The sequence below is a fragment of the Paraburkholderia sp. genome, assembly GCF_028283785.1.
Classification (GTDB): Bacteria; Pseudomonadota; Gammaproteobacteria; order Burkholderiales; family Burkholderiaceae; genus Paraburkholderia.
On the sequence record NZ_JAPWKB010000003.1, the window covers coordinates 57672 to 114648 of the forward strand.

54 protein-coding genes and 1 pseudogene are annotated in these 56977 nt (G+C 63.3%); 18 read left to right on the plus strand and 37 right to left on the minus strand.

Annotated elements, in window-relative coordinates; translation table 11 throughout:
- Positions 1–132: 132 nt before the first annotated feature.
- The 6 genes from PW947_RS02490 to PW947_RS02515 form a co-directional block, all read right to left on the minus strand.
- Positions 133–1134 carry an oligopeptide/dipeptide ABC transporter ATP-binding protein gene (locus PW947_RS02490; protein ID WP_299629388.1) on the minus strand — a complete coding sequence of 334 codons (1002 nt, stop codon included), beginning with the start codon at positions 1132–1134 and terminating at the stop codon, positions 133–135.
- A complete protein-coding gene (locus PW947_RS02495) occupies positions 1127–2179 on the minus strand; it encodes an oligopeptide/dipeptide ABC transporter ATP-binding protein (protein ID WP_299629390.1) in 1053 nt (350 codons plus the stop codon). Before PW947_RS02495 ends, PW947_RS02490 begins: the two co-directional genes overlap by 8 nt.
- Before the next feature lie 4 nt (positions 2180–2183).
- Positions 2184–3095 (minus strand): ABC transporter permease subunit, encoded by a 912-nt coding sequence (locus tag PW947_RS02500; protein ID WP_299629392.1) that lies wholly within the window; start codon positions 3093–3095, stop codon positions 2184–2186.
- 13 nt (positions 3096–3108) lie between these two features.
- Positions 3109–4029, minus strand: coding sequence for an oligopeptide ABC transporter permease OppB (gene oppB / locus PW947_RS02505; RefSeq protein WP_299629394.1), 921 nt, complete (start codon positions 4027–4029; stop codon positions 3109–3111).
- 132 nt (positions 4030–4161) lie between these two features.
- Positions 4162–5790 carry an ABC transporter substrate-binding protein gene (locus PW947_RS02510; protein WP_299629397.1) on the minus strand — a complete coding sequence of 543 codons (1629 nt, stop codon included), beginning with the start codon at positions 5788–5790 and terminating at the stop codon, positions 4162–4164.
- Positions 5791–6288: 498 nt separating this feature from the next.
- Entirely contained in the window at positions 6289–6630 is a 342-nt protein-coding gene (locus tag PW947_RS02515) for a hypothetical protein (protein ID WP_299629399.1), read from the minus strand.
- Between the two features lie 108 nt (positions 6631–6738).
- Here PW947_RS02515 and PW947_RS02520 point away from each other — a divergent pair, with 108 nt between their 5' ends.
- On the plus strand, positions 6739–7047 hold the full coding sequence (locus PW947_RS02520; RefSeq protein WP_299629400.1) for a hypothetical protein: 309 nt from the start codon (positions 6739–6741) through the stop codon (positions 7045–7047).
- 167 nt (positions 7048–7214) lie between these two features.
- On the opposite strand, the gene PW947_RS02525 is transcribed toward PW947_RS02520, so the two are convergent.
- The 4 genes from PW947_RS02525 to PW947_RS02540 form a co-directional block, all read right to left on the minus strand.
- Complete coding sequence (locus tag PW947_RS02525; RefSeq protein ID WP_299629402.1) at positions 7215–7976, minus strand: SDR family NAD(P)-dependent oxidoreductase; 762 nt, start codon at positions 7974–7976, stop codon at positions 7215–7217.
- Between the two features lie 54 nt (positions 7977–8030).
- Positions 8031–8912: an NAD(P)H-binding protein gene (locus PW947_RS02530; RefSeq protein WP_299629404.1), complete on the minus strand. Its 882-nt coding sequence runs from the start codon at positions 8910–8912 to the stop codon at positions 8031–8033.
- Positions 8913–9044: 132 nt separating this feature from the next.
- Complete coding sequence (locus tag PW947_RS02535) at positions 9045–9617, minus strand: TetR/AcrR family transcriptional regulator (RefSeq protein ID WP_299629406.1); 573 nt, start codon at positions 9615–9617, stop codon at positions 9045–9047.
- 111 nt (positions 9618–9728) lie between these two features.
- On the minus strand, positions 9729–10247 hold the full coding sequence (locus PW947_RS02540) for a cysteine hydrolase family protein (RefSeq protein ID WP_299629408.1): 519 nt from the start codon (positions 10245–10247) through the stop codon (positions 9729–9731).
- 121 nt (positions 10248–10368) lie between these two features.
- Here PW947_RS02540 and PW947_RS02545 point away from each other — a divergent pair, with 121 nt between their 5' ends.
- The 4 genes from PW947_RS02545 (at position 10369) to PW947_RS02560 (ending at position 15778) form a co-directional block, all read left to right on the plus strand.
- Positions 10369–11325 (plus strand): helix-turn-helix domain-containing protein, encoded by a 957-nt coding sequence (locus PW947_RS02545; protein ID WP_299629410.1) that lies wholly within the window; start codon positions 10369–10371, stop codon positions 11323–11325.
- Positions 11326–11541: 216 nt separating this feature from the next.
- Positions 11542–12060, plus strand: coding sequence for a sigma-70 family RNA polymerase sigma factor (locus PW947_RS02550; RefSeq protein ID WP_299629412.1), 519 nt, complete (start codon positions 11542–11544; stop codon positions 12058–12060).
- A 79-nt stretch (positions 12061–12139) separates the two neighbouring features.
- Complete coding sequence (locus PW947_RS02555; RefSeq protein WP_299629414.1) at positions 12140–13255, plus strand: FecR domain-containing protein; 1116 nt, start codon at positions 12140–12142, stop codon at positions 13253–13255.
- A 120-nt stretch (positions 13256–13375) separates the two neighbouring features.
- Positions 13376–15778, plus strand: a complete 2403-nt coding sequence (locus tag PW947_RS02560; RefSeq protein WP_299629416.1) for a TonB-dependent receptor — start codon at positions 13376–13378, stop codon at positions 15776–15778.
- Positions 15779–15854: 76 nt separating this feature from the next.
- Here PW947_RS02560 and PW947_RS02565 read toward each other — a convergent pair whose 3' ends face one another.
- Positions 15855–16790, minus strand: a complete 936-nt coding sequence (locus PW947_RS02565) for a LysR family transcriptional regulator (RefSeq protein ID WP_299629418.1) — start codon at positions 16788–16790, stop codon at positions 15855–15857.
- 132 nt (positions 16791–16922) lie between these two features.
- Here PW947_RS02565 and PW947_RS02570 point away from each other — a divergent pair, with 132 nt between their 5' ends.
- On the plus strand, positions 16923–18473 hold the full coding sequence (locus PW947_RS02570) for an acetolactate synthase large subunit (RefSeq protein WP_299629420.1): 1551 nt from the start codon (positions 16923–16925) through the stop codon (positions 18471–18473).
- A gap of 22 nt (positions 18474–18495) precedes the next feature.
- On the opposite strand, the pseudogene PW947_RS02575 reads toward PW947_RS02570, so the two are convergent.
- The 4 genes and pseudogenes from PW947_RS02575 to PW947_RS02590 form a co-directional block, all read right to left on the minus strand.
- Positions 18496–18669: pseudogene (locus PW947_RS02575) on the minus strand (hypothetical protein); the annotation flags it as partial.
- A 54-nt stretch (positions 18670–18723) separates the two neighbouring features.
- Complete coding sequence (locus PW947_RS02580) at positions 18724–20052, minus strand: twin-arginine translocation signal domain-containing protein (RefSeq protein WP_299629422.1); 1329 nt, start codon at positions 20050–20052, stop codon at positions 18724–18726.
- A 6-nt stretch (positions 20053–20058) separates the two neighbouring features.
- Positions 20059–21432 carry a hypothetical protein gene (locus PW947_RS02585; protein WP_299629424.1) on the minus strand — a complete coding sequence of 458 codons (1374 nt, stop codon included), beginning with the start codon at positions 21430–21432 and terminating at the stop codon, positions 20059–20061.
- A gap of 8 nt (positions 21433–21440) precedes the next feature.
- The gene (locus tag PW947_RS02590) at positions 21441–22100 is read right to left on the minus strand and encodes a class I SAM-dependent methyltransferase (protein WP_299629426.1); all 660 of its coding nucleotides are present in this window, start codon (positions 22098–22100) and stop codon (positions 21441–21443) included.
- Between the two features lie 177 nt (positions 22101–22277).
- On the opposite strand from PW947_RS02590, the gene PW947_RS02595 reads away from it, so the two are divergent.
- The gene (locus tag PW947_RS02595; RefSeq protein ID WP_299629428.1) at positions 22278–22943 is read left to right on the plus strand and encodes a TetR/AcrR family transcriptional regulator; all 666 of its coding nucleotides are present in this window, start codon (positions 22278–22280) and stop codon (positions 22941–22943) included.
- 14 nt (positions 22944–22957) lie between these two features.
- Here the strand turns inward: PW947_RS02595 and PW947_RS02600 are convergent, their stop codons facing one another.
- Together PW947_RS02600 and PW947_RS02605 are read right to left on the minus strand one after the other, a co-directional pair.
- Positions 22958–23779 (minus strand): hypothetical protein, encoded by an 822-nt coding sequence (locus PW947_RS02600; RefSeq protein ID WP_299629430.1) that lies wholly within the window; start codon positions 23777–23779, stop codon positions 22958–22960.
- Positions 23780–23926: 147 nt separating this feature from the next.
- The gene (locus PW947_RS02605) at positions 23927–24334 is read right to left on the minus strand and encodes a DUF202 domain-containing protein (protein ID WP_299629432.1); all 408 of its coding nucleotides are present in this window, start codon (positions 24332–24334) and stop codon (positions 23927–23929) included.
- Positions 24335–24912: 578 nt separating this feature from the next.
- Between PW947_RS02605 and PW947_RS02610 the strand changes: the two genes are divergently transcribed.
- From PW947_RS02610 to PW947_RS02620, 3 genes are all read left to right on the plus strand, one after another.
- A complete protein-coding gene (locus tag PW947_RS02610; RefSeq protein ID WP_299629434.1) occupies positions 24913–26310 on the plus strand; it encodes an anaerobic sulfatase maturase in 1398 nt (465 codons plus the stop codon).
- 195 nt (positions 26311–26505) lie between these two features.
- On the plus strand, positions 26506–27996 hold the full coding sequence (locus PW947_RS02615) for an arylsulfatase (RefSeq protein ID WP_299629436.1): 1491 nt from the start codon (positions 26506–26508) through the stop codon (positions 27994–27996).
- Positions 27997–28170: 174 nt separating this feature from the next.
- Positions 28171–30144 carry an alkyl sulfatase dimerization domain-containing protein gene (locus PW947_RS02620; RefSeq protein ID WP_299629438.1) on the plus strand — a complete coding sequence of 658 codons (1974 nt, stop codon included), beginning with the start codon at positions 28171–28173 and terminating at the stop codon, positions 30142–30144.
- Here the strand turns inward: PW947_RS02620 and PW947_RS02625 are convergent.
- Genes PW947_RS02625 through PW947_RS02635 form a run of 3 tightly spaced genes read right to left on the minus strand, consistent with a single transcriptional unit; the run spans position 30125 to position 34504 of the window.
- Positions 30125–31843, minus strand: coding sequence for a DHA2 family efflux MFS transporter permease subunit (locus PW947_RS02625; RefSeq protein WP_299629440.1), 1719 nt, complete (start codon positions 31841–31843; stop codon positions 30125–30127). The two genes, PW947_RS02620 and PW947_RS02625, sit on opposite strands and share 20 nt — an antisense overlap.
- Positions 31840–32997: an HlyD family secretion protein gene (locus PW947_RS02630; protein ID WP_299629442.1), complete on the minus strand. Its 1158-nt coding sequence runs from the start codon at positions 32995–32997 to the stop codon at positions 31840–31842. The genes PW947_RS02625 and PW947_RS02630 overlap by 4 nt, the downstream gene beginning before the upstream one ends.
- Position 32998: 1 nt before the next feature.
- Complete coding sequence (locus tag PW947_RS02635) at positions 32999–34504, minus strand: efflux transporter outer membrane subunit (protein WP_299629626.1); 1506 nt, start codon at positions 34502–34504, stop codon at positions 32999–33001.
- 133 nt (positions 34505–34637) lie between these two features.
- Between PW947_RS02635 and PW947_RS02640 the strand changes: the two genes are divergently transcribed.
- Entirely contained in the window at positions 34638–35408 is a 771-nt protein-coding gene (locus PW947_RS02640; protein ID WP_299629627.1) for a helix-turn-helix transcriptional regulator, read from the plus strand.
- A gap of 173 nt (positions 35409–35581) precedes the next feature.
- Positions 35582–35839 (plus strand): hypothetical protein, encoded by a 258-nt coding sequence (locus PW947_RS02645; RefSeq protein ID WP_299629444.1) that lies wholly within the window; start codon positions 35582–35584, stop codon positions 35837–35839.
- A gap of 212 nt (positions 35840–36051) precedes the next feature.
- Here PW947_RS02645 and hpnH read toward each other — a convergent pair whose 3' ends face one another.
- The 10 genes from hpnH to PW947_RS02695 all read right to left on the minus strand — a co-directional run bounded on the left by hpnH (position 36052) and on the right by PW947_RS02695 (position 46443).
- Complete coding sequence (gene hpnH / locus PW947_RS02650) at positions 36052–37605, minus strand: adenosyl-hopene transferase HpnH (RefSeq protein ID WP_299629446.1); 1554 nt, start codon at positions 37603–37605, stop codon at positions 36052–36054.
- A 378-nt stretch (positions 37606–37983) separates the two neighbouring features.
- Complete coding sequence (locus tag PW947_RS02655; RefSeq protein WP_299629448.1) at positions 37984–38337, minus strand: RidA family protein; 354 nt, start codon at positions 38335–38337, stop codon at positions 37984–37986.
- Positions 38338–38425: 88 nt separating this feature from the next.
- Positions 38426–39616, minus strand: coding sequence for an FAD-binding oxidoreductase (locus tag PW947_RS02660; RefSeq protein ID WP_299629450.1), 1191 nt, complete (start codon positions 39614–39616; stop codon positions 38426–38428).
- The gene (locus PW947_RS02665; RefSeq protein WP_299629452.1) at positions 39609–41039 is read right to left on the minus strand and encodes an FAD/NAD(P)-binding oxidoreductase; all 1431 of its coding nucleotides are present in this window, start codon (positions 41037–41039) and stop codon (positions 39609–39611) included. Before PW947_RS02665 ends, PW947_RS02660 begins: the two co-directional genes overlap by 8 nt.
- Positions 41029–41379, minus strand: coding sequence for a (2Fe-2S)-binding protein (locus tag PW947_RS02670; RefSeq protein ID WP_299629453.1), 351 nt, complete (start codon positions 41377–41379; stop codon positions 41029–41031). Before PW947_RS02670 ends, PW947_RS02665 begins: the two co-directional genes overlap by 11 nt.
- 7 nt (positions 41380–41386) lie before the next feature.
- The gene (locus tag PW947_RS02675) at positions 41387–42562 is read right to left on the minus strand and encodes an FAD-dependent oxidoreductase (RefSeq protein ID WP_299629455.1); all 1176 of its coding nucleotides are present in this window, start codon (positions 42560–42562) and stop codon (positions 41387–41389) included.
- Positions 42559–43356, minus strand: a complete 798-nt coding sequence (locus PW947_RS02680; RefSeq protein ID WP_299629457.1) for an ABC transporter permease — start codon at positions 43354–43356, stop codon at positions 42559–42561. The genes PW947_RS02675 and PW947_RS02680 overlap by 4 nt, the downstream gene beginning before the upstream one ends.
- A gap of 4 nt (positions 43357–43360) precedes the next feature.
- Complete coding sequence (locus PW947_RS02685; protein WP_299629459.1) at positions 43361–44233, minus strand: ABC transporter permease; 873 nt, start codon at positions 44231–44233, stop codon at positions 43361–43363.
- Positions 44220–45290: an ABC transporter ATP-binding protein gene (locus PW947_RS02690; RefSeq protein ID WP_299629461.1), complete on the minus strand. Its 1071-nt coding sequence runs from the start codon at positions 45288–45290 to the stop codon at positions 44220–44222. The genes PW947_RS02685 and PW947_RS02690 overlap by 14 nt, the downstream gene beginning before the upstream one ends.
- Positions 45291–45345: 55 nt before the next feature.
- The gene (locus PW947_RS02695; RefSeq protein WP_299629463.1) at positions 45346–46443 is read right to left on the minus strand and encodes an ABC transporter substrate-binding protein; all 1098 of its coding nucleotides are present in this window, start codon (positions 46441–46443) and stop codon (positions 45346–45348) included.
- 135 nt (positions 46444–46578) lie between these two features.
- On the opposite strand from PW947_RS02695, the gene PW947_RS02700 reads away from it, so the two are divergent.
- The gene (locus PW947_RS02700; protein WP_299629465.1) at positions 46579–47532 is read left to right on the plus strand and encodes a LysR substrate-binding domain-containing protein; all 954 of its coding nucleotides are present in this window, start codon (positions 46579–46581) and stop codon (positions 47530–47532) included.
- A 33-nt stretch (positions 47533–47565) separates the two neighbouring features.
- Here the strand turns inward: PW947_RS02700 and PW947_RS02705 are convergent, their stop codons facing one another.
- A complete protein-coding gene (locus PW947_RS02705) occupies positions 47566–48456 on the minus strand; it encodes a LysR family transcriptional regulator (RefSeq protein ID WP_299629466.1) in 891 nt (296 codons plus the stop codon).
- 138 nt (positions 48457–48594) lie between these two features.
- Between PW947_RS02705 and PW947_RS02710 the strand changes: the two genes are divergently transcribed.
- Positions 48595–49119: an SRPBCC domain-containing protein gene (locus PW947_RS02710; RefSeq protein WP_299629468.1), complete on the plus strand. Its 525-nt coding sequence runs from the start codon at positions 48595–48597 to the stop codon at positions 49117–49119.
- 8 nt (positions 49120–49127) lie between these two features.
- Here PW947_RS02710 and PW947_RS02715 read toward each other — a convergent pair whose 3' ends face one another.
- The 4 genes from PW947_RS02715 to PW947_RS02730 all read right to left on the minus strand — a co-directional run bounded on the left by PW947_RS02715 (position 49128) and on the right by PW947_RS02730 (position 53183).
- Complete coding sequence (locus PW947_RS02715) at positions 49128–50714, minus strand: TrkA C-terminal domain-containing protein (protein ID WP_299629470.1); 1587 nt, start codon at positions 50712–50714, stop codon at positions 49128–49130.
- Positions 50715–50789: 75 nt separating this feature from the next.
- Positions 50790–51671, minus strand: a complete 882-nt coding sequence (locus tag PW947_RS02720) for a neutral zinc metallopeptidase (RefSeq protein WP_299629472.1) — start codon at positions 51669–51671, stop codon at positions 50790–50792.
- Positions 51672–51972: 301 nt separating this feature from the next.
- Positions 51973–52614: a DUF1109 domain-containing protein gene (locus PW947_RS02725; protein WP_299629474.1), complete on the minus strand. Its 642-nt coding sequence runs from the start codon at positions 52612–52614 to the stop codon at positions 51973–51975.
- Positions 52611–53183, minus strand: coding sequence for a sigma-70 family RNA polymerase sigma factor (locus tag PW947_RS02730; protein WP_299629476.1), 573 nt, complete (start codon positions 53181–53183; stop codon positions 52611–52613). Before PW947_RS02730 ends, PW947_RS02725 begins: the two co-directional genes overlap by 4 nt.
- Before the next feature lie 251 nt (positions 53184–53434).
- Between PW947_RS02730 and PW947_RS02735 the strand changes: the two genes are divergently transcribed.
- The 3 genes from PW947_RS02735 to PW947_RS02745 all read left to right on the plus strand — a co-directional run bounded on the left by PW947_RS02735 (position 53435) and on the right by PW947_RS02745 (position 55237).
- On the plus strand, positions 53435–53704 hold the full coding sequence (locus PW947_RS02735; protein ID WP_299629478.1) for a pentapeptide MXKDX repeat protein: 270 nt from the start codon (positions 53435–53437) through the stop codon (positions 53702–53704).
- Positions 53705–53806: 102 nt separating this feature from the next.
- Positions 53807–54445, plus strand: coding sequence for a cytochrome b/b6 domain-containing protein (locus PW947_RS02740; RefSeq protein WP_299629480.1), 639 nt, complete (start codon positions 53807–53809; stop codon positions 54443–54445).
- 15 nt (positions 54446–54460) lie between these two features.
- Positions 54461–55237, plus strand: coding sequence for a molybdopterin-dependent oxidoreductase (locus PW947_RS02745; protein ID WP_299629507.1), 777 nt, complete (start codon positions 54461–54463; stop codon positions 55235–55237).
- Positions 55238–55296: 59 nt separating this feature from the next.
- On the opposite strand, the gene PW947_RS02750 is transcribed toward PW947_RS02745, so the two are convergent.
- On the minus strand, positions 55297–55836 hold the full coding sequence (locus tag PW947_RS02750; protein ID WP_299629509.1) for an alpha/beta hydrolase: 540 nt from the start codon (positions 55834–55836) through the stop codon (positions 55297–55299).
- Positions 55837–55970: 134 nt separating this feature from the next.
- On the opposite strand from PW947_RS02750, the gene PW947_RS02755 reads away from it, so the two are divergent.
- Positions 55971–56426 (plus strand): Lrp/AsnC family transcriptional regulator, encoded by a 456-nt coding sequence (locus tag PW947_RS02755; RefSeq protein ID WP_299629511.1) that lies wholly within the window; start codon positions 55971–55973, stop codon positions 56424–56426.
- Here PW947_RS02755 and PW947_RS02760 read toward each other — a convergent pair.
- Positions 56423–56899: an OsmC family protein gene (locus tag PW947_RS02760; protein ID WP_299629513.1), complete on the minus strand. Its 477-nt coding sequence runs from the start codon at positions 56897–56899 to the stop codon at positions 56423–56425. The genes PW947_RS02755 and PW947_RS02760 overlap by 4 nt on opposite strands.
- Between the last annotated feature and the right edge of the window lie 78 nt (positions 56900–56977).

Below are 56977 nucleotides of genomic sequence, written 5' to 3' on the forward strand. Positions count from 1 at the left end.
GGATCGCGTCCCTGCCGGAACGAGGCGCGAACGGTCCCCTCGCCTTGCGGACCAGGCAGGGCGAAAAGTGCAACGAGAAAATTCGGAGAAACCGGCCCGGGTATCAGGAAACCGGTTCACGCACGAGCGGCGTCATAGATGAATGCACGCAGCCGAGCCGCTGTCGCGGCGGGGCCGCAGCGCCGGGCGCGCGTCGGCGCAACGGGCTTCGGCCTGCGGACAGCGGGTGCGAAACACGCAGCCGCTGGGCGGAGAAATCGGACTGGGAATATCGCCGCTGAGTATCTGCACGACCTTCGCGCGCTCGACCGCCGGATCGGGCACCGGCACCGCCGACAGCAACGCGCGCGTATACGGATGGCTCGGCGCGTCATACAGATCGCGCTTGTTTGCCAGCTCCATCACGCGGCCCAGATACATCACGAGCACGCGATCCGAGATATGGCGGACCACGGCGAGATCGTGTGCAATGAAAATCACGGCAAGACCGAGTTCGGCTTGCAAGGTCTTGAGCAGATTGACGATCTGCGCCTGCACCGACACGTCGAGCGCGGACACCGGCTCGTCGCAGACGATCAGCTTCGGTTCGACGATCAGCGCACGCGCAATGCCGATCCGCTGACACTGACCACCCGAGAACTCGTGCGCGTAGCGGTTGATCATGTCGTCGCGCAGGCTCACTTTCGCCATGATCGCGCGGGTGCGGCGCAGCGTTTCGTCGCGCGACAGACCCGGCATATGCACCTTCAACGGCTCCGCGATCAGCTGACCGACCGTCATGCGCGGATCGAGCGACGCGAGCGGATCCTGAAAAATCATCTGCGCGTCGGCGCGCAGGCTTTGCCATTGCTGCCGGTTCGCGTGTCGTCCGACCGGCATCTCGCGGCCCATCCAGTGAACCGTGCCCGATTGCACGGCCACCAGGTTGAGGACCGCGCGCGCCAGCGTGGACTTGCCGCAACCCGACTCACCGACGATCGACAGCGTCTCACCGGGATGCACGTCGAAGCTCACGTTATCGACGGCCGTCAGCGTGCGGGCGCGCGACCACGGCAGGCGTTTCTTGTCGGCGACCTTGAACTGGACGCATAGATCGCGCACCGACAGCAGCGGCGTATCGCGGACATCAGACATGGTGCGTCTCCTGCGGGGCGGTAACGGTATCGACAGAACGATGGCAAGCGCGCAGCCACGGACGGTCCGGCGCGGTTGCCGTCATTGCGATCGCGTTCGCGTGCGTATCCGCACCGGCGTCGACGCCGACCGGCTGCAACGCGGGCGCATGCGTCGCGCACGCTTCGTCGGCAAAGCCGCAGCGTTCGTGGAACGGACAGCCTTGCGGCGCACGCGCCATATTCGGTGGATTGCCGGGAATCGGACGCAATGCGTCTTCGTCGCGATCCAGACGCGGCAATGCGTTCAACAAGCCGATCGTGTACGGATGCGTGGCCTGCGTGAACAGTCCGCTGGCGTCGCATTGCTCCATCGGACGGCCGCCGTACATCACCAGCACGCGCTCGCACAATCCCGCCACCACGCCGAGGTCGTGCGTGATCAGGATGATCGACGTGCCGAAATCCTGTTGCAGATTGCGCAGCAATTGCAGGATCTGCGCCTGCACGGTGACGTCGAGCGCCGTGGTCGGCTCGTCGGCGATCAGCAGTTTCGGCTCGCACAGCAGCGCCATCGCGATCATCACGCGCTGGCGCATGCCGCCGGAAAACTCGTGCGGATAGCGGTCGATCCGTTGCGCGGCTTCGGGAATCCGCACCGCTTCCAGCATCTCGATCGCACGCTTTCGCGCAGCGCGGCGCGTCATGTTCTTGTGCAGTTCGAGCACTTCCGTCATCTGCCGCTCGATGCTCAGATACGGATTGAGCGACGTCATCGGATCCTGAAAGATCATCGACACCGCGTTGCCGCGAATCCGGTTCAGCTTGCGCTCCGGCATGCCGATCAGGTTTTCGCCGCGATACAGCGCTTCGCCGCGCGCGTGGCCGTTGGTGCCGAGCAAACCCATCAGCGCGAGCATGCTCTGACTTTTGCCCGACCCAGATTCGCCGACGATGCCGAGCGTGCTGCCTTCGTCTAGATCGAAATCGACGCCGTTGACCGCGCGCACGATGCCGTCATTGGTACGGAACGACACTTCGAGTTGTTTGACCTGGAGGAGACTCATGGTGTCACCGGTCCTTCGGATCGAACGCGTCGCGCAGACCGTCGCCGATAAAATTGATGCAGTAAAGCGCGATGGACAGCAAAGCGGCCGGGAACAGCATCAGCCACGGCGATGCTTCCATCACGCCGGTGCCGTCCTGGATCAGCACGCCCCAGCTCGTCATCGGTTCCTGCACGCCGAGCCCGAGAAACGACAGCACGGATTCCGTGAGAATCACGTTCGGCACGGTCACGGTCGTGTAGATCACGACGATGCCGAGCAGATTCGGCACGACGTGACGCGCAATGATCGCGGGCGTCGAGACGCCGATGCTGCGCGCTGCCTCGATGTACTCCTTCGAGCGGATCGCCAGCGTCTGTCCGCGCACCACGCGCGCCATGTCCATCCACGAAAACGCGGTGATCGTCAGCACCACGAGGCCGAAATCGCGGCCGAGCAACGTGACCATCAGGATCGCGATCAGCAGATACGGCACCGCGTACATCATGTCGACGATGCGCATCATCGCGTTATCGACACGGCCGCCGACGAAGCCGGCCACCGCGCCCCAGAACACGCCGAGCAGCACCGACGTCAGCGTTGCGACCGCGCCGATACCGAGCGACACACGCCCGCCGATCAGCGTGCGCACCAGCAGGTCGCGGCCGAGTTCGTCGGTGCCGAACAGATGCATGCCCGCGAGCGTGGGCGGCGTGCTGGTCGCGGACCAGTCGGTGGCGTCGAACGCATTCGGCAGCAACCACGGCCCGACCACGCACGCAATCACGATCAACACGAGCAGAACGGTCGATACGATCGCCGCGCGGTTGCGCAGGAAACGCCGTCCGGCGTCCTGCCAGGGGCTGCGCGCGGCCACGGACGCGGCGCTCAGGGCGGCCGCGAGCGGCGCGATGGAATCGCGCTGGGTTCTCAACATGGAGGCCTCGGAATCAGTAACGGATTTTCGGATCGAGCGCCGCGTAGGCGAGATCGACCAGCAGGTTCAGCACAACGGAGACGACCGTGACCAGCACGACGAGACCGAGCACCAGCGTGTAGTCGCGATTGCCCGCGCCATTGACGATCAGCTTGCCGAGACCCGGCAGCGAGAACACCGATTCGGTGACGACCGCGGCGGTGATCGACGCGATCGCGAGCGGGCCGATCACCGACACCACCGGCAGCAGCATCGGCCGCAACGCATGGCGCATCACGATCGTGCGGCGCGGCAGGCCTTTGGCGCGTGCCGTGCGGATAAAGCCGGCGTTCATCACTTCGATCAGACTGGCGCGCGTCACGCGGCCGATGGTCGCCATCGAGATCAGCGTGAGCAAGGTCACCGGCAACACCATGAAACGCGGGTCGTAGCCGTTCCAGCCGCCGGCGGGCAGCCATTTCAGCTTGATCGCGAACAGCAGGATCAGCACCGGTCCAATCACGAACGACGGCACCACACTGCCGAAGTTGCTGATCAGCATCAGCAGATAGTCGGCCGGGCTGTTGCGGTACAACGCCGCGATCATGCCGAGCGCCACGCCGAGGATTACCGCGAGCACCATCGAAATTCCGCCGACCATCAGCGAGACCGGTAATGCGCTGCGCACGAGATCGTCGACTTTCCAGTCGGCGTAACGGAACGACGCACCGAGGTCGCCGTGCAGCAGATCGCGCAGATAGAACAGATACTGCTTCCACAGCGGATCGTTCAGGTGATATTTGGCCTGCAGATTGGCCAGTACTTCAGCAGGAATCTTGCGTTCGGTGTCGAACGGGCCACCGGGCGTGAAATGCAGCAGCAGATAACACACCGTGATGACGAGCAAAAGCGTGGGCAGCGTCAGCAGGACGCGCCGCAAAGTGTAAGTCCACATGCAGGTTCTCTCGTTCGTGCCGTCACGCGCGCCGGTTACCGGATAGATAACGATGCGTCGCGAGCGGGCACGTGTGCATTGAGCCTGTTGCGCGCGGCATCCGGTCGGGACGCCGCGCACATCGGGTCGATGTCAGTGCTTGATGATGTACAGGTCTTCGGTGCGGAAGCGGTCCATTGCATTCTTCTCCGAGTAGCCGCCCACATAAGGCTTCACGAGTCGCACGAGGCTGTATTGCAGCATCGGGATCATCGGATAGTCGTCCATCGCCAGCTTCGCCGCTTGCGTCAGCAGCCGCTTGCGCTCGACCGGGTCCGACGCATCGTTGCCCTTCCGGATCAACGCATCGACCGCGGGGTTGCAGTTGCGGTCGTCGTTCTGCACGGAATTGCACTGCAACAGCGTGAGGAACGTGTTCGCGTCGTTGTAGTCGGCGTTCCAGCCGTCGCGCGAAATCTGGAAGTTGCCTTCATGGCGCTTCTTCAGCAGCACCTTGAATTCCATCGCGTCGAGCGACGTGGCGATACCCAGCTTGGTCTTCCATTCCGATGCGACGAACAGCGCCATCTTCTTGTGATATTCGCTGGTGTTGTAGTCGAAATGCAGTGTCGTGCCCGGCTTCACGCCAGCCTCGGCGAGCAGCTTGCGCGCCTCGGCGACGCGTAGGTCCATCGGCCACGATGCCCAGTCATAGGCGATCGGGTCGGCACCCTGGATGCCGTACGGAATGATGCTGTATGCCGGGCGCTGGCCGTCGGCCATCACCTTCACCGACAGCACGTCGCGGTCGATCACCATGCTCAGCGCCTTGCGCACGCGCACGTCTTTCAGCAGCGGGTCCTGATTGTTCAGCGCGTAATAGCGGATCGCGAGGATCGAGCCGTTGCGGATATCTTTCGGGTACTGCTGTTTGTAGCGTGCATACGTGCCGGACGGCAACTGATACACCCAGTCGTTGTTACCCGACTCGTACAGCTTCACGTCGGTGTTCTCGTCTTCCACCGGCAGGTACGTGACCTTGGTGATCGCCACCTGCGACGCATTCCAGTACTGCGGATTCTTCTCCAGCACCATCTTGTTGTTGACCTGCCAGTCCTTCAGCACATACGCGCCGTTATTGACCATATTGCCTGGCTTGACCCAGTCCTTGCCGAACTTGTCGACGGCGGGCTTGTAGACCGGACCGACGTTGCCGTACGACATCAACTCCGGCAGGAACGGCACCGGAAACGGCGTCTTGACGACGAGCGTGTGTGCATCAGGCGCGCTCACGCCGAGCGCCGTCACCGGCTTCTTGCCCGCGATGATGTCGTCGCCGTTCACGAAGAACGTGCCGAGCGTGCTCGCATACGGCGAGCCGGTTTTCGGATCGACGAGACGCTGGCAACCGTAGACGAAATCGGCCGCGACCACCGGTGCGCCGTTCGACCACTTTGCATTGGCGCGCAGATGAAACACCCACGTGGTCGGGTCTTTCTGCTCCCACGACGACGCGACACCCGGCACGATCGAATTGTCCGGTGCGGTGGCCGTCAGCCCCTGGAACAGATCGCGCGACACATTGCTGCCGCCGACCGTCTCGACATTGGTCGGGTCGAGCGTTTCGATTTCCGAGCCGTTGTTGCGCGTCAATTCCTGCACGGCGGCGAGCGTGGTGCCGGGCGGCACGACAACGGCAAACGCGGTTGTCGATACGGTTGCGGCGGCGAGCAGGGACACCGCAACGACCGTGGCGCGTCGTGCGAAAGTGAGGGTGTGCATTGTGGGCTTCTCCTGTTGCATCGCGCATGCCGGACTCACCGCTCACGGTGCGAAATGATCCTGCACGACGACTTTGTATTGACGATCGACGCATCGCAGACGCACGATAAATGCGTCGTCAAGAAGGCCGGTTTGTTATGTCGACGTGAGTGTTCCAGACCAATTTCGCCTCAACCACTGACATTTCCTTATAAGCCATACGCAATCCGTATAGGCGTCACAAAGCGACCAGGCGCAAGATTACCGTTGCTTGTCCCGCGTTACGAATGCTTCGCCCAGGTAAGCTACGGTGCAGCCCGATGATGCGTCGCGCGAACGCGCGCGCCCGTCCCGTCCGGCGTGGATCGGCGTGCGGGAATGACAAAACTGAACAGTCTGGAGAAGTGCTAGAAGAAGCGCGCCGGTCGACGGCGCTGGGGAGTCAAACGTGACCTGCTAACGAACGCATACGCGTGTGTGGCCAAGGTGTCAAAGCGTGTCGCAGTGAGTCACAACGCTTCACAGTGCGTCCTCGCAGAGCGCCATCATCTTCTTGACCATGGTGCTCGCTTCGTTGAGTTCCAGTTCGCTCGTGAACAGCGCCTGCACGCTCGACAGCCGGACGGCGACGCCCGCGTCCAGCAAATCCTGGCTCGCGATTTTCAGCGCGAGCTGTCCGATTCGCACACGGTCGAGCCAGTGCATTTTCACGTGGGCCTTGACAAGCCAGGCACGACAACACTGCACGACGTGATCGACCCGCCATTCGCCGGACAGCGCATACGACGCGGCGGCAATGGCGACGAGAAAACAGAGCAGATCGGGACGCGCGCTGCTGGGTTCGACAAATTCACGTTTCATGTTCGTCTTGAAGCCAGGAAATGAATCGACGTCAAAATATCTGGGCACGACCCGCTGAAATCAACCCTGCGACAGAATTATCGCGCGCAGGGAGATCGGGACGACACCATGCCCGACCACCAATACCTTGGAAATAGTACTCATATTGACGGTCCGCGTGGGGCGAGACTGTCTTCTAGCGAATACAGCACGGTCATCGACAGTGCGTTTTTTTGCGGATCCGGCAAGAATTACATCCGTGCGACGTCACAGAGTCCCGATTTAAAAATCGCACTGACGACACTTGATAATCCGGCGAATTTTTCCTATGTAAAGCGACGTCGTTCCCGTTCGCTCAACGAAAAAACGCACGCCGTCCTTGCGAACGGCATGCGTTTCGCTGCAAAACATCGCCGCGATGGCGCGTCTGCGCGTTAGAACAGTTGACGCAAGCGCACGCTCCCTGCCTGCGACAGATAGCCCGAACCAGTCGGCATACGACAAATACGCATTGACGTCGTCGGCGGCTTGCAATATGCCGCCGACTATCGTTACGCTGAAAGTATTTATTACCGCGTAAGGACTGACCGACTGACGACGCCCCGTCAAACCCCAGGCAGCGGGTTGTCGACGATCATCCGATTGAGGTAATCGACAACCGCATGCTCATTCGGCCCCGCGCCGTCGCGTAATTGCCGCCCTGCTTCCACGACAACCTCGGTCGTCGCCGTTTCAAGCAGCGCCATCGTTTCCGCAATGAAGGGTTCGAGTTGCATGGCGCGCGCGTCGCCGCTCTTGTAGACCAGATCGGTATCGACCCAAGGCGGCGCAATTTCCAGTACCTGAACATTCGTGCCGCGCAATGCAAAGCGCTGGGATAACGAATACGAGTGAATCGCCGCTTTCGTCGCCGAATAAAGCGCGGCCATCGACATTGGAATGTAGGCGACCACCGAACTATTGTTGATGATGACCGCTTCCGGCTGCTGCTTCAGATGCCCGATCAATGCGCCGCTGATCCGCACGGGACCCAGCAGATTGGTGTTGATCAGGTGAACCGCTTGCGCGTCGTCGAGCGGGCCGGTGACATCGTCGAACGGCATGATTCCCGCGTTGTTGATCACGACGTTGAGTGCCGGATAGGTCGCAATCAGATGCGTCGTGACGCGCGCGATCTGATCCGGATCGCTGACGTCGAATTCAACGGCGTCGATACCCGGATTCGCTTTCGTCACTTCATCCAGCAAAGATCGACGTCGGCCGCCGATAATGACCTTGTTGCCTCTCGCGTGAAAAGCTTCAGCAAGTGCACGGCCAATACCCGAAGTCGCGCCGGTGATAAAAATCGTGTTTCCGCTCATCTTCATGATCTGTCTTCCTGTAAGGTCATTACGGCAAAAAAATCAGGTGGTATTCGACGACTACCGTGCAAAGGCCTGAAGGTTGGTTTTCACGAATTCGCCGACGGTCTGCGGCGCGCGGCCGGTGATTGCGCCGATCACGCCATCCACGCCGGAGAAAATCCCGTTCTGATAATCGATCGAGATCGCGAGAAAATGCTGGATCAGAAATTCGGGCAAATCATATTTCTCGAGTTGCGTGCGATACGCTTCGATAGTCGATGGCTGGTAGACGATCTTGCGGTCCAATACCTTGCCGATCTCATCGGCAATCTCGTGCTGATTCATCTCGACGGGTCCGAACAGCGGATAGGTCTTGCCGATGTGATCGTTCGGTTGGGCCAGCACTGTCGCGATCAAACGGGCCTGATCGACAGCAGCGATTGGCGCATGACGACCCGCGCCGTAGGGCAGCGTGATTTTTCCTTCATCCACGATCGAATCGCGCACCCACGGAAACGTCAGCCACTCGGAGAAAAACGTCGGGCGGATATGCACGGCCGGCACCCCCGACCCGTCGAGCACACGCTCCGCGATCCAGTGATCGCGCGCGGCGTGGCTCTTCGAATCGTCCCGCGCGGAAATCTGCGACATTTCTACGACGACCTCGACGCCCGCGCGACGTGCCGCGTCCGCGAAATACGCGGTTGCCTGGATATATCCGGGAAGCACCGGAAAACATAAATACGCACCGTTCACGCCGTCCATCGCGCGGATCACGTCGTCGTGTTCGAGAAGATCCCCAACGACCACCTCCGCGCCATCGTTTCGCAGCGCCTCGCTCCGCTCGTCTTCGCGATGCACGAAGGCTCGAACCGCATGACCCGCATCGAGAAGGTGACGGGTGGTGTAGACGCCCGTTTTACCGGTGGCGCCCGTGATCAGAAATTTGCGTTGCTTCATGATTGCTGCTCCTGTCTATCGATATGGGTTCGCTGCTTCATCGCGATTTCAAACGACATGCATTAAACGTGTATATGCACAGTTAAGACTAAAAAAAACGGGATCGACTCAAATCCGATCACCTGTCATGCGTTAAATCGTCTGGAGGTGGTCACGGACGGCTTTGAGGACAGCCGCTGATGCGTCTGGATCCGTGATGATCCGGGAGATGGTGACGGCGCCGATCATCGCGGCAACCGCAAACACCGCATCCGACTGCACCGCCCTGCCCGGCCTATCTTCGATACGTTTTTCCAACACCTGAACGAGTTCGTCGAAACCGCGCGATGCCACGTTACGCGTCTGTTCGTCGGCACGGACCAGTTCGCTTCCCATACCCGCGAGCGGGCATCCGCTTGCCCATCCGTCCCGGTGTTCGAGCGACAGATAGGTGTCGATAACGGCTTTCAGACCTTCCACGCCGTTATCGCCACCGCTCGATGCCTCGAGCGAGCCGATCATTCCCGACACCGCCGTCGCGCACGCTTCGGCGACCAATTGATCTTTCGAATCGAAATGCCGGTAAAAGCCGCCGTGCGACAGCCCAGCGTCCGCCATCACGTCGGCGAGTCCCGTTGCCTGGATACCTTTCGCCCGAAATGCGTGGGCGGCGACCTCGACGATACGCTGACGGGTTTCAGCGGTTTCAGCTCTGGATTTGCGCATGGTTCGGCGTGTTCCTCGATCAACTTGTTTAGATGGTAGTCATCATCTAAATGGAAGTCAACTGCGTAATCGAAATACCTGCGCCGTTGTTCCCTTGGCTAGCTGGCGTGCTCAGAATGCCGATTCGGACTCGATCAGCGGAATGCGTGTCGACAGTCCGCTCAACGCGATGCCGTGGATCATTTGATCGACGGTGGTACAGCCGTCGCGCAACACCTTCACGGTGTATTTTTCCGCCGCCTTCGAGATCGCGGTATGCGTCACGCAGTTTTGCGTCATCATCCCGCAGATCAGCAGCGTGTCGACATCCAGCGCGGACAAGGTTTGTTCCAGCGACGTATGGTGAAAGCTGTCGGCGGCGGTCTTGACGACGATCGGCGCGTCGGGCGCGGCCGCCAGAATGCGCGTGTGAATCTCGACGCCAGGCGTACCTGCATTGAAGAACGGCGCGACGCCTTTCGACGCGTCCGCCACATGCTGAACCAGCACGACGGGCACGTTTGCGCTGCGCGCGTCGAGGATCGCCGCTTCGACGGTGTCCAGCGTGGCGTCGGCATTCCACAGCGGATATCTTCCGCCGGGAAAATAGTCGTTTTGAAGATCGATGACGATCAGGGCTTGGCGGGACATGACGAACTCCGTGAGACGGTGGTGGAATGCATCATCTTTGACGATCCCGCTCGTCCGGTGAAGTGGCCATCGTGTCAATGCCCGGTAGAATCGGGCCATTCTCCGCTTCGCGAGGCGTCCCATGTCGGCCCCCACCATTGTCGTCACGGCCTTCGATCAGATCAGCCCGTTTCATCTGTCGGTGCCGTGCCTGGTGTTCGGCGACACGCATCCTGATCTGCCGCGCTTCGCGTTCAAGGTCTGCGCCGTCGAACCCGGCCCGATAACAACGACGGCCGGATTCTCGCTCGGGATCACACATGGCCTGTCCGCGCTGAAGAAGGCCGACACGATCATCGTGCCGAGCTGGCGCGATGCGGCTGAGCGTCCGCCCGAGGCGCTGTTGAAAGCGCTCATAGCCGCGCATCGGCGTGGCGCGCAGATTGTCGGCTTGTGCCTCGGGGCGTATGTGCTTGCGGAAGCGGGATTGCTCGACGGACGGCAAGCGACCACGCATTGGGCCTACGCCGAGGACTTCGCGACACGTTTCCCCGCCGTCAAGGTCAACGCCGACGCGCTGTATATGGAAGACGGCAACGTGATGACGTCGGCGGGCACGGCAGCGGGCATCGACTGCTGCCTGCATATGATCCGTCAGCGCTATGGCGCCGAGCCGGCCAACCGTCTGGCCCGGCGTCTGGTGGTGTCGCCACATCGTCGCGGCGGCCAGGCGCAGTTCGTCGAACACCCGATGCCCGCCACCGCGAGAGAATCGCGGCTGTCGGCATTGATGGACGACCTGCGCAGCCGACTCGGCGACGCGCATACGCTCGACAGCCTGGCAAATCAGGCATTGATGAGCCGCCGCACGTTCACGCGGCAGTTTCAGCAGGTGACCGGCACGACGTTCGGCAAGTGGTTGCTGAACGAACGTCTGGCGCTGACCCAACGTCTGCTCGAAACCACCGATCATCCGGTCGATACCGTATCGCGCCTCGCCGGGTTCGGATCGTCGGAGTCGCTGCGCGTCCACTTCCGGCGCGCCTTCGGTATTGCGCCGACGGCGTGGCGGCAAGGCTTCAAAGGCCGCACCGTCTGACCTGAGCGAGCGCGACGCGCACATAGTTCGCATCGTCGCCATCGTCACAATGACGGCGTCGTTCCGTTGCGGAAAACACGAAGCGCATGACACGCATGTCATTTTCCCTTGCCTGAGATACGGCCGCGAACGATAATGATTATCATTTATAGCCAAAATGCTTGTCGCCGTGCTGTGCATCGGACGGATTGGGCATAGACAGAAAACACCGATCCAGTGGTCGAACGCTACTACCGCGAACTTTTACGCTTCCTTTCCCGTCTGGTGAGAGACAGCGATATAGCCTACGATATCGCGCAGGAAAGCTACGTTCGCGTGCTCGCCCTGCGAAACGCCGGGACAACCATCAGCGACCCGCGCGGCCTGCTTTATCGCACTGCGCGCAACCTCGTCATCGATACGCACCGCCGTGCTACAGTCCGCGCACACACGATCGACGAACTCGAATGCATCGACGAACCCGCTGCCGACGCTTCCAGTCAGCCCGAGCAGCAATGGGAATCGTCGCGACGTGCGCAGGCGCTGGTCGCCGCCATCGACGCGCTGCCGCCCCGTTGCCGCGAAGCATTCGTGCTGCACAAGTTCGACGGACTCAGTCACAGCGAAGTCGCCGAGCGGATGCGCATCTCGCGGAATATGGTCGAAAAACATATCATTCGCGCGCTCCTGACATGCAGGCAGCGACTCGCGGCATTCGACAGCACGACCAGCCATTCAACCGGCGTGGTCGAATAAAAAACGATGCAAGGTTCTTCGATGTCAGGTTTTTGCTTCGTCGTGCGTCTTCATAGATATACGCGCTGACGATATGACGATGGAACGCTCCACACCCCATTCCGAGTTGCCCCCGACCCGCGCCCGCGCCCACGCCGACGCGGACGCGACGCCGTCCGGCGCTGCGCCGTCGATCGATGCCGCCGTCGAGTCGCAGGCGGCGACGTGGTTCGTCCGGCGTCAGACCGACGTCGGCGCGAGCGACGAGGCGGCTTTCCAGGCCTGGCTCGCGCAGAGTCCCGCGCACCGCCAGTGCTACGCGCTGTTCGCCAACGTCTGGCAGACGCTCGATGACGTACCGAAGCGTGACATCGACCGATTCAAAACCGGGTTTGCGCGCGTCGAGCCGGTTGCAAAACCGGCCGCTCGCACTGCGCCGGCGTCGCCGGGCAGACGCGCGTTCGTTCCGCGATTTGCGCTGGCCGGTACGGCGTTCGCGTGCGTCGGCGCGGGCTGGCTCGGCTGGAACGCGTGGCAGCAGAGTCCCACCTTCACCGCGAGCTACGAAACGCGTCGCGGCGAATTCCAGAAGATCGCGCTGCCCGATGGCAGCACGATGGAACTCGATACGGACACGCGCGTCGAGACCCGGCTGTTCCGGCATCGACGCGACGTGCACGTGATTCGCGGCCAGGCGATGTTCACCGTCAAAGCGGATCCGGATTGCCCGTTCAATGTCATGGCCCGAGCGGTGACGGTCACCGTGGTCGGCACGCGCTTCGTCGTGCGATGCACGGACTCCGGACTGGAGAACGGCAATGTCCGCGTCGACGTGCAGGAAGGACGCGTGCGCGTCGCATCGACACCGCCAGGCAGCGACACGCGGCGCGTGATCGAGCTTGCCGCAGGTCAATTCGTGACGACCGATGCCGTCGGCCTGTTGGGCCCGGTCAGCGCGATATCGCCTGCCGAAGTCGGCGCGTGGCGGCAAGGTCGCGTCACGTTCGACGACACCACGCTGTCGCGCGCGTTGCAGGAATTCGAGCGCTACGAAGCGACCCATATCGTCGTCGCCGATCCGTCGGTGGGCGCGATGCGTTTGACGGGCAGCTTCGACGTCCGGCAGCTCGGCCTGTTCGTCCGCGCGCTGCCTCGCGTGCTGCCGGTGCGCTTGCGTCCGCGTGGCGACGTGATCGAAATCGTGCGCACGGTGTAGCTTGCGCGACGCGCGCTCACGCATCCAAAAATTTCTTTGAAAACGATGTCAGGGTTCGCCGCGTTGATGCGTCTTCTTCAGTAATGGTTTTTCTTTCGTTACTTGTTGGAGATGTCGTTGATGCAGCATCCTCGCTTTCCGCTCGCCACGCTGACGGCCGCCGTCATGCTGGCCGTCGCTTTTTTCGATGCACCCGACGCACGGGCACAGGCACCGTCGGTCGTCGCTTCGGGACCGTCCACGAAGTTTTCGATTCCCGCGCAGCCGCTGGGCAGCGCGCTGAATGAACTCGCGCGCGAAGCCAATCTGCAACTGCTGGTCGAACGTTCGCTGGTTGCCGGCAAGATGGCGCCGGCCGTCGACGGACAGATGACCGCCGCCGAAGCGCTCGGCCGGGTGCTACGCGGCAGCAAGCTCGTGCCCGATTTCGAAGGCGGCACGGTCACCATCAAGCAGGCTCCCGCAACGCCCGACCAACAGACCGACACCACGTTGCCGGCGATCCATATTGCCGCCAGCGGCGACGATATGCAGCGGCCAACCGAGAAGACCGGCGCCTACATCATCCAGTCGACGACGGCCGCCACGAAAATCGCGCTGTCACCGAAGGAAACGCCGCAGTCCGTGTCCGCGCTGACGCGTGCGGAAATGGACGATTTTCATCTCAACGGCGTCAACGAAGCGCTGCAGCATGTGACCGGCGTCACGGTCGATCAGTATGAAACCGATCGCACCGACTTCACGTCGCGCGGTTTCCAGATCACCAACTTCCAGTTCGACGGCGTCGGCGTGCCGCTGATCTATCAGTCGCAATACGGCGATATCGACATGGCCTTGTACGACCGGGTCGAAGTGCTGCGCGGCGCCGACGGATTGAACGCGGAAACCGGCAATCCGTCCGCCACGGTCAATCTGATCCGTAAGCGTCCGACCTATCAGTTCCAGGCGTCGGCGAATATCTCGTACGGATCGTGGGACACCAAGCGCGTCGATGTCGATATTTCCGGGCCGCTGAACAAGGCGGGCACCGTCGCCGGACGCCTCGTCGCCGTGCATGAAGACGGCAATTCGTATATCGACCGGTACAAGCCGAGCAAGGACATCGTCTATGGCGTGGTCGAGGCCAACCTCACGCCCAGCACGCTCGCGACGGTCGGCTTCAGCTACGAAAACAACCGCTCGCAAGGCGCCGAATGGGGCGGCCTGCCGCTGCTCGACGCCAATGGCAATCAGCTCAGTTACGGCGTCGGCGCCAGCATGGCGCCCAGTTGGGCGTACTTCAACACGCAGGAAGAGCGCGCGTTCGCGGAGTTGTCGCAGGAGCTTGGCAAGCGCTGGAAGTGGAAGACGTCGGTAGCGTTCAACGACATTTCGAGCAATGCCAAAATCTTCTATCCGAACGGCGCGCTGGAGTCCGACGGCAGCGGCATCAGTTCGTATACATCCTGGTGGAAAGAGTCGAACCGGCAACTCGTGGTGGACTCGAACGTGTCCGGCAAGATCGATCTGTTCGGACGAACCCACGATCTCGTATTCGGCGCCAACTTCTCGCGTTCGGAGCTCAGCAATCCGTCGGGCGAAGGCGACACCGACGGCGCATCGGTCAGCTACGAACAGCTGCTGGCCGGCACCTTCGCGGAACCGGCCTTCGGCGCCGCGACCGATTACACGCATTACCTCGACGTGCGCCGGTCCGTCTACGCGTCGTCGCGATGGAATCTGTCCGACCGCGTCAACCTGCTGCTCGGGATCAACTACACGCAGGCCGGCAGTAGCGGCGACGCCAGCGGTACGAGTTATGCGCAGCAATCGGTCGGCTCGGCACCCTATGTCGGGTTGACGGTCGATCTGACGAAGGAGATCACCGCATACGCGAGCTTCACGAAGATCTTCAATCCGCAATACCAGCTGAATATCAACAACCAGCTACTCGGTGCGGCGCGAGGACGAAGCGCCGAAGCAGGCATCAAGGGCGCGTTCCTCGATAACCGCCTGAATGCGTCGCTGGCGGTCTTTCGCATCCACCAGACCAACATCGCGACCGACGCAGGCCTGAACCTGGACACTGGCAACGAATACTACACAGCGGGCAATGCGACGTCGCAAGGTGTGGAAGCCGAAGTGGCCGGGCAAATCACGCGCGACTGGAACGTCAGCGTGGGCGCGACGATACTGCGCGTCGTTGGTGACGATGGTCTGTCCACGCAAACTTTCGTTCCGCGCAAGACCGTGCATCTGTCCACGACGTATCGCGTTCCGTACTTCGATCACAAGCTGACCGCAGGCAGCAGCATCCGCTGGCAAAGCGCGACCCGCTACGAATCGGAGGGCGTAGGGACGGTGCATCAGGGCGCGTACTCGAACCTGGACTTCATGCTGCGCTACGACGTCGATCGTCATTTCAGCATTACCGGCAATCTGAATAACGCGCTCAACAAGAAGCACTTCGCCACGGTGGAATACAGCACCGGGATTTACGCGGCGCCGTTGAACGGCAGTGTGAATCTGACGTGGCGGTATTGAGCGCTGGCTTCGTCCGGCGCGTCTGATGCAACTCACGGCCCGCATCCGCGCGTCGGGTTCGGGTTCGGGTTCGGGTTCAGCGGAACATCGACGCGTCGGCAACCAGCGCGGGCGCGATGCGGGTCTTCAGCAGATCGAGCCATGCCTTGGTCTTGGCGTCGAGAAAATGTCTCGACGGATACAACGCATAGACGCCGAGTTCGGGTGTTCGCCATGTCGGCAGCACCCGGACCAGACGTCCGTGACGGATCGACTCCCTGACCGTGAAGAACGGCAGCAACGAAATTCCGCTGCCTTGCTCCGCGACGCTTAGCAGCACGTCGGGATTGTCGGCAATGATCGACCCGCCCGGTTGCAGCCGGAACGATCGCTTGCCCGACATCAGTTCCCATTCCGACGGCGCGGAAAAATTGACGAGCCGGACGCACGCATGATCCGCCAGATCTCGTGGATGCTTCGGTGAGCCGTGCGCCGCGATGTAGTCGGGCGACGCGCACAGCACGCTGAACACCGTCCCCAGCGGCAGCGCCACGAGGCCGGAGTCGGACAGCTGCCGCGAGATATAGATGCCGACGTCGATGCCCTCGGCGAGCAGCGCTGGCGCGTATTGTGACGTCGCGTATTCGATGCTCACTTTCGGAAACTGCGCGCAAAACCCGGCGATCAGCGGCACGACGTAACGGTTGCCGAAGTTGCCCATGCATTGAACCCGCAGGCGTCCGGCCGGCTCGATCGTCGAACCGGATGCGAAAGCCTCCGCGACATCGACCCGTTCGAGAATATCGCGGCACTGCGCCACATAGGTCTCGCCCGTGCCGGTCAATGCAATCCGGCGGGTTGTCCGCTGCAGCAATTTGGTGTGCAACCGCGCTTCCAGTCCCGACACGAGCCGCGATATCTGGGCCGTCGTGAGTTCCATCTGCTCGGCCGCCAGCGTGAAAGTGCCGGCGTCCACGACCCTGACGAAGGCCGTCATCGCGTGAAGCAGTCCATAGTCCAGATTTTTACGCATGAGGTAACAAAGTTTCCGATCTGACTCGATTGTTACTCACAATAGGATTGCGCAGAATCGTCGTCAAGGTGGTGCTGCGATCGTTCTTCGCGACGTCGATGCCCACGTACCGACCTCTCTGGAGTTAACGCTATGAACGGTGCAGAAAGTCTGTTGAAGTCGCTGGTGGCCAGCGACGTGGACGTATGTTTCGGCAATCCCGGCACATCGGAAATGCATTTCGTCGCGGCGCTCGATGCCGTGAAGACGATGAGACCGGTCCTCGGTCTGCAGGAAAACGTCGTGACGGGCGCGGCCGACGGTTATGCGCGCATGGCGGGCAAGCCCGCCGCGACGCTGTTGCATCTCGGACCGGGGTTGGCGAACGGCCTGAGCAATCTGCATAACGCGCGGCGCGCTTCGAGCCCGATCGTCAATATCGTCGGCGACCACGCGTCGTCGCATGCGCGCTACGACGCGCCGCTCGCGTCGGACATCGCAGGATTCGCCCGTCCGGTATCCGACTGGGTGCACACGTCCACGAGCGCGCGCTCGGTAGGCGCGGATGCCGCGCGCGCCGTGCAGGCCGCGCGGTCTGCGCCCGGCTACATCTCGACGCTGATCCTGCCCGCCGACACAGCATGGGACACCGCCGACGAAGTCGCCGCCGCGCTGCCGGTCCAACCGCGCGCACACGCCGCAGATTCCGCTATCGACCGTGTTGCCGGCGCGTTGCGCCGAAACCGGAAAACCGTGCTGCTGGTACGCGGCGACGCGCTGCTGGGCGAAGCGCTGATTGCCGCAGGCAAAATCGCGGCGAAAACCGGCGCGCGACTTATATGCGACACGTTTGCCCCGCGCGTCGAACGCGGCGTCGGGCGCGTGCAGGTCGAGCGGCTTCCTTACTTCGGCGAGCACGCCGCCGCCTTTCTGGCCGGCACCGAACAGTTGATCCTGGTCGGCGCGCGTCCGCCTGTCAGCTTCTTCGCGTATCCGGACAAACCGAGCTGGCTGACACCCGACGGTTGCGAGATCACCGTACTGACGCATCCGCACGAGGACGGGCCCGCCGCTTTGTCGGCGTTGGTGGACGCACTGGATGCACGCGGCGCCGACGCGCGCATCAACCCGCGAGACGCCGTCATGTTGACGCTCGACGATCCGCTCGACGCGAAAAACATTGCCCGGATCGTGGCGATGCATCTGCCGGCCAACGCGATCGTCGCCGACGAAGGCATCTCATCGACGCTGCCCCATTACGACGTGCTGAACAACGCGGCGGCGCACGACTTTCTGAATCTGACGGGCGGCGCGATCGGCAGCATGATGGCGGTCTCGACCGGCGCGGCGATTGCTCGGCCGGACAGGAAGGTCGTCACGCTGGTCGGCGACGGCAGCGCGATGTACACCGTGCAGTCGCTGTGGACCCAGGCACGCGAGAACCTCGACATCGTCACGGTCGTATTTGCGAATCGCGGCTACAAGGTGCTCAACAACGAGTTGATCCGCGTGGGCGCGGAGTCGAATGGTCCGGCCGCGAAGGCGATGCTCGATCTCGGTACGCCCGCGTTGGACTGGCGCTCGATCGGCCAGGGACTGGGTGTCGCCACCACACGTGCTACGTCCCTTCGCGCGTTCGACGACGCGTTCGCGTCGTCGATGGCGCAGCGCGGTCCGCGTCTGATCGAGGCGGTGCTCGACTAGGCCGCCGCGGCGCTGCGCGAGATCAGGATCGTCCGGTCGAACCGGACGATCTGCGTTCTGCGCGCATCGCGCGCTCATAGACGATCAGCCCGCCGAAAATCACGCCCGCCGAGACGCTGGTCACGCCGCTGAAATCGACCAGACCCAATGCCCAGCCTTGCGCCGCGACGCAGATCCACACCGTCGCGACCAGTCCGCACCATCCGGAGTTTCAGCACGCGCGCCGCGTCAGTCGTATCGGGCGCCGAGGTTACGCGTGATGCCGGAAAATCCACGCGCGGATCGGCTCGATCGTGTAAGCAATGCGCCACGTGTTGCGGTGTCCGGCTGCTCCCGCTGCGGATTGCCCTGGCGGGATCACCGTGCCTTTGCGGAAAGCGACGTAGTTGACCGGACTTCCGTCGGCGTCGATCTTTGCGAACGCCGTTTCGAATTCCTTCGGCGTCCACGTTCCGTCCCACACCGCGCGACTCACTTTCGCACCCTGCTTTTCCAGCTCGGCCGTAATCGCGTTTTCACCGGGCCACGCCTTGTCGTCATCCTGCGAGACCAGAATCCAGAGCTTCTGCCGCGCAAGCGGCTTCACCAGCGCGGGATCCCACTGACCGGCCACCAGAAACGACGCGGCGAAGAAGTCCGGGTACTTGATGTCCATCGCGATCGACATCATGCAGCCGCCCGATTGCCCGGTCGTGTACATGCGTTTGCGGTCGATGCTGTATCGCCGCGCCAGCATCTCGATCAGATCGATCGTGGTGTCCAGCATCGCGGACGTATGGGAATCGTCGTCGGTGATGATTTCCGCATATTGCGGCGCCAGCACGAAGCACGGACGCTCGGCCTGATCCTGCGGACTCGCCCACGCCACCGCGCCCAGCCCCTGAAACAGCGTCGTGCGCGTCACGTCGCTGGTCGCGCCGGCATCGTGCATGAACAGCACGAGCGGATACGACCGGCTCGCGTCATAGTCCTTCGGCACGAACAGGTTGTACCGCAGCAACTTGCCCGTCTTCGGATCGTGAAACGCCAGTTGGCGGAACGCATCGACGATCAGGTTGCTGACTGCCGTGGTCGGAAGCGGCGCCGCCCCGCGTGCAACAACCGACGCCTTTGCGTCGCGATAGACCGTGTCATACACCGGAATATCGCCGGCCTTCCCCGGCCCGTGGCCGCCTGCCTGCGGCTGCGCTTTCGGCTGCGGTTGCTTTTGCGGCTGCATTTGCACATGCTGCGCGAGGCTGGCATTGGCGTCGTCCGGCGATAGCGTGACGATAACGAAACGCCCCGTTGCGGCCCGGCTGGCGGGATCGACCGAAGTACCCGGAAATACACCCGTCACGTGACGCCCTTCGACCGTGAAATCGTTCGCGGACAATGTCGCGGCATCGACCGGCGCATCGTATTCGACGGCAACCGCGATCAGACGGATTCCGTCGCCGAAAACCTGCGTCACCGCCGTGGCTTTCCGCGCGCGCGGCGCAGCACGATTGCTGCGCGCGAAAGCGGGCACGCTGACGGCACAGAGTGCGCCGACGGCGGCACTCATCACCAGGAAATCCCGGCGTGTTTGCATCTTCATTCTGTTTCAACTCCCTGCGTTCTTGAGCTTCTTTAGCGCGGTGACGATCCCGTCGGCCGCTGTTTCGGCGGCACCTTTGGCGAAGGGCGAACTCCGCGCCTCGTAAGTGAAACGGTCGTAGCTTTGCGCGTCGGGCATGTACTTGGCCGCGCCATCGACCATCGTCGCAACCAGCGTCTGCGGATAAGGCGAGCGTGCGCGGATGCGCGCGCCGATGCTTGCCGCGAGTTCCGGCTGAACACCCACCAGCGTGATGCCACCGATCCTCATCAGCACGACGGGCACGGCAGTTTTCGCACCGGGCCGATAGTCGAAAGACGTGACCGGGCCGACCGGTGCATTGCGCGGCGAGAACGCTTGCGATGTCACGTCCACGGTCTCGCGCCGTACGTCGAGCACGGTGGATCGCTCGGGCGTCACCGTGTTCGCGACGCGGACCACCTCCGCGCCAAGCCTTTCGCCGAGCTTATCGACGAGGTCGAAACCCGCGTCGTGCAGATCGACACGTCCAACGCTGCCGTCCGGATTGACGACATGGCGGTTGGCCTGAAATAACGGCGCCTGGTCGCCCGCCGCGCCGACCAGAAACAGCGCCACGGCGTCGGATCCGTAATGGGCCTCGACATGTCGCGCCGCTGCGCCTGCAAGGTCGGCGGTGATCAGGCGAGCACCGTCGGCCGTTTTCGAGCCGTCCATGATCGAAGCCTGCACGGCGACGTTCATCAGGATCGCCAGCGGCTTGCCGTTCATCGCGTCGATGCGCACCACGCCGACATGCGGATCGGCGAAGCCCGCGTCGTCGGCACCCAGCCACCAGCCGTTCGCCGTCCGCACATCGCGATTGACGCCGACCTCGCTGCGGCCTGAACCGAAGCCCACGCGCGCGGGCTGCAATGCCGACACGGCCTGCGCCGACGCCGCGCGCATCGCCACGTCGAACGCGGCGAGGATCGCGTCGTTCTTTGCGAGATCGGTGCCGGCCGGGACGTGGTCCACCGGAAACACATGCGGCGCCGAAAACGTGTGGCTCGCGCAGACGATCGTCCGCTCGGCCGGAACGCCCGCGACCGCCGACAGAATGGCCTTCGCGCTGGCCACCATCGCGTCCGACATCGACGTCACGTCGATCACGACAATGCCGGTCCGCCCGCCGCCGTCGTCCAGCACCAGCACTCGGGTCGCGAGCGGATCGTGCTGCGCCGTGAATCCGTCCACCGGAAACAGGCCAGGCGGAAACACGACGTCCGCCTGCCCCGCGCCCGCCTGCAACGACGATGCGTGCACCGACGACGCCGACGCTGCCAATGCACCGCCCGATGTGAACAATGCGGCGACACCGGTACCCAGCGCCGCTAACAGAAACGCTCTTCTCGACTGCATGCGTGGCCTTATGCGATCTTCAGCGCGAGTTCCGTGCCGCGCTTGATGGGTATCGTGACGGAGATAAAGCCATTGGCCGGATCACGGATGTAGTCGAGGAAATCCGGCTCTGCGTTGTCGTTCATCACGTAGCCGCCGACCCGCAACTGCGGCGCGACGATCTCGATGATCTGACGCGCGAGCGACGCACCATCGGCGACGGGCCAACCGTCGATCAGCGCGAAGTCGATCGGGCCGCCGAGATCGCGGAGCGTCTCGCGCGCATCGCCGACGCGGATATCGGCGTAATCGGCCAGCCCTGCATCGGTCAGATTGCGGCGCGCGACGTCCACTTTCGCCGGCACGAACTCCGAACCGATCACGAGCCCGCCGCCGTTGTCACGAACGGCGGCAGCGAAATACAGTGCGGACATCCCCACCGACGTTGCAAAATCGACCACCCGTTTCGCCCCCAAGCCCCGGCACAGCAGATAGATCAGGTTGCCCTGGTCGGGATGGATCGAAAAACCGTATTCCGCGAACGCTTCCGGATCTTTCCCGACCGGGCCGTCGAAAGCCTCGCGCGGCGGAAAACGCCGTGATGCGTTCATGCGTGCAATCACGTCCAGAACGCGGGCGTCCTGAATCGGGTTCGGTCCGGTGCCTTGCGTTACGATTTCTCGCGACATGCTCATGCTCCTTGCTGGATAGATGAGCGTGGCGGCCGGTCGCACAGCGTGCGTCGAGCCAGAGCCGTACGACAGACACCACGCCCGGCAGGCGATCGGGTCATCGCCAAAATGGTACTTTCACCGTACCATAAATATCCCACGTACATGTTTCAGGCGTTAACGCAGGAGAAGCGAATGAAAGATACGGCGTCGACCGTCGCTCAAAAGCGCGGACGGCCGAGAGTGATCGCAGACGCGGATCGCAGGCTCGCCATCATCAGGGGCGCGTCCGACGCGTTCCTCGAACTCGGATTCGCGGGCACGACCACGGCCGTGGTCGCCGCCAGGGCGAAGGTCTCCAAGCGCTCGATCTACGAGACGTTCGCGAATAAAACCGAGCTGTTCGCGGCGGTGATCCGCGAGCACCAGAATCTGATCGTCGATCTGCCGCGTCCCGATGCCGAAAAAGGCACGATCCTCGACATCCTGATCAGGATTTTCCGGCTCGACGTCGATGACGACGCCGAGTACGCGCGCGAAGCGATCCTGAATCTGATCGTGCGCGAGTCGGTGCTGTTTCCCGAGTTGTCCGATTACCTGTACGAGAACGAGGTGATCCGTTCGCGGGAATTGCTGGTCGCGTGGCTGCAACTGGAAACGCGAAACGGCCGGATACCGGCTCACGACCCGATGGTGTGCGCGGGCATGCTGATGGATATCGTCTTCGGTGCGCTGTTGCCGCGAAGACGGCTGCGGGAACGACCGGATCGGGATCGCCGCACCGCGCACATCACGGCGCGGCTCGCGATTTTCCTGCGCGGCATCGGCGTGCGCGCGCGTGAGGTGAAGACGAAGTCTTAGCGCGCGTTACGGGCCTAGCGCCGTCGCCACATCAGATAGAAACTCGACACCACCACGACGGTCAGAAAGTACGAAACGATCAGCACGGCTATCTTGACGCCGGCGAATTCGGAGGCGACCACCAGCGCAATCCCGACATGCCGGGTCGCGCAGGCGATCGCCAACGCCGTGCGGTCATCGGCATTCGGGCCGCCGAGCCACTGGCCGATGGCCAACGCGAACACCATCAGCGCCACGAGTGCCAGCACTCCGAGCCAGCTCAGCGCCATCAGCAACTGCCAGTGAAGCGCGACCAGCAAGATACCCGCCACGGCCAGCACGATGCCGGCAATCGTGATCAGCCGGTCGGACAGCTGTTCCGCGCGTGCCGGAAACACCGCACGCAGCACCATGCCGATCGCGACGGGTAGCAGAATCGCTTTGGCGATCGTCAGCAGGACCGTGGTGACGGGGAGCTCGATCGCGACATCGAAATAAGCGGCCAGCAGCGCAACCCACAGCGGCACCGCAACGATCGCCACCAGCGACGACGTGACCAGCAGGCTGAAGATGTATTCCTGGCTATCCAGTTTCTTGAGCTTTTTCGGCAGTAGCGGCGCGCCCGACGACACGGCGAGCACCAGCAACGCAGCCTTGACGCCGCTGTCGATAGGCAGGATCAGCACGAGCGCCAGCGCGACCAGGGGAACCAGCAGATACATCGCCGCGAGCGACCGCAGTAATAACCGCGGCCGTCGCCACAGATACGTCAGGTCGGCGGGCGCGGTTGCGGCGCCCACGGAAACGATCGTCACGACGACCGACACCTTCAGCAGAGTCAACAGGATTTCAGTCACGACACGGGCACCTTTTCTATTGAAACCACGCACGGCAGTCGTGCGAATGTCCGTAACGGATGAACGCGTTCCCGCCCGACTGGCCGGCACCGAACGCGCGCGCAGTCGCCCTCGTTCCGACCGTAACCGCCGGGTCGGTCCGTTGGCTTAAAGCAGTCTGATGATGATGCTAAGAAAGACGAAACTGCCCGACAGGGTCATGACCAGCGCGATAAAAAAAGCCGGTCGCCAGACGCTGACGCGTTGATAGCCCGCCACCTTGACGATGCTTCGCCAGTATTCGAGCGTGCCGAGCACCATCGACACCGTGCCCATTCCCGTGAGGAACAGACCGACCGATCGAGGACTGTTGGGATGCGCCAGATGAACACCGGCATCGGTAAAGCCCTGAAGCACCTTGTAGATCGTAAAGCCGAAACTGATCATCGACAGCGCGGTGCGAACCCATGCCATCAGCGTACGGTCGGCGGCCATGACCGTGCGCGTCGCCGCGAGATCGGTGCGGTCTCCTGCTAACTGGTCCGACGTGCGTGCGGGTGCCGATGCATGTGCCACGCGATTCTCCGTTGAGTCCGATGCACCTGTTGGGGGAAGCGTCGATCGACCACGATGCGAACTAAATCGTGCACGAGCGGAACCCAGCGTTTTACGCGCCAACGTCAATCTAGTTCACCGCCACGCCGATTGCGAGAATTTCTCTCGTGTATCGAAACCGTTATTCCACCGGGTAATACATTGAAGCGGCAAACGGCTCATCCGGAAACATCAATGCCGTCAATTTCAGGGATAGAAAACGACGGCGGCTGAATTTCATTCCTGTAAATAAAAAGGTAAGCGTCACTTTAAAACGCGATTTTCGACTGATATTCCATTACGCTTTACCGCTACTACGCGCGCGCAAGCGCTTGAGCCGTCACACCAGCAGATTCGCACGCTGCGTTTAAATCGCAGTAAAAGCAAATTGCGTTTGCTTTCCCGACACAAGGTTACTTAAATACCCACCACGTGTGTAATTGCGAAACGCGCTGTGTACTTTTCAGAAAAATGACTTCCCTGTCACCGTAAGATTCGCGGCGCAAAACAATCGGCGCCTGGCAATATCCTTGCACGTCGAGATTAAGGGGTGATCGCAAATGCAGGCCACGTTGCTCGAGCGGACCACGACTTCGCGTTCCGGAGAACGCCTGACACCCGACACGCGGCTGCCCGACGCGCCGCCGTGTTTCCATCTGTTAGCCAAGCCGAGCGGATCGACCTGCAATATCGATTGCAAGTACTGCTTCTTCCTGTCGAAGGAAGCGCTGTACCCGAACGACAAGCATCGGATGTCGCAGGTGACGCTGGAAACCTATCTGCGCCAGTTGCTGGAATCGCATCGCACGCCGGAAGTCACGGTTGCGTGGCAAGGCGGCGAACCCACGCTGATGAAGGTCGAGTTTTTCCGGCAGGCGGTGGAATTCGTCGAGAAGCATCGTCAACCGGGACAGGTCGTCAAGCACACGTTTCAGACCAACGGCATTCTGCTCGACGACGAATGGTGCGCGTTCTTCAAGCAGTACCATTTTCTGGTGGGGCTGAGCGTCGATGGACCGCGCGAACTTCACGACACCTATCGCGTCGATCGCCGCGCACAGGGCACCTTCGATCTCGTCATGCGCGGCCTGGACCTGTTACGCCAGCACGGCGTCGAGTTCAATATCCTGTGTACGGTCAACGCCGCCAACCAGCACCACGGCCGCGAGATCTATCGCTTCTTTCGCGATCAGCTCGGCGCGAAGTGGATGCAGTTCATTCCAATCATCGAACGCGCGACCGAACAGACCATCCAACTGGCGAACCAGGGCTGGAGCGACCGGCCGGACCATCGGCGCGTGCTGTACACGCAGACCGGCAATCTCGTCACCGAACGCTCGGTGGGCGCGCGGCAATACGGCCAGTTCCTGATGGATATCTTCGAAGAATGGGTGCGCCACGATGTCGGTCGGGTGTTCGTGCAGTTGTTCGACGTCACGCTCGAAGCCATGTTCGGCCGTCATCTGCTGTGCATTCACGCGCCCACGTGCGGCCTCGGTCCGGCACTCGAATACAACGGCGACCTCTATTCGTGCGATCACTTCGTCGAACCCGGTTACCGGTTGGGCAACATTCACGAAACCCACATGTTGACGCTGATCGCGTCGCCCGAACAACGCAAGTTCGGACTGAACAAGCGCGACTCGCTGACCGCGCAGTGCAAGCGTTGCGAAGTCAGGGCGCTGTGCAATGGCGGCTGCCCGAAAGACCGCTTCGCACGTTCGCACGACGGCGAAGAAGGCCAGAACTATCTGTGCGAGGGTCTGGCGTTGTTCTTCAACGGATCGCGCCGCGCGATGGAGAAAATGGCCACGCTCTATCGCGATGGCCGGCCGCCTTCCGATGTGATGGCGCTCACCGCGATCGAAGACAAACGACGCGGCCCCTATGCGCCCTGTTCATGCGGTAGCGGCAAGAAATTCAGGTTTTGCCACGGCGATCACGCGTCGCGCGCGTAGTTCCTGACGGCGAGTTACGGGACGCCGCGCGCTGCATCACGGCAGTCTCGCCGATACACGTCCATCTCCGCGCGGTGCTTGCACAAACGGGGTGGCTCGTGACGCACTTCGGCTGCAATCCGGCAATTGAAGCAGCCTCTTCGCCCGGCCGGCGCCACGCTCGCCGGGCCTCATCTGAAAGGAGTGGGAGCGATCATGGCGACAAAGCAACCGAATATCCTGATTCTTTGGGGGGACGATATTGGATGGTGGAATATCAGCTTCAATAGCCGTGGGCAGATGGGATATCGCACCCCGAATATCGACCGCATTGCCAACGAGGGCGTCGCGTTTACCGACTACTACGCGCAGCAGAGTTGTACGGCGGGACGCGCCGCTTTCATTACCGGACAAAACCCGATCCGCACCGGATTGACCAAGGTCGGCATGCCGGGCGCGGACCTTGGCCTGTCGCCGGAAGACCCGACTATCGCGGAGATGTTGAAGCCGCTAGGGTATGTCACGGGCCAGTTCGGCAAGAATCACCTCGGCGACAAGGATGAGTTCCTGCCCACCATGCATGGCTTCGATGAGTTCTTCGGCAATCTGTATCACCTGAACGCCGAAGAAGAGCCGGAAGATCCCGACTATCCGAAAGACCCGGAATTCAAGAAGCGCTTCGGTCCGAGAGGCGTACTCCATTGCTGGTCGGACGGCAAAGGCGGACAGAAGATCGAAGATACCGGTGCGCTGACCAAAAAGCGTATGGAGACGATCGACGACGAAACCACCGCGCACGCGCAGGCATTTATCGACAGTGCGCACAAGGCGGGCAAGCCGTTTTTCCTCTGGTACAACACGACGGCAATGCATTTCCGCACGCACTGCGCCGAGAAACACAAAGGAAAAAGCGGCCAGGGCGAGTACAACGATGTGATGGTCGCGCACGACGAGAACATCGGCAGGATGCTGGCGAAACTCGACGAACTCGGTATTACCGAAGACACCATCGTGATGTACTCCACCGATAACGGACCGCACTACAACAGCTGGCCGGATGCCGGCATCACGCCGTTTCGCGCGGAAAAGAACACCAACTGGGAAGGCGGCTGGCGAGTGCCGGCGTTCATTCGGTGGCCGGGGAAATTCCCCGCCGGCACCGTGCTCAACGGCATCGTGACGCACCAGGACTGGATGTCGACTTTTCTCGCAGCGGCGGGCGAACCCGAAATCAAGGAGAAGCTGCTTAAAGGACACAAGGTCGGCGAGCGCACCTACAAAGTTCACCTGGACGGTTTCAACATGCTGCCGTATCTGAGCGGCGAAGTGAAAGACAGTCCGCGCGAGTCGTTCTTCTATATCAGCGATGACGGCGACATCATGGCGATCCGGGTGAAAGACTGGAAGGTGGTGTTGCGGGAGCAACGCGCCAAGCAAATGGCGTGCTGGTCGGAGCCCTTCGTGCCATTGCGGATTCCGAAAATTTTCCATCTGCGAAGGGATCCATTCGAGCGAGCGGATGAGAACTCGAACACGTATTACGACTGGATCATCTCCCACGCGTATCTGATCTACGGGATGCAAGCGGTTGTGGCCGCGCAGATCGAACAGTTCGTGGCTTTCCCGCCTCGCCAGAAGGCCGCGTCGTTTAACCTGGACGCGGTAATGCGGCAACTCGAGGATGTAGGGGGCAGTGCCGGGCATTAAGCGCTCGCCAATCGGTGCACAGACGGTCGGCCGGGTAATCCATAGGACTGGATTGCCTCGCCGACTTTTTCATTTGGCTTGCACCAAAGGGCAATCGATTTTGCCTCAAACCCCAATGCACTTGATAGCAGGACTGCTGATATGGTCTAACTGCCAACTACCGGAGATGACACCATGTTCGCACTGTCCCGCGCTAGAGCCGCCTGTGTCATTTTTTCGATGACGCTAGGGGTCGGCTTTAACCTGAGCGAAGCGGCCCCTAACCCTGCTACGGATGCAACCCGCAAGGCCAATCAGGCCGTCGCCGATTACCTTCCATTCTCGAATAAACAGGATTTCGACGACGCCCGACACGGCTTTATCGCCGACCTTCCGAGTCCCGTCATCAAGGGCAGTGCAGGCAATACCGTGATCGATCTGTCGCAGTACGATTTTCTGAAGCAAAGCGGAGCCGCACCCGCGACCGTCAATCCGAGTCTCTGGCGGCAATCGCAGTTGCTCGCCATTCGCGGCCTGTTCAAGGTGACCGACGGCATCTACCAGGTGCGCAATATCGACCTCGCCAACATGACCTTTATCCGGGGTAAAACCGGTTGGGTCGTGATCGATCCGCTTACGTCGGTTGAAACCGCCAAAGCCGCACTCGACCTGGTGAACGACAAGGTCGAAAAGCTGCCGGTGTCGGCCGTCATCTTCACGCATTCGCACGTCGATCACTTCGCGGGCATTCGCGCGATCGTCGACGAGAAAGATGCCCGCGCGGGCAAAGTGCCGGTGATCGCGCCGGAAGGATTCATGGAAGAAGCCGTCAGCGAAAACGTCTTCGCCGGGAATGTGATGAGCCGGCGCGCGTCGTATATGTACGGCAACCTGCTGCCGAAGAGCCCCGAAGGCAGCGTCGGCGGGGGCTTGGGCCTGACCACCGCCGCCGGTACGATCACGTTGTTCGAACCGACGAAGCTGGTCGACAAGACGGGCGAAAAGCTGACGGTGGATGGAATCGATGTCGTGTTCCAGATGGCGCCCGGCACCGAAGCGCCGGCGGAAATGCTGTTCTATTTCCCGCAGTTCAAGGCGATCGATCTTGCCGAAGATGCCAACCATACGCTGCACAATATCCTGACGCTGCGCGGCGCGAAGGTGCGTAGCGCGCAGAAGTGGGCGAGCACGCTGGATCAGACCATCGACATGTGGGGCAGCGAGGCGGTCGTGTCGTTCGGTAGCCACCATTGGCCGCAATGGGGCAATCAGCGCGTGGTCGAGCATCTGGAGAAACAGCGCGACCTGTACAAATACATCAACGATCAAACATTGCGCATGGCCAATCAGGGCCTGACGATGAACGAGATCGCCGAACAGTTCGTGTTGCCCGACAGTCTGGCCAAAGAGTTCTATAACCGGGGCTATTACGGCGATCTGAAACACAACGTTCGCGCGACCTATCAGCTTTATCTGGGCTTCTGGGACGGCAATCCGGCCGACTTCAATCCGTTGCCGCCGGTCGATGAAGCGAAGAAGTACGTCGAAATGGTGGGTGCCGACAAGATGATCGCAACTGCCCGGTCAGCCTACAGCAAGGGCGACTATCGATGGGCGGCCACCGTGGCGAACAAGGTCGTGTTCGCCGAGCCTAAAAACCAGGCTGCACGCAATGTCGAAGCCGACGCGCTGGAGCAGTTGGGTTATCAGGCGGAGTCCGGTCCCGCCCGCAACTTCTATCTGTCCGGTGCACAGGAACTGCGAGGCGGCGTCAAGAAAATGGCGACGCCCAATACGAGTTCGCCCGACATCATTCGCGGCATGACCACGGATATGTTCCTCGACTTCCTCGCCATCCATCTCAACGGACCCAAGGCCGGCGACAAGTCCTATGCGTACAACCTGAAGTTCCCGGACATCAACGCGCAGTACGTGCTGACCGTGAAAAACGGCGTGATGAACTACAGCAAGGACAAGCAACTGGATAAACCGGACGGCACCGTGACCTTGAACCGCACGACGCTCGACGACATCGCGCTGGGCAAGATCAAACTCGGCAATCTCGCCGAAAGCGGCGACGTGAAAATCGACGGTGACGCGCCCAAGTTCAAGGAGATGCTCGCCAACTTCGACAAGTTCGACTTCTGGTTCACCATCGCGGAACCTTGATCGATCGAGATCCATCGCCATCTGTCGATATCAAGCAGGCAAGCGCCGCAGCCGCTACGCTGACGGTCGCTTGCCTGATCTTCCTGAAGGCGGCGGTCGCCTCGACGACCGCTGCTCTCACGCACGACTCCGGCGCAAATGCCAACGCGGCAATAGCGCACGCCGCCATCGCCAATCCGGCGATCAGGAACGTATCGCTGTAAGCCATCAGCCGCGCTTCGCGATCCACCAGTTGCCCGACGAGATCGAGTGCGGCCTGGCGGGCACCCGCGGCGCCCGACCCAAGCAGCGCGTGCTGGCGATCCATGTAGACACCCGAGATCGTCCTCACCATTCCGATCAATCGCTCCTGAAACGCTTCGCTGTACGGCACCACCGCTTCGCCCAGCCGCATCGCGTGCAATTTGCTGCGCTCGACCACCAGCTGGCTTGCAATCGCGATCCCGATCGCGCCGCCCAGGTTGCGCACCATGTTGAAGACGCCCGAGGCCGAACCCAGCTGACTCTTCTCGATCCCATCGACCGCCATCACGCCAAGCGCGATCACGACCAGCGATTGCCCGATGCCACGCACGATCAGCGACGGCACCACCACATTCGCCGACGCATCCAGATTGAGGTGCATGTTCATCAGACACCCTGCCGCGACCAGCGCGAAGCCCGCGACGATCGTGGTTCGCGCGCCGACCCGGCGCATCAGCGGCGGCGTCAGAAACGACATCGCGAACTGAACCAGCCCGTACGGCACCATCATCACGCCGATATCGCGCGCGCTGTAGCCCTGCAATTCCGCGAAGTAGTTCGGCACCAGAAAGACCACCGCGAACACCACCGCGCCGAACAGAAACTGCATCAGGCTGGCAATGCCGAAGTTGTAGCGCCCGAGCAGCCGCAAGTTGATGAACGGATCGTCGCGCCGCACTTCGACCACGACGAATGTCACGATCCCGATCGCCGCGACGATCGACATGTACACGATCAAGCTGGAGCCGAACCAGTCCTTGCGACCGCCCTCCTCCAGCACGATCTGCAACGCGCTGAGTCCGATCGCCATCGACGCGATGCCGAGCCAGTCCGCATTGCGCAAACGCTCGAGATGCGCGGCTTGCGGCTTGATCGCCCAACCGATCGCCGCGATCAGCGCAATCGCAGGCGGAATCTGCAGATAGAAAATCCATCGCCATGAATACATGTCCGTCAGCCAGCCGCCGAGCGACGGCCCCGCCGCCTGCGCAACATTGTTCGCGACCGCGAACAGCGCCATCCCGAGCGGATGCCGGGACGACGGCAACTCGGTGACGATCAGCTGGAACGACAACGGAATCAGCACGCCGCCGAATGCGCCCTGCAACGCCCGCGCGGCGATCATCGACTGGATGGTCGGCGCGACCGAACACGCCAGCGAGAAGATCAGAAAGCCGCTCGTGCCGACCAGCAGCACGCGCCGCGCCGAGAACACGCGCACCAGCCAGCCCGTCAGCGGAATCACGATGATCTCGGCGACCAGATACGCGGTCGTGATCCACGAGCCCTCCTCGAAACTCGCGCCGAGCGAGCCGCGAATATCGGGCAACGATGCATTCGTCACATGCACGTTCATGCCCGCCATAAAACAGCCGAACACGCCGCCGAGCACGGCCACCCACGCGCGCAACGACACGGCTTCATGCGTCGCGCCGGAAGACACGGTCGCGCTCATGACGCCTTCGCTCCAGCGTTGCGGTCGTTGCCGCCGGCATCGCGGTCCTGCGTATGCACGCGTGCGATCACCGACATGCCGGGCCGCAACTGCAACGACGCCAGCGCGCCACGGTCCACCGCGATCTTCACCGGAATCCGCTGGACCACCTTCGTGAAGTTGCCGGTCGCGTTATCGGGCGGCAACAGCGCGAACTGCGCGCCGGACCCCGGCGCAATCCCCGCGACCCGGCCCGGCAACGTGTGCCCCGAATAGCTGTCCACGTCGATCTCGACGGTCTGGCCCGCACGCATCGCGGCGACTTCGGTTTCCTTGAAATTGGCGATCACGTACACGGCGTCGAGCGGGACGACGGCGAGCAGCGGTTGCCCCGTCTCCACATATTGCCCGGCGCGCACCGCGCGTTGTCCGACCGAGCCGTCGGTCGCGGCGCGGATCACCGTGTGGTCCAGATCGAGCTGGGCGAGCGTCAACGCGGCCTGCGCGATGCCGACCTGCGCGCGCGCGGCGTCGATTGCGACGGCATGCTGCGCCTTCTCGCCCAGCAACACCGCCCGCTGGCCGCGTTGCGCGCGAACCTCGGCATGAGCCTTCGCGAGCGCGGCATCGGCGGACAGTGCGTCGGCGTGGGCCTGCTCCCATCGCTGCGTGCTCGACGCCTGTTCCGCCGCGAGCTGGCGATACCGCTCGGCGTCCGCGCGACGTCGCGCCACCGCCGCTTCGGCGGCCTTGATGTCGGCTTCGGCACCGTCCGTCACGTTCGACTGTTGCGCGAGCTGCGCGTCGAGCGTGGCCAGCGCGGCGTGCTCCGCGTGAAGCGTCGCGACTGCGGCATCCACCGAGGCCTGCGCCTTCGCCACTTTCGCGCGATAGTCCGCGTCGTCGATACGGGCGAGGACGTCGCCCTTGCGCACCGTCTGGTTGTCGTCGACGCTGACGCGCGTCACGTAACCGGAGACGCGCGAACTGACCGTTACGACGTCGGCACGCACATAGGCGTCGTCGGTGCTTTCGATAAAGCGGCCGACGCGCCACCAGTGGACGCCGAATCCTGCCGCCGCAATCGATGCAACGACAGCAGCGACGATCGCTACGGTTTTACGGGCCATCAACGGCGTTTTGGCGGTCTTCTCGGGAAGGGTCGTGGAACTCATATCAGGGCTGTACGGAAGAAAGGGTGACGGAGGAAGACGAAGGTGCGTCGGCGGCGGACGGGTTCGCACCGGTTTGCCAGCCGCCGCCGAGCGCCTTGAATACGGCGATCTGATCGGCGGCCAGCGCAGCAGTCGATTCCGCCAGCGACGCACGCGCCGCGATCAGCGTGCGCTGTGCGTCGAGCACGTCGAGGAAATCGAGCGCGCCCGCTTCATAGTTCAGCTGCGCGAGATGCAGCGCACGGCTGTCCTGATCGAGCGCGGCCTGTAATGCGCGATGGCGGGTCCATTGCGTGCCGTAGAAAGACAGCGACTGCTCGGTCTCCTTCAGGGCCGTCAACACCCGGCCATCGAACGACGCGAGCGCGGCGCGGTTGTCCGCCTTCGCCTGCGCGAGCGTCGCGCGGCTCACGGACAGATTCGGAAAGCGCCAGCTGATCAGCGGCCCGATGCCCCACGACATCGCGTAACGGTCGCCGAGCGACGCAAGACTGCCGCTGGTCGACACCAGATCGACCGAGCCGCCGAGCACGATCGACGGATACAGCGCAGCGGTCGCGACCCCGACGCGCGCAGTGGCGGCGGCAAGCTGGCGTTCGGCTTCGCGCAGATCCGGGCGGCGGCGCAGCAAGGCCGCGCCGTCGCCGACCGGGAACGCTTGCGTCAACACAGGTGTGACGCGGCATCGCGCCGCCGCCTCGGGGACGTCGGACGGCAAGCGGCCGGTCAGCACCGCCAGTTCGGCCAGCACCGCGCGGCGCTTGCCTTCGAGTCCGGGAATCGCGGCCCGCGCGGTCTCGACGAAACCTTGCGCGCGCGCCACTTCGAGATCGGCCACGAGCCCGCGGTCGCGCTGCTTCGTCGTCAGATCGGCGAGATGTTGCGCAATCGCGAGCGACTGCTGCGCGACGTCGATCCGCTCGCCGTAAGAACACGCCTGCGCGTAACTGCCGGTGGTCGCGGCGACCACGGCGACGCGCACCGCGTCGGTTGCGGCTTGCATCGCGTCGGCATCGGCGTGCGCGGCATCGACCAGATGACGCACGCGGCCCCACAGATCGACTTCGTACGACACCGCGAACGACGGCGTCCACGCCCAGCGCGTCCGGGTCGCATCGCGACGCGCTGCCGCGACCGTCTGATCCGCCGTCTGTTCGCCTTCGTTACCGCCGAACGCCAGTTGCGTGTCCGGCAGACGCGCGGCGTCGGCGCTATCGGCTAACGCGTCCGCGTGCAGCAGATGCGCTTGCGCGACCGCGAGATCGCGATTCTGTTCGAGCGCCTGCGCGATCAGCGCGTCGAGCGCGGGATCGCGATACAGACGCCACCACGCGTCGGGAAGCGGCTGCGTGACGACCGGCGCGTCGGCGGCCGCCACGAAGGCTGCGGCGGCCGCTGTGGGCGTCTGCGGCGCCCGGTACGCCGGGGCCGACGCGCATCCCGCGCACAGTGTCGTCGCCAGTGCGAGCAAGGCCGGCCGGCGCAGAGGCCAGCGGTCGGGAACCACGGGGAATGGACGAATCGGCTCGTCGGTATTGCTGCATCGATGCATCGGTCACTCGCAGTTAAAAAGGGAGTGACCGATGGTAAAGTTCAACGATCAGGTCTTCGCTCGAAGAATTGCCATGCATCGTCGCAAAATGGACAGCATCTGTTTTCATGAGACGCCCGCGTCGCTGGCGTCCGCGCCCGTCGCCGTGCTTTCGACCGATCAACCGGCGCGCAGCAGCTTCCCGCCGCATGTCCACGCGAGCGGGCAACTGATCTATGCGATTTCGGGCGTGATGCTGGTGCGTTCCGATGCGGGCAGTTGGGTCGTGCCCACCGGCCGCGCGGTGTGGGTGCCGGGCGGTGTGCGTCATGAGATCGAGATCGCCAGCGACGTGCAGATGCGCACGGTGTACGTCGCGCCGGGCGCGCGCGCGGACATGCCGACGGCATGCAAGGTGATACGCGTGAGTCCGCTATTGCGCGAGTTGATCGTGACCGCGGCATCGATCGAACCGGCGCATCGCGACGGCGCGCGCGAACGGCGGATCTTCGAACTGCTGCTCGACGAGATCGGCCTCGCGGCGCCGTTACTGCTGCACGTTCCCATGCCGCGCCACACGGCGCTTGCGCGTCTGTGCCGCGAACTCATCGCGCAGCCGTGCGGCGATGTCACGCTCGACACGTGGGCCGGGCGCGCCGACATGCATCCGCGCACGTTCGCACGGGCGTTCCGGCGCGAAACGGGGATGACGCACGGCGCGTGGTGCCGTCATACGCGCTTGCTGCTGAGCTTGCAGCGACTGGCGGCGGGCGCGTCGATTCTCGATATCGCGATCGAGCATGGTTACGACAGTCCGAGCGCGTTCAGCGCGATGTTCCGCAAAGCGCTCGGTGTCGCGCCCAGCGACTATTTCAGATAAAGGGCGCGCCGACGCGCCGCCATCACGCCCCAGTACGCCCCATCACGCCGGCGATCGATCGTCCGGGTTGAGCCGGAATATCATCCGGGCGCCGGGATCGTTGATGGACTCGACCTCTTCATTCAGCTCGACGTCGGTGAGTGCGTAGATTGCACGATGAATGTCGATCCGTCGTGCGCCTGTTCGCGGGTAATCTGCTTGATCTTGCTACCGGGAATGCGCGCGGCGCGACCCGTCGGCGCGAGCAGCGCGCACGACAGATGCATGGCGTCGAGTTCACCGACCAGCGTGGTTTTCCCCGTTCAGGCACTGCCGCGCAAGATAAAGGCGTCGTGCGTGTCGTCCCGTATAAACGATACGATCGCGGCGAGTTCTGCATGGCGCGCATCCTTTTGCTAAAGACGCGGGTCGGAATGCTCGTTCCGGCTTGAATTTCGTTTCTGTATTTGTGTCACCGAAGCAGCGAAATCGCCATGAAATTCATGGCTGCGCCGAACAGCGAAATTGACCGTAACGTCAGAATGCGAACCCTACCCGACTGCCGTCGAACCGCGTTGACTTACAACGGGTTCGACGTGCCGGTTTGTGTCGCGCGCTACGGGTGGCGATACCGGCCGCGAAAGCGGCCGGTTGCCCGAACTACTTAATCGCCGAGATATTCCGGCTCGATCTGGATGTTCTGCTCGCCGGCAGCCTTCTTTTCCCAGTATCGCTTGACCCAGTTTTCGAAGGTCTTGCCAGCCGCCGTATCCTTGCCGGTGAACGTGATGCCACCGATCTCCGCGTACGGGATCACGTCCTTGGTCTGCTTGCCGGTCGGAATGATCCGCACGAAGCAATCCTTGAAGCTCGCACCGTACTGGCGGTCGTACAGATAGCCCGCCACCGTCGATCCATCCTTGCGGGTGATCGTGACGTCGCCGCGATAGTCGAAGGCTTTTTCCATCGCCTCGCGCACTTCCGCTTCGGTCGTCAGTTCCGGCGACCAGCCTTCGAGCTGCTCGTGCACCGCGCCCGCTGCCGTATTCGACTGATCCGGCGCGACGACGGCCGCCGCCTGCACGGATTCAGCGGCTTTGCCCTTCGCTGCGTCCGCGCGCTGCGCGCTCGGCACGAACACCATCGGCACTTCGTGCGACGTCTTCTTCCAGCCGGCGAGAATCTCGGTCGCCTCGCGGTCTTCATAGCGATCGAACAGCATCGCCTTGACCGTCTGGAACAGACCCTTGAACGAACCGAACGTGTAGTTCACGCCGCTTGCCTCGTAACCCGAGTGCACCATGCAGTTCGCGCACTTCGGATTGCCGCTTTCGGTGCCGTACTCGGACCACTTCACGCTTTCCATCAGCTCGTCGAAGCTGTCGGCGTAGCCATCCTGAAGCAGATAGCACGGCTTTTGCCAACCGAAGATGCTGTACGTGGGCATACCCCAAGGCGTGCAGGTCAGGTCCTTCTTGCCCATCAGGAATTCCATGAACATCGGCGACGCGTTGAAGCGCCAGCTTTTCTTCCGGTTCGACAGGATCGAGCGAAACAGCTTTTTCGAACGCTCACGTCCGAGAAAGTGCTTCTGGTCCGGCGCCTTCTCGTACGTGTAGCCCGGCGACACCATCATGCTTTCGACGCCCGCTTCCATCATTTCGTCGAAGTGCAGACGCACGCTGTTCGGATCTGCACCGTCGAACAGCGTCGTGTTGGTGGTCACGCGGAAACCTGCCGCGACCGCCGCACGCACGCCTTCCATCGCGATGTCGTAGCCGCCTTCACGGCACACAGCGAAATCGTGATGGTCGCGCTGACCGTCGACGTGAACCGAAAACGACAGATACTTGCTCGGCTTGAACAGATGCAGGTTCTTCGCGAGCAGCAGCGCGTTCGTACACATGTAGACGTACTTCTTGCGCGCGACCAGCCCGGCGACGATCTCAGGCATCTGCGGATGCAGAAGCGGCTCGCCGCCCGGAATCGCGACCATCGGCGTGCCGCACTCCTCGACCGCCTTGAAGCACTCCTCAGGCGTGAGTTGCGACTTCAGAACGTGCGCCGGATATTGAATTTTCCCGCAGCCCGCGCACGCCAGATTGCAGCGCATCAGCGGCTCGAGCATGAGTACGAGCGGATAGCGGCTTCGCCGCATCAGCTTCTGTTTCAGGACGTAGGTCGCGACCGTCCAGGCCTGCGAAATTGGCACTCCCATGCTACTAATACTCCTCGACAACCGGTTACTCGGCGGGATGATCCCGCAACTATATTCTATCAGGCGCTAAACGCGCGCTTCAGGCACCATCATTCGCCAAAAGCGTATTTCCTGCGCAGGCGTGATCTGTGGGGGGCCGAGCATGTGCCCGACTTTGCGCGCAATGATCGCACAATCTGCGATATCGGGTCGGGTGGGACGTACCGGAAGGCTGTGAAATGCCGATGTGACACCTGAACATATCGCCGCGAGGACGCGTCGGGACCGTGGGTTGCCACGCGGCCCGGCTGCCTCTCCCGGCGTGCCGGACCGGTCGGCGGCGCGGGCGGCGCGCAAAGCCGGAAAACGCGCAAACCGCGCAAACCGCCGCCAACGCGCTCAGGCGAGCGCAATCACCGCAATCTCCACCAGCAGTTCCGTCGAGGCCAGTTTCGCCTGGACCGTTGCGCGCGTCGGCGCGCAGCCCGGCGCAACCCACGCATCCCACACCGCGTTCATGCCCGCGAAGTCGCGTTCGATATCCGCCAGCCAGACTTGCGCCGACACGAGCCGGGTTTTGTCGATACCGGCCTGCTCGAGGAAACCGTCGATCTTGTCGAGCACCTGTTGGGTTTGCAGCTTGACGTCCGGCGTGCGGTCGTTCGACGTCTGACCGCCGACAAAAACCAGCCCCGCCGCCTTGACGACCCGGCTCATCCGTTGATTCGTTTCGATTCTGACGATATCGGACATACGCTGTACCACTCCTTCGCCATCCGGCGATTCAAGTTTGCCGCGCCACGCGCGGACCAGAACGGGCACGCCCGGCGCGCCCGGTAAATCAGTGAACGGCGTCGGCCTGCGGCGCGGCCGCGATCGCCTTCGCGTCGAAACGGTCGATCGCGAAAGCATCGAGCGATAACGAGGCTGCGCCGTCGAGCACCAGTTCCGACACCAGTTTTCCGCATGCCGGCCCCATCTGGAAGCCGCTACCGCAGTAGCCGAACGAATACGTGAGGTTCGACGCGCGACGGCTCGGCGAGATCACCGGCAGCGAATCGTCGGTGAAGGCCTCGACGCCCGCCCACGCGCGATTGATGCCGAGATGGCGCAGATGCGGAAACAGATCGACCACCGTATGCGCGCTGCGCACCAGCCGCGCGAAATCGACTTCGCCGTGACGCGCCGGTAAATCGGCGATACCGATCAGCTTGCCGCCAATCACCACCGTGCCGTTGTCGAACTGCTTGAACGACAGCGGACGGCCGGTCGCGCCGAGCGTCGAGCGGCAAAACGGCGCCACCCGATGCGTGACCATCAGCATCAGCCCTTCCGCATGCACCGGCACCGGTTCGCCGACCTGGCGCGCCAGGTCGCCCGCCCACGCGCCCGCAGTCACGACCAGTTTTTCCGCCGCGAAGGTTCCGGCTGGCGTCTGCGCAAGCCAGCGCGTGCCGACCTGTTCGATCGTCGACACCGGCGTGCCTTCGTGAAACACCGCGCCCAGCCGTTGCGCGGCGAGCCGGAACGCGGCCGTGGTGCGAAACGGCAACGCATAGCCGTCGCGCGCGACCCAGATGCCGCCCGTCACATGTGGCGCAATCGCCGGTTCGAGTTCGCGAACGGTCGCCGCGTCGATCACCGTTTCATGTGTGAAGCCGTGCGCTTCCAGCATCGCGACGCGTGCGCGGCATTCATCGAGTTCCGCATCCGATTCGGCGATTTTCAGCTGGCCGGATGCGACGAAACCGCCGTCGTCGCCGATCGTCTCGGCGAGCGTATGCCAGATTTCGCGCGACATCAGCGACACCGGAATCTCCGGCAGCAGACGGCCCAGGGTCCGCACGCCGCCCGCGTTGACGCCCGACGAATGCCGCCCGACGTAATCGGCTTCGAGCACGATCACGCGCGCGCCGCGCCGGGCCAGATGAAACGCGCTGCTCGACCCGTGCAGCCCGCCGCCGATCACCAGCACATCGGCTTCGGCGACCGGCGCAGCGAACGAATGAAGAGCCTCTGGACGCTTACTCACCGGCGAGTTCTCCGAGCGTGAGCGGTTTGATCGGCGGACGGATCCGGTAGTAGCCGACCGTGTCGGGTTCGACCTTGCGTGCATCGGAAATCACTTCCGTCACCGTCAGGCCGCACATGCGCCCCTGGCACGGTCCCATTCCGCAGCGTCCGAACGACTTCGCCTGATTCGGTCCGAGACAGCCGAGCGCGACGAAGCCGCGAATCTCGCCTGCCGTCACTTCCTCGCAACGGCACACGATCACGTCGTCGGCGGGGATCCGGTTCGCGTCGCGCGGCCGGTACAGGCTGTCGAGGAACGGCCGGATCCGCATCACGTCCGCCAGCGTGCGCCGGTGCAGCGCGGCGTCGCGATCGCGTGTGGCGGGATCGATCGCGCCGAGTTGCGCGGCGACCGCGAGCGCGCTCAACGCGCCCTGTTGCGCCGCCGCCAGCGCGCCGCCGATCCCACTGCCGTCGCCCGCGACGAACACGCCCGGCACGTCGAGTTCGCCCCATGTGTCGGTGTGCGGCGTAAAGCACAGTTGCGCGTCGTCCCAGCGATGCCGCGCGCGCAACGCCAGCGTGAACTGCGTGTTCGGCACTACGCCCTGATGCAGCAGAATCACGTTCGCGTCGATCCGGTGCGGCGTGCCTTGCGTCGTGAAGGACAGCGCGGCGGCGCGTTCGGTGCCGTCGTCGTCGCGGGTCGATTCGATACGCAGATCGTCGGCCGCTTCGTAGATCGCCACGCCCGCCGCGCGCAACGTGCGGATCAGTTGCAGGCCCTTGCTGAGAAACGGCCACGCGCGCAACGCCGACAACAGATGGCGCTTCGCGCGCCAGCGATCTTCGTGACGGGTCGTATCGACGAGCGCACGAATCGGCACGCCCGCGCGCACGTACTGCCAGCCGAGCAGATACAGCAGCGGTCCGCAACCGGCCAGCACCGGCGCTTCGGCGGGAACTTCGCCCGCGCTTTTCAGCAGGATCTGCGCGGCGCCGGCGGTCAGCACGCCCGGCAAGGTCCAGCCGGGAATCGGAAACGGCCGTTCGAGCGCGCCGGTCGCGAGGATCACGCGTCGCGCCTGAAAACTCGCCACCTTGCCGTCTTTCAGATAATGCACTGCGTGTTCGCGCGTCACCTGCCACACCGACGCATTCGACACATGCCGCGCGCCCGAGCGCACGAACGCGTCCGCGATCGCCGCGCCCGCTGCATAGTCGGGGCCGAGAATCTCCTTGCGACGCGCATCGGCGCGACCGATCGCCCGATAAATCTGTCCGCCGACCGCGTCCTGTTCGTCGAGCAACACCACCGACAAACCCGCCGTCGCCGCGCGCGTCGCCGCGCTCAGACCGGCCGGACCTGCGCCGACCACCACCACATCGACCGGATCCGCGCGCAGCGCGTCAACCGGTTCCGCACCGAGTTCAGCGGCCATGAGCGTTCTCCAGCGTAGCGTCGGTCTGATCGAAGGGCGGCAGATCGCGCGCGCCCTCTTGCGAGTGGATGCGCATGCCGTCGCGGACCGTCACCATGCAGCTTTGACGGCTCGGCACGCCGTCGATCTCGACGAGGCATTCGAAGCACGCGCCCATCATGCAGAACGGCGCGCGCGGCGCACCCGACACCGGCGTCGCGCGAAACCGCGACACCCCGGCCGCAAGCAGCGCCGCCGCCACCGAGCGGCCGCCCGGCACGCGCAACGGCTGGTCGTTGAACCAGATTTCGACAGGCGCATCGGCGCCGGGCAAGGTCTTGAAAAGCGGTCTCGAAGTCATGACGGTATCAGTGAGCGGGAGTGAGATTGGCGTGAGCAGCAGCGGCGTCGGTGGCGGCGGCGGAATCGGCCGTCGCGAAGCGGCCACCGGCGAACACCGGCAGTTCGTCGGGCATCGCGCCGCCTGCGATCCACGGTGCGATGCGCATCGCGTGCGCGGCGGCCAGCGTCACGCCGCTATGGCACGTGACGACGTACGCGCCCGGATGCTGCGTGGACGCTTCGTAGATCGGAAAGCCGTCCGGGCTGTAGACGCGCAGTGCGGCCCACGTCCGCACGACGCGCACGTCTTTCAGGAACGGAAACGCGCGCACGCCGCGCCGGGCGATATCGGCCAGCACATGAGTCGTGGTGAAATCGTTGAAGCCGACTTCTTCCATCGAGTCACCGAACTGTACGGTGCCTTCGTCGGTTTGCCGGACGTTGATCGTCGGGTGATGCAGGAATGGCGCGACGCGCTCGCTGATCAGCACCTGGCCGCGATTCGGCGCGACCGGCGCGTGCAATCCGACCTGCGGCGCGAGCACGCGATTGCCCAGACCGGCCGCCAGCACCACCTTGGCCGCGTGCCACTGGCCGCGCTTGCCGTGCACGGTAAAGCCGCCGCGCTCCGGCACGATCCGCGTCGCCTCCTCGCCGCTGACGAGCTGCACGCCGTGCCGCTGCATGCCCGCATGCAGCGCGCGCAACAGCTTGAGCGGATTCACGTGACCGTCCATCGGCGTGTAGCTCGCGCCCAGCACCTCGGGCCCGATCGCGGGCAGCAACTCGCGCAGCTCGCGCGCATCGAGCATCTGGTACGGGTAATCGCCGTCGAACTCGCGTTGCAAGGTGCCCAGACGCGTCTCGCGGTCGGCCAGTTCCGCGTCGGAAAAACACAGGTGAAAACCGCCCGGCTGACGCAGCGCCACGTCGATCCCGGTTTCATCGAGCAACCCGGCGGCAAGTCCCGGCCAGCGGACCGCCGAACTGCGCGACCAGCGCGCGTACGGCGTCAGTCCATAGCCTTTGCCCTGAATCCAGACGAGTCCGAAATTGCCGCGCGATGCGCGAAAACCGCCGTCGTCCTGATCGAGCACGGTGACCTTCGCGCCGTTGCGCGCAAGGCCGTAAGCCACCGCCGATCCGACCAGTCCACCGCCGAGCACGAGCACGTCGGGGCTGGCACATGCATTGAATGTCATCGAGCCTCTCCGATCAGAATACGGTCCAGTCCGACCATCCGGTCGAGCACCACCATCAGGATCACCGTCCCGACGATCAGCACCGCCGACACCGACGCGACGAGCGGATCGATGGTCTGCGCGATCTGGTTGTACATCGCGACCGGCAACGTGGTCGTGCCGGGCGTCGCGACGAAAATGGTCATCGTCAGTTCGTCGAAACTCTGGATGAACGACAGCACCCAGCCGCCCGCGACGCCGGTGCGGATCATCGGCAGGACGACGCGGCGGAACGCGGTGAAGCGGCTGGCGCCACACGACAACGCCGCGCGTTCCGCGTCGCGATCGAGCCCAACCGCCGACGACAGCGCGAGCCGCAACGCATACGGCAGCACCACGATCACATGCGTGGCGACCAGCGCCCAGAACGAGCCGCTCAGTTGCAGCAGCGACAGAAAGCGCAGAAACGCGATGCCGAGCACGACCGCGGGAATCATCATCGGCGACAGGAAAAAGCCCATCAGCGCGGCACGGCCCGGAAACCGGTGACGCGCGATCGCCAGCGCCGCCGGCACCGCCAGCACGACGCCGATCGTCGCCGCCGCGAACGCGAGCCGCACCGACAGCCAGAACGCGGACACGATGTCGCTGTTATCGAGAATCGCGCGAAACCAGCGCAGCGACGCGCCGTCGAACGGCATCGAGATAAAGCCCTTGTTGGTGAACGCGACCAGCATCACGACCACCAGCGGCGCGAGAATGAAGGTAAGGAACAGCGCGTTGAACAGCAGTCCCCAGAATCCGTTCTGTTTCATGGCGTCACTCGAAAATATGCTTGAAACGGCGTTCGGCGAGCTTGCTGCATCCCATCACGATCGCCACGTTGGCGATCAGCAGCAGCACCGCGATACTCGCGCCGAGCGGCCAGTTCAGCGTGCCGAGAAACTCGTCGTATGCCGCGGTCGCCACGACTTTCAGACGCCGTCCGCCGATCAGCGCGGGCGTCGCAAACGCCGATGCCGACAGCGCGAACACGATGATCGAACCCGACAGCACGCCCGGCATGATCTGCGGCAGCACCACGCGGCGAAACACGCGGAACGGCGAGCCGCCGAGCGACAGTCCGGCCCATTCGACCTGCGGGTCGAGCTTTTGCAGCGTCGCCCACACGGACATCACCATGAACGGCACCAGCACATGCGTCAGCGCGATCACCATGCCGGTCATCGTGAACACGAGACGCACGGGTTCGGAGGTGATATGCAGCGCCTGCAACGCCGTGTTCAGCACGCCGTTGTTGCCGAGCAGGATCTGCCAGCCGAGCGTTCGCACGACGACCGAAATCAGCAGCGGCCCGAGCACCACCAGCAGACACAGCGATTGCCACGGCCGCTTCATCCGCGCGAGCACGATGGTTTCCGGCACGCCGAGCAGCACGCATAGCAGCGTGACCGCGAACGCGAGCACCGCCGTGCGCAGGAAGATCGCGCCGTAGTACGGGTCGGTGACGACTTCGACATAGTTCGCGAGCGTGTAGGCGGGCTGCACGCCGGCAACATCGCTGAACACGTGGAACGACAGCACCAGCGTCAACAGCAGCGGCACGGCCAGCAGCACGCCGAACAGCGCCAGCGCGGGCGCCGACAGCAGCCACGGCGCGGCGCCGGGGCGGGTCTCGTCAAGCGTTGCCATGGAGCGCCTCCCGGGTCAGCACGCGCAGGTCGTCGTCGGTCCATGCCACGCCGACCTCATGCCCTTCGTCGGGCGGCGGCGCGCCGAAATTGGGCTGCGCGATATGCAGCTTGCCGAGCGCCGTATCGACCACCAGCAGCCACTGATTGCCGACGAACACGCGCGTCGCGACGGTGCCGCGCACGCGCGCATCGCCATTTGCGAGCCGCACTTTCTCGGGACGGATATACACGTTCACCGCACCTTCGACGGTGCGCCCTTCGTGCGGCACATGCAGCATGGTTCCCGCGACGTCCACTTCGGCGCAGCGCGGATTGTGCTTGCGCACTTCGCCGGCCAGCGTGTTGGTTCGACCCAGAAACGTCGATGCGAACGGCGTCTGCGGACGCTCGTACGCGTCGAACGGCGTGCTGAGCTGCGCGATCTTGCCGCGATGCATCACCGCGATCCGGTCGCTCATCGTCATCGCTTCGACCTGATCGTGCGTGACGAGGATCGTCGTAATGCCGAGGCGCTTCTGGATCGCGCGCAATTCGATGTGCATCTCCTCGCGCAGCTTCGCGTCGAGGTTCGACATCGGCTCGTCGAGCAGCAGCAGTTCCGGGCGCATCGCCAGCGCACGCGCAATCGCGACGCGCTGCCGCTGACCGCCCGACAGTTCCTTCGGATAGCGCGCGTCGAGCCCTTTCAGACGCACGAGGTCGAGCGCTTCGGCGACCCGCACCGCGCGTTCGGCGCGCTTCATGTTGCGCATTTCCAGTCCGAAGCCGACATTGCCTGCAACCGTCATGTGCGGGAACAGCGCGTAACTCTGAAACACCACGCCCATGCCGCGCTTCTCGGGCCGTTCGTTCGTGATGTCGCGGCCGTCGAGCGTGATCGTGCCGCCGCTCGGCGTGACGAATCCCGCGATCATCTGAAGCGTGGTCGTCTTACCGCATCCGGACGGGCCCAGCAGCGACAGAAATTCGCCGCGCTCGACCGACAGATCGACCTGTTCGATCGCGGTGAAGTCGCCGTAGCGCTTCGAAATGCGTTGGAGAGTCAGGAAGCTCATATGCATCGCTCCAGAGGAGTGCCCCGAAAAACCGGCGATCGCGCCGGCGCGTCGCTCAACGTTCGACGGAACGGTTCCAGCGTTCGGTCCATTCGGTGCGGTGCTGGTTGACCGTGGTCCAGTCCATCGCGGTCAGCTTGCCGATCTGCTCGGGCCCGTAAGGCACGCGCGCAGCGATCTCCGGACTCAGCTTGACCGTCTTGTTGACCGGACCGAGGCCGATCGACTGGGCCTGCATCGCCTGGACTTCGGGGCTCAGCAAAAACTGGATGAACTGCTGCGACAGTTGCGGCTGCGCGTTCTCCGCGACAGGGCACGCGGCGACCTGCAACGCCACGCCGCCCTCCTTCGGGTAGATGAATTTCAGCGGAAAGCCGGTGTTCTGCAACGCGACCGCGCGGCCGCTGCCGTACGGCGCGAGAATCACGTCGCCGGCTTGCATCAGGCCGTCCATCTCGCCGGGCGTCGGTGCCCACGACAGAACGTCGGGCGCGACCTGCTTCGTCATCGCGGTGAAACCGGGGTCGATGTTCTTTTCGCCGCCGCCGTTCATCCGCGCCAGCATCACGAGCGTGTGCAGGCCATACGTGTTGGTGATCGGCGGCACACCCAGCTTGCCTTTCAGACGTTTGTCCGTGAGCACCTGCCAGGAATCCGGTGCCGGCAGTCCGAGCTTTTTGAACGCTTCCTCGTTGTAACCGATACCGGTCGCGACCATGCCCACGCCCACCGACGTCGGGCCGAGCCGTGCCAGCGGATACAGGTCTTTCATCACCGGCGCTTCGTCGACTTTCGCGCACAGGCCGAGTTGCATCGCCTGATACATCGGACCGTCGTCCATCACGGCGACGTTGATCTGCTGATGCCCTTTTTGCGCCTGCAGTTTCGCGAGGGTGTCGCTGGAATTGCCCGCTACGTAGACGATTTTCACGTCATGGGCTTTTTCGAACGCGGGCATGATCTTCTGACGATACAACTGCTCGTTCGAACCGCCGACGTTCGCGACGTACAGCGTGGTTTCCGCGTGGGCGAAGCTGGGCGCGAGACCTGTCCCCAGCAACGCGCACGCGGCGGCGAGCGTGGCATAAACGGAGCGGGAACGGGAGGCGGATCGGGCGGGCTGACGGCAACGGCTGTGACGCACTTCTCTCATGACGACTGCTCCATTCGTAGTGGGGGACGGCAAGCTCTGAAGGCATGTGCTGTGATGCAGTCTCGCGCGCTGTGGTCATATCGTCCAATACGAATAAAATAGCAATCCATACATGGCTGATATGGGTTGACGACAATGAATCTGAAGCACATCGAGGCATTTCGCGCGGTGATGGTGGCGGGATCGATGACGGCGGCGGCCAAGGCGCTGTTCACGTCGCAGCCGAACGTGAGCCGGCTGATCTCGCAACTGGAACGCGAAACCGGCATGCCGCTGTTCCAGCGCAGCGGCGTGCGACTGATCCCGACCAGCGAAGGCACCGCGTTCTTCCGCGAAGTCGAACGCGCGTATGTCGGTCTGCAGGGGCTCGCGAACGCGGCCGCGCAAATCCGCAATCTCGGCAGCGGCCGCCTGCGCATCGCGGCGATGCCGTCGGCGGGATTGACGCTGTTGCCGCACGCGCTGAAGCGCTTCCAGGCGCTGTATCCGGACGTGACGGTGTCGTTGCACGTGAATACGTCGGGCACGGTGAATCACTGGACCGCGTCGCAGTTCTGCGATCTCGGCGTGGCCGTGTATGTCAGCGAGGCGTCCAATTGCGAGGTCGAGTTGCTGTCGAGCGTTGCGGCGGTGTGTGTGATGCCGGCGCATCACCGGCTCGCGAAAAAAGCCGTCATCAAGCCGTCCGACCTGCAAGGCGAATCGTTTATTTCGCTGTGCCACGGCGACGGCACGCGCGCGCTGATGGACGAGGTGTTCCAGCGCGCGGGCGTCGAACGCGTGCTCGCGATCGAGGCGCAATACACGGCGATCTGTTGCGAGATGGTGCGCGGCGGCATGGGCGTCACGCTTGCGCATCCGATCGTCGCGCGGGATTTTGCCGGACCGGACGTCGCGATCCGGCCGTTTTCACCCGACGTGATGTTTCCGACCTACCTGCTGTTTCCGCCCAACCGTCCGCGCGAACGGCTCGTCTCGGCGTTTATCGAGGTATTGCGCTCGGAATTGCTCGATTCGTTGAAATCGACGGAAACGCTCGCGCGACGCAAGACGGCGCGGCGCGCGGCTTCGTCGTCCCGCGCCGGGTGAAGCGGCGCGTTCGACCCCGCGCTGCCGTTTCCACTACGCCAGCGACTCGCACACCTCGGCGAGCAGCGCACGCGCCCAGCGGTGTCCCGGCGCGTGATGCGTCCGTTCGTGCCACGCCACGGTCTTGGTGAACCCGGGAATCTCGACCGGCGGTTCGAAGACGGCAAGACCCGACGCATGCGTCGCGAGTCTCGACGGAACCACCGCGATCAGATCGCTCGAACCCAGTATTTCCGGCAACACGAGAAAGCTCGTGACCGACACCGTCACCCGCCGCGCGCGGCCGATTCGTGTCAGCGCGTCGTCGGTGACGCCGGTCAGGCTGCCGCCGTTGTACGACACCAGCGCGTGATCGAGCGCGCAGAAGCGGTCGAGCGACAGCGTCTTTTTGCGTGCATCGGGATGGCCGTCGCGCATCACGCACACGTACCGCTCGTCGAACAGCCGGCGCGCATGCAGATCGGGCGGCGTGGTCTCGGGCGTAATCAGCGCGAGGTCGATATCGCCGCGCTGCATCTGTTCGTACAACCGCTCGTGCTGGACCGGCAGAACCACCGTTCGCAGGCCCGGCGCGTGCCGCCTGAGCGCCGACAGAAACGGCACGACCACCGCCTGCAATGCGTAGTCGGTTGCGGCGATGGTCAGCGTCATATCGGCGACGGCCGGATCGAAAGACGGCGGCTGCAACATCGATTCCACATCCGCCAGAATCTGCTTCAGCGGACCTTCGAGTTCGAGCGCGCGCGCGGTCGGCACGATGCCGCGCTGCGTGCGCACGAATAGAGGATCGCCGAAGCTGTCGCGCAAACGGGTCAGCATCGCGCTGACGGCCGGTTGCGTCAGCGAAAGGCGCTGCGCGGCGCGCGTGACGTTGCGCTCGTCCAGCAACGCGTCCAGCGCTTTCAGCAGGTTCAGATCGATCATCCTGACATCACTTCAGTGAATAACAGAAATCATGATAATCGATTAGATTTATTTCTGCGCGAGCGCCATCATGGCGATCACTGGCTGGACGACGCGCTGTCGACACGCGTCTTCCGCACCGATATCTATTTTTCAAGGATGCGCATCATGAACGAAATCTTCTGGCCGGAAGGCTATCTGCCGGGCACCACCGAAAACTTCGCGTCGAACGAAATGATCGTGGCAGGTCTGCGCGCCGCCGACGTGTGGCCGTTCCTCGCGAACGCGCCGCTGTGGCCGACCTATTACGCGAACTCCGCCGACATCCGTTTCTACGACGGCCGCGGCCCTATCCTCGAAGACGGCGTGCGTTTCTTCTTCAGCACCTTCGGTTTCCCGGTCGAAGCACAGGTCACCGAATACGTCGCGCCGGCCGCCGGTCAACCGGGCCGCGTCGCGTGGCACGGCTGGGCGGGCGAAAACGAAACGCGCCTCGACGTTCACCATGCATGGCTGATCGAAGATCTGTCAGGCGGCCGCGTGCGCATCCTCACGCAGGAAACGCAAAAGGGTAAGCCCGCGGAAGCGCTGGCCAAAGCTCGTCCGAATCCAATGATCAACGGTCACCAGGAATGGCTGGACGGCCTGGTCGACGCTGCGCGCAACAGCAAGCACAGCCAGTAACCTGCGCATCACCCGATTCGCGCCAGCACATCGACCAGCAGTATCTTGACGATCGTCATCGCGGGAAAAATCATCGCGTATCCGACGTCGGGCCGGTCGGTCGGCGCGATCTTGTTCGCGTAGGCGAGAATCGCCGGGTTGCCGCATGCACCCGCGATGATGCCGGCCAGATCGTCGTAAGACATCCTGAACACGAGCAGGCCCAGCAGCAGGATCGGCAATGCGAGCGCGATCAGCACCAGCGCGCCCAGCAGCAACATCTGCGCGCCTGTCTGCGACACCGTCGCCGCGAACTTCGGGCCCGAGGCCATGCCGACTTGCGCGAGAAACAACGTCAATCCGAGGTTGCGGATCACCAGATTCGCGGACAGCGGAATCGTCCAGTTGATGCCGGCGGTGCGCCGCACCTTGCCGAGAATCAGCGCGACGATCAGCACGCCGGACAAACCCAGCGACAGCCGTCCCAGGCCCGGCATCGGCAACTGGATCGCGCCGACCAGAAAGCCGAGCGCCATGCCGAGTCCCACCGAGATATAGCTGAATTCGGCGGTGCCTTTGATCGAATCGCCGAAGAACGTGCGCAGCGACGGAAAGTCGGCGCGATTGGCGAGAATCCCGATCCGGTCGCCGAATTCCAGCACGAGATCCGGACGCGGCATCACATCGGTATCGCCGCGGCGGACCTGCGCGATGATCGAGGCTTTCGTGCACGGCAGATCCAGATCGCCCAGCGTACGGCCGACCACCGCCGGACGCGACGCGAACACCCGCACGTAATCGAGATCGGCGCGGTCGCGCACCACCCGCCCCGGCGCGGCTTCGCCGAGCATCTGACGAGTTCGCTCCAGCGTCTCACGATCGGGCGCGACCGCGAGCACCACGTCGTTTTCCGCGAGCACGGTGTCGGGCGACGCCGGCGCATTGTGATGCGCGGTTCTGACCGCGACCAGTTGCACGTCCGACGGCAAGCCGCCCATTACTTGCGCGAGCGTTTTGCCGTAAGTCTCGGGATTGCGCAACGCGATTTCGAGCACTTCCAGACCGCTCGATGCCTGCACGTTGATACGCGGCTTGAAGATCAGCTGTCCCAGATAGATCAGCAGGATCGGCCCGGCAACACCGAACGGATACGAAATCGAATAGCCGACCGCCGGATCGTCGTTGCCGAGCGTGGTGATCGCCGCCTGCAACGACGCCGTGCTGGTGCCCGATCCGGAAAAGAGCCCGAGCGCATAGCCGGACTTCACATCGGTGAATCTGACGATCGCGAGTGTCGCGAGCCCCGACAGCACGACGCCGATCAGCGCCAGCAGATTGGCCCGACGCCCTTGCGAACTGGTCAGGCCGAGGAAAAACTGCGCGCCATACTGAATCCCGACCGCATACAGAAACAGCGCGAGCCCAAGCGTGCCGATGGTCGCGGGCGGCACCGACTTCGGCGCGAACCAGCCCGACGCGAGCGCAACGAACAGCACCGCGCCGACGCCGAGCGAAAACCCCTTGATATTGATCTCGCCCACCAGATACCCGACACCGATGGTGAGAAACAGCGCCATCAACGGTTGCTGCTCGAGAAGTGTCCTCAGGAATTGCATGCTCGCTCCCTGTGTGAAGCTCCAGCCGGGCAACCGTTCCGGACCTCTGCCGGACAACGCGCTAACGCGCTGCCGCTAGCGCGCGGCGAAGGTGTCGCATTTGCGGATATCGCCGCTTTCGAGCCCTTGACGCAGCCAGTACACGCGTTGCTCGCTGCTGCCGTGCGTGAACGACTCCGGCACGACATAGCCCTGACTCTGCCGCTGCAACCGGTCGTCGCCGATCGCGGCGGCCGTTTTCAGTCCTTGCTCGATATCGCCCGGTTCGATCAATTGCTGGTTCGCGCGTTGCGCATTGTTGGCCCACACGCCGGCAAAGCAGTCGGCCTGCAGTTCGAGTCTTACCGATAACTGATTTGCCTGCGCTTCGCCAGCCCTGCGACGCGCGGCATCGACTTTGTCCGAAATGCCGAGCAGTTTCTGTACATGGTGACCGACTTCGTGCGCGATGACGTACGCCTGCGCGAAGTCGCCGCCGGCACCGAAGCGCTGGCGCAGCTCATCGAAAAACGCGAGATCGAGATAGACCTTCTGGTCGGCGGGACAGTAGAACGGCCCCATCGCCGATTCGCCGCTGCCGCACGCGGTCGGCGTGGCGTGCGAGAACAGCACGAGGCGCGGCGGCGTGTACTGCCGTTGCAACTGCGTCTCGAACACGGTTTCCCATGTGCGTTCGATATTGCCGAGCACCTTGCGGGTGAAAACCGTCGCCTGATCGGTCGCCGGCGGGCGGTTGGGCGCAGGCGCGGGCTGCTGCGCCGTCTGCGTCGATTGCGACCCTTGCAGCACCGACGCGCCCTGAATGATCACCCGCGGGTCAATACCGAAGAAGTACGATGCCGCCAGCGCAACGACGATCGTGCCGATGCCGATCGTTGCTCGCCTGCCACCGGAGCCGCCCGAGCCTCCGCGACGGTCTTCTACATTCTGGCTTTCGGCTTCGTCGTCGAGACGCATAGGGACTCCCGCAAATCGGATAAACGGCGATGACTGGCCTTGAGTGCTTTAGCGCTTCAGTCATTCAGGCGCTCGGACTCCGCAGCCCCGCCGGCTGGCCGGTTGGCCGCACAGGGAGATGATGCCTGAGCGCAGGCCGCTGTTGAAAGCGCGGCGCGTGGTGCGTTGCGGGGCGGGTGGTGTCTGGTGTGTGGCGTTTGGCGTTTGGCGTTTGGCGTTTGGCGTTTGGCGTTTGGCGTTTGGCGTTTGGCGTTTGGCGTTTGGCGTTTGGCGTTTGGCGTTTGGCGAATGGACGCGCAAATCACCACTTCAATACGCGCGGGCCGATCAGTGCGCCGATGACCGTCGGCACCAGCATGCCGAGCAGATACCACGCGCCCCAGAACGGAATGCCCATTTCCGGGCAATGGAGACAGTAAGCCAGCGTCGCGGTCGATCCCGCCAGCAGGCCGCCCGTCGCGCCCGCCAGCCGAAGCCGGGTCGGCGCCAGTCCTTTGAGCGCCCACATCACGGCCACGAAACCCGGCACCGACAGCAGCGCGATGTTGAACGGGCACACGCGCCAGGTTTTACCCAGCACCAGCGCGAGACGTTCGCCGTCGGGGGCCGCCATCAACACGTAGCAACCGGCAACCCACACCGCCGCCACCGGCGCGGCGATCAGCCAGCCGCTCCGGCCTGCCGGCACGCCCGGACGCGCGAGGCGCGTGGTGATCGACAGCGCGCCGGCCATCAGGCACAGCGGCAACGCGATCTTCGCCCAGAAGATCGGCGTCATCGCGACCTCGGCGAGGTCGCGACGGATGCCCAGCAGCAACGCCATGATCAGCGTCGCGCCGACGGCCGCGATCAGCACCGCGACGCCGAACCGCTTCGCCAGCGCATGCCGGTCGACCGGCGCAACGCCGGTGGCCAGCAGGGAAATAAAGTCATCGGTTTTCATCGCGTTCCTCGAATCTTTGCTGCCAGCGCCTTGAGTCCACGATGCACGCCGATCTTGACCGCCGATTCCGACAAGCCGGTTTTCCGCGCGGTTTCCGTCACCGACAAACCTTCCAGCTTCACATGCACGATCGGCAGACGTTGACGGTCGGGCAACCCATCGAGCAGCTTGCCCAGATCGCGTTTTGCCTGTGCAGGCTCGAGATCGGGCGCGGCGAGCAGCTCGGCTGCGTCGTCGAGCGGATCGTTCAGCGCGTCGTGCCGCGCGCGCGCACGAAAGTAATCCGTCAGCTTGTAACGCGCGATCGCGTGAATCCAGGCGGTCAGCGGATCTTGCGCACGGTACGTGTGGCGAGCGTTATGGACCGCCAGCAACACTTCCTGCACGAGATCTTCGATGTCCGCTGAACCGGGCTGAAGGCGTCTTCGCAGAAACCCGCGCAGGTGCGCGCCAAGCGCGCCCAGAAACTGACGGTATGCGATTTCGTCGCCATCCAGCCCGCTCAGGAACAGCGTGCGCAGATGCGCCTCTTGGATCTGCGCTGCGGTGATATCGGTAGTTCGATTCATCTGGGGCGTCGGTTACAGGAAACAGGAGTTTATTCCAACGACCCACGATCCGGACACCGCCACGCAGCGTCGCACGTCGGTTTTCGTCGCGCGATGAAAAAATTTTCGATTCGCTGTAACCGCGCCGCGCCGCCCGGCGAACTACCTGTCAGATGCGGAATAACGACGCATCGACCATGTTTTCGAAGCAGTTCGATCCAACCGGTAACCGGGGCCGTCGCGGCCCACGTATCAAACTACAAGGAGTTGTCATGAAGCGCATTGCAATCGCAGCATGTGCCGCAGCGTTGCTGGTCGGCGGTGGCTCGGCGTTCGCCCAGGCGAGCGGCGCGATGTCCGGTGATTCGATGTCGAAGGATTCGATGTCGAAAGATTCGATGGCCAAGGACACAATGTCGAAAGACAGCATGTCGAAGGACTCGATGAGCAAGGACGGTGGCAAGATGAAGCACGACACGATGAAAAAAGGCGCGACCGGCGCCGCGATGCAGCACGACGATGCCAACGGCATGAGCAAGTAGACGCGTTCGGCGCGCGCGTGAGGGCGGCCCTGCATCGCAGCACCCCGATGCCGGCCGACCCGCATCGTGCCCGACGGGCCACGCGACATACGGAGTTCGACGATGAATGCGATTCCCAAACCGGACACGCCGCACGCCAGTCCGCAGCCGCTGTCACGCACCATTCAGCCCGCGTGGGTGCGCATCTCGCACTGGCTCAACGCGCTCGCGGCCGTACTGATGATGCTGTCGGGCTGGCGCATCTACGACGCGTCGCCGGTGTTTCACGGCTTCAGGTTTCCTCCCGGCATCACGCTGGGCGGATGGCTCGGCGGCGCACTGCAATGGCATTTCGCGGCCATGTGGCTGCTGTTTTTCAACGCCCTCTTCTATCTGGCGATGAATCTGGTCACAGGCCGGATCGCGTCGAAATTCTTTCCGCTGTCGCCGCGTGCCATTGTTCACGATCTGGGCGAAGCGCTTAAAGGTCATCTGTCGCACGCGGACCCGAGCCGCTACAACGCGGTCCAGAAATTCGCGTATCTGTTCGTGATGCTCGATATCGCCGTGCTGATCGTATCCGGCCTCGCGATCTGGAAGTCCGTGCAGTTTCCGCTGCTGCGCGAACTGATGGGCGGCTACGACTTCGCGCGCGTCGTCCACTTCTGCGCAATGGCGTTGCTGGCCGGTTTTATCGTCGTGCATGTGACGATGGTTGCGCTCGTGCCGCGCTCGCTGCTCACGATGATTCGTGGACGCTAAAGGGAGAATCCAGCTGTGAAGCCATCCAGACCTTCTCAATCGAACCTCGACCGGGCGTCGCTGGAAATAGATGTGCGTCGCGAACTCGATATGCCGTCGCGGCGGCTGTTCGGCAAACGCATCCTGACGCTCGGCGGACTCGCGATGCTGACCGGTTGCAGCCTGTCGGACGACAAATCGGTCGAAACCTTCCTGTCGCGCGTGTCGAGACTCAACGACAGTGTGCAAGGCTGGCTGTTCGATCCGAACCGCCTCGCGCCGACCTACACCGAAGCCGAGATCACGCGTCCTTTCCCGTTCAATGCGTTCTACGGCATCGACGATGTGCCGCACGTCGACGGCAACGATTTCCGGCTGCAGGTCAGCGGTCTCGTGCAGGACAAAAAGACGTGGACGATCGCCGAACTCGACGCGCTGCCGAAGGCCGAACAGATCACGCGGCATATCTGCGTGGAAGGATGGAGCGCGATCGGCCGATGGGGCGGCACGCCGTTTTCGACGTTCCTGAAGCGCGTCGGTGCGGACACGTCGGCGAAATACATCGGTTTCAAATGCGCGGACGACTACTACGAAAGCATCGACATGCCGACCGCGCTGCATCCGCAAACCCTGCTGACCTTCACCTTCGACGGCGAGCGTTTGCCACCCCGTTACGGCTATCCGATGAAGCTCAGAATGCCGACCAAACTCGGTTACAAGAATCCGAAGCACATCATGGAGATCTTCGTGACCAATACGTTTCCGGGCGGCTACTGGGTCGATCAGGGTTACAACTGGTTTGGCGGCTCCTGAGTTTTCACGCCACCGCAACCCGATCGTCTCGACGTGACGTGACGTGACGTGACGCGGCGCTACGGCCGCGCGCCCGCGAACGTGCTGAACGACGCGAGGCCGTCCGGCCAGTCGCCCAACCCGCTTGCCGCATTCAGATGCCCGCGCGCGCCGACGTCGTGCAGCTCGCTACCCCATGCGTCCGCGCAGTCGCGAGCGTGCGCCGCGCTGCCGTACGGGTCGTCCGTGCTCGCGACGATCACGCCCGGAAACGGCAGACGCCCGCGCGGCAACGGCGCGAAGCCGCTCGCCGCCGACGGGAACGCCGGACCTTCCGGATCGGGCACCGCGACCAGCCATGCGCCGCGAACCGGCGTTGCGTGACGCGCGCCCCAGTGCGCCACCGCGAGGCATCCGAGGCTATGCGCGACGATCACCGTGTCCGGGCCGCTGTCGCGCACCTGCCGGTCGATTGCCGCGACCCAGTCGTCGCAGACCACGCGATCCCAATCGTCCACGGCAAGCCGCTGCCATGTCGGATGCGTCGATTGCCACCGCGTTTGCCAGTGTGCCGGTCCCGAATTGCCAATGCCAGGTACGACCAGAACGGGAAAATCCATGTGCCAGTTTCTCCATCGGTAAATAGCGTGAATAGAGAACCAGTGTAAAAGCGCGCGATCTCTGGCACCATCGTGTGACAAATGAAATCACGGTCGATCACGAATGAATCGACGGAATCTTCGGTCACACACAAATGAATTCAATGCAGATCGCGTTAGACCGGTTGGACTGGCGAATTCTGGAGATGCTCCAGTCGAATGCGCGCATCACCAATACGGAACTCGGCAAGCAGATCGGACTGTCGCAACCGGCGGTGACGGCGCGCATCAAACGGCTCGAAGAGCAAGGCGTGATCGAAGGCTACGCCGCGCGGATCAATCCGCGTCTGGCCGGGCGCGGGATTGCCGCATTTATCCGGATTCGCACGAGTCATGCGGAAATCGAGCGTTGCCTGAGCGCGTTCGCCGCGATGCCCGAGGTGCTGGAGGCGCACCGCATTACCGGCGACGATTGCTTCGTGGTGCGGGTGGTGGTCGAGGACATGTCGCAACTGGAAGCGGCAATCGATGCCCTCGCGCGGTTCGGGCCGGTGACGACTTCGGTGGTGCTGGCGAGCTATCCGCCCAAGTCGATCCGGCAGTCGCTTTAGCCTGGTTCGCGCTGCACCTGCGCGTCGCAGCGGATCGGGAAATTGACCGAGTTCGCGATATAGCACTGCCGGTGCGCGTCGTGATGCAGCGACGCCGCGCGTTCGATGTCGTCGCCCGCGCGAATCGTCACGCGCGGTTTCAGCACGATTTCCTTGAAACGCCCCTGCTCCGGACTGTCCAGCATCGTGCCTTCGGCGTCGTCCACATAGGCGAGCACGGCAATGCCCGCATCCGAGCACAGATGCAGATACCACAGCTTGTGGCATGCCGACGCCGACGCCACCAGAAGATCTTCCGGATTCCAGCGCGCCGCGTCGCCGCGAAACGCCGGGTCGGATGAACCGGCAATCTCCGGCTTGGTTCCCGCGCGAATCGTGTGTTCGCGGCCGTAGTCGCGATACCCGGATGTGCCGGTCCCCTTGTTGCCGTCCCACTGCACGGTCACCCGATACTTGTGCTCACCGTAAGCCACGCCCACTCTCCTTGAAGTAATACGCCCCGATCCGGACTTCGCCCCGCCATTGTGACATTACCGCAATGCCGCTAAGCC

Bases quoted from the DNA above. Each gene is read 5' to 3' on its own strand.
- hpnH (WP_299629446.1), bottom strand. From the start codon at position 37,605: ATGGGAGTGCCAATTTCGCAGGCCTGGACGGTCGCGACCTACGTCCTG.
- PW947_RS02690 (WP_299629461.1), bottom strand. From the start codon at position 45,290: ATGAGCTTCCTGACTCTCCAACGCATTTCGAAGCGCTACGGCGACTTC.
- PW947_RS02610 (WP_299629434.1), top strand. From the start codon at position 24,913: ATGCAGGCCACGTTGCTCGAGCGGACCACGACTTCGCGTTCCGGAGAA.
- PW947_RS02545 (WP_299629410.1), top strand. From the start codon at position 10,369: ATGTCGGCCCCCACCATTGTCGTCACGGCCTTCGATCAGATCAGCCCG.
- PW947_RS02750 (WP_299629509.1), bottom strand. From the start codon at position 55,836: ATGGATTTTCCCGTTCTGGTCGTACCTGGCATTGGCAATTCGGGACCG.
- PW947_RS02525 (WP_299629402.1), bottom strand. From the start codon at position 7,976: ATGAAGATGAGCGGAAACACGATTTTTATCACCGGCGCGACTTCGGGT.
- PW947_RS02655 (WP_299629448.1), bottom strand. From the start codon at position 38,337: ATGTCCGATATCGTCAGAATCGAAACGAATCAACGGATGAGCCGGGTC.
- PW947_RS02695 (WP_299629463.1), bottom strand. From the start codon at position 46,443: ATGAGAGAAGTGCGTCACAGCCGTTGCCGTCAGCCCGCCCGATCCGCC.
- PW947_RS02495 (WP_299629390.1), bottom strand. From the start codon at position 2,179: ATGAGTCTCCTCCAGGTCAAACAACTCGAAGTGTCGTTCCGTACCAAT.
- PW947_RS02675 (WP_299629455.1), bottom strand. From the start codon at position 42,562: ATGACATTCAATGCATGTGCCAGCCCCGACGTGCTCGTGCTCGGCGGT.
- PW947_RS02735 (WP_299629478.1), top strand. From the start codon at position 53,435: ATGAAGCGCATTGCAATCGCAGCATGTGCCGCAGCGTTGCTGGTCGGC.
- PW947_RS02700 (WP_299629465.1), top strand. From the start codon at position 46,579: ATGAATCTGAAGCACATCGAGGCATTTCGCGCGGTGATGGTGGCGGGA.
- PW947_RS02490 (WP_299629388.1), bottom strand. From the start codon at position 1,134: ATGTCTGATGTCCGCGATACGCCGCTGCTGTCGGTGCGCGATCTATGC.
- PW947_RS02585 (WP_299629424.1), bottom strand. From the start codon at position 21,432: ATGCAGTCGAGAAGAGCGTTTCTGTTAGCGGCGCTGGGTACCGGTGTC.
- PW947_RS02500 (WP_299629392.1), bottom strand. From the start codon at position 3,095: ATGTTGAGAACCCAGCGCGATTCCATCGCGCCGCTCGCGGCCGCCCTG.
- PW947_RS02680 (WP_299629457.1), bottom strand. From the start codon at position 43,356: ATGAAACAGAACGGATTCTGGGGACTGCTGTTCAACGCGCTGTTCCTT.
- PW947_RS02515 (WP_299629399.1), bottom strand. From the start codon at position 6,630: ATGAAACGTGAATTTGTCGAACCCAGCAGCGCGCGTCCCGATCTGCTC.
- PW947_RS02540 (WP_299629408.1), bottom strand. From the start codon at position 10,247: ATGTCCCGCCAAGCCCTGATCGTCATCGATCTTCAAAACGACTATTTT.
- PW947_RS02565 (WP_299629418.1), bottom strand. From the start codon at position 16,790: ATGCGTAAAAATCTGGACTATGGACTGCTTCACGCGATGACGGCCTTC.
- PW947_RS02740 (WP_299629480.1), top strand. From the start codon at position 53,807: ATGAATGCGATTCCCAAACCGGACACGCCGCACGCCAGTCCGCAGCCG.
- PW947_RS02630 (WP_299629442.1), bottom strand. From the start codon at position 32,997: ATGAGTTCCACGACCCTTCCCGAGAAGACCGCCAAAACGCCGTTGATG.
- PW947_RS02560 (WP_299629416.1), top strand. From the start codon at position 13,376: ATGCAGCATCCTCGCTTTCCGCTCGCCACGCTGACGGCCGCCGTCATG.
- PW947_RS02510 (WP_299629397.1), bottom strand. From the start codon at position 5,790: ATGCACACCCTCACTTTCGCACGACGCGCCACGGTCGTTGCGGTGTCC.
- PW947_RS02625 (WP_299629440.1), bottom strand. From the start codon at position 31,843: ATGAGCGCGACCGTGTCTTCCGGCGCGACGCATGAAGCCGTGTCGTTG.
- PW947_RS02715 (WP_299629470.1), bottom strand. From the start codon at position 50,714: ATGCAATTCCTGAGGACACTTCTCGAGCAGCAACCGTTGATGGCGCTG.
- PW947_RS02685 (WP_299629459.1), bottom strand. From the start codon at position 44,233: ATGGCAACGCTTGACGAGACCCGCCCCGGCGCCGCGCCGTGGCTGCTG.
- PW947_RS02710 (WP_299629468.1), top strand. From the start codon at position 48,595: ATGCGCATCATGAACGAAATCTTCTGGCCGGAAGGCTATCTGCCGGGC.
- PW947_RS02755 (WP_299629511.1), top strand. From the start codon at position 55,971: ATGAATTCAATGCAGATCGCGTTAGACCGGTTGGACTGGCGAATTCTG.
- PW947_RS02640 (WP_299629627.1), top strand. From the start codon at position 34,638: ATGGACAGCATCTGTTTTCATGAGACGCCCGCGTCGCTGGCGTCCGCG.
- PW947_RS02590 (WP_299629426.1), bottom strand. From the start codon at position 22,100: ATGTCGCGAGAAATCGTAACGCAAGGCACCGGACCGAACCCGATTCAG.
- PW947_RS02705 (WP_299629466.1), bottom strand. From the start codon at position 48,456: ATGATCGATCTGAACCTGCTGAAAGCGCTGGACGCGTTGCTGGACGAG.
- PW947_RS02725 (WP_299629474.1), bottom strand. From the start codon at position 52,614: ATGAAAACCGATGACTTTATTTCCCTGCTGGCCACCGGCGTTGCGCCG.
- PW947_RS02555 (WP_299629414.1), top strand. From the start codon at position 12,140: ATGGAACGCTCCACACCCCATTCCGAGTTGCCCCCGACCCGCGCCCGC.
- PW947_RS02595 (WP_299629428.1), top strand. From the start codon at position 22,278: ATGAAAGATACGGCGTCGACCGTCGCTCAAAAGCGCGGACGGCCGAGA.
- PW947_RS02530 (WP_299629404.1), bottom strand. From the start codon at position 8,912: ATGAAGCAACGCAAATTTCTGATCACGGGCGCCACCGGTAAAACGGGC.
- PW947_RS02620 (WP_299629438.1), top strand. From the start codon at position 28,171: ATGTTCGCACTGTCCCGCGCTAGAGCCGCCTGTGTCATTTTTTCGATG.
- PW947_RS02730 (WP_299629476.1), bottom strand. From the start codon at position 53,183: ATGAATCGAACTACCGATATCACCGCAGCGCAGATCCAAGAGGCGCAT.
- oppB (WP_299629394.1), bottom strand. From the start codon at position 4,029: ATGTGGACTTACACTTTGCGGCGCGTCCTGCTGACGCTGCCCACGCTT.
- PW947_RS02665 (WP_299629452.1), bottom strand. From the start codon at position 41,039: ATGGCCGCTGAACTCGGTGCGGAACCGGTTGACGCGCTGCGCGCGGAT.
- PW947_RS02720 (WP_299629472.1), bottom strand. From the start codon at position 51,671: ATGCGTCTCGACGACGAAGCCGAAAGCCAGAATGTAGAAGACCGTCGC.
- PW947_RS02570 (WP_299629420.1), top strand. From the start codon at position 16,923: ATGAACGGTGCAGAAAGTCTGTTGAAGTCGCTGGTGGCCAGCGACGTG.
- PW947_RS02535 (WP_299629406.1), bottom strand. From the start codon at position 9,617: ATGCGCAAATCCAGAGCTGAAACCGCTGAAACCCGTCAGCGTATCGTC.
- PW947_RS02580 (WP_299629422.1), bottom strand. From the start codon at position 20,052: ATGAAGATGCAAACACGCCGGGATTTCCTGGTGATGAGTGCCGCCGTC.
- PW947_RS02615 (WP_299629436.1), top strand. From the start codon at position 26,506: ATGGCGACAAAGCAACCGAATATCCTGATTCTTTGGGGGGACGATATT.
- PW947_RS02670 (WP_299629453.1), bottom strand. From the start codon at position 41,379: ATGACTTCGAGACCGCTTTTCAAGACCTTGCCCGGCGCCGATGCGCCT.
- PW947_RS02520 (WP_299629400.1), top strand. From the start codon at position 6,739: ATGCCCGACCACCAATACCTTGGAAATAGTACTCATATTGACGGTCCG.